The sequence below is a fragment of the Corynebacterium matruchotii genome (assembly GCF_011612265.2).
Lineage (GTDB): Bacteria > Actinomycetota > Actinomycetes > Mycobacteriales > Mycobacteriaceae > Corynebacterium > Corynebacterium matruchotii.
In genome coordinates, this window is the sequence record NZ_CP050134.2 from 1959932 (window position 1) to 2017602 (window position 57671).

38 protein-coding genes and 1 tRNA gene (1 of these 39 cut by a window edge) are annotated in these 57671 nt (G+C 54.7%); 10 read left to right on the forward strand and 29 right to left on the reverse strand.

Going from position 1 to position 57671, the window contains the following annotated elements:
• The 13 genes from HBA49_RS08775 to HBA49_RS08835 form a co-directional block, all read right to left on the reverse strand.
• Positions 1-319: the 5' portion of a S1 family peptidase gene (locus HBA49_RS08775; protein WP_005524668.1), read on the reverse strand. It extends 1361 nt beyond the left edge of the window; only the first 319 of its 1680 coding nucleotides appear in the window; the start codon lies at positions 317-319; its stop codon lies beyond the left edge, outside the window.
• 209 nt (positions 320-528) lie between these two features.
• Entirely contained in the window at positions 529-891 is a 363-nt protein-coding gene (locus tag HBA49_RS08780; protein ID WP_005520190.1) for a biotin/lipoyl-containing protein, read from the reverse strand.
• Positions 892-919: 28 nt separating this feature from the next.
• Positions 920-1180, reverse strand: a complete 261-nt coding sequence (locus tag HBA49_RS08785; RefSeq protein WP_005520188.1) for a hypothetical protein — start codon at positions 1178-1180, stop codon at positions 920-922.
• 23 nt (positions 1181-1203) lie between these two features.
• Positions 1204-2760: an acyl-CoA carboxylase subunit beta gene (locus HBA49_RS08790; RefSeq protein WP_005520185.1), complete on the reverse strand. Its 1557-nt coding sequence runs from the start codon at positions 2758-2760 to the stop codon at positions 1204-1206.
• Between the two features lie 23 nt (positions 2761-2783).
• On the reverse strand, positions 2784-4265 hold the full coding sequence (locus tag HBA49_RS08795) for a methylmalonyl-CoA carboxytransferase subunit 5S (protein ID WP_040431406.1): 1482 nt from the start codon (positions 4263-4265) through the stop codon (positions 2784-2786).
• Between the two features lie 444 nt (positions 4266-4709).
• Positions 4710-5591: a hypothetical protein gene (locus HBA49_RS08800; protein ID WP_225866136.1), complete on the reverse strand. Its 882-nt coding sequence runs from the start codon at positions 5589-5591 to the stop codon at positions 4710-4712.
• A 394-nt stretch (positions 5592-5985) separates the two neighbouring features.
• Positions 5986-6885, reverse strand: coding sequence for a hypothetical protein (locus HBA49_RS08805; RefSeq protein WP_005524201.1), 900 nt, complete (start codon positions 6883-6885; stop codon positions 5986-5988).
• Between the two features lie 281 nt (positions 6886-7166).
• A complete protein-coding gene (locus tag HBA49_RS08810) occupies positions 7167-8621 on the reverse strand; it encodes a hypothetical protein (protein ID WP_005524347.1) in 1455 nt (484 codons plus the stop codon).
• Positions 8622-9008: 387 nt separating this feature from the next.
• A complete protein-coding gene (locus HBA49_RS08815; RefSeq protein WP_146743651.1) occupies positions 9009-9260 on the reverse strand; it encodes a hypothetical protein in 252 nt (83 codons plus the stop codon).
• A 452-nt stretch (positions 9261-9712) separates the two neighbouring features.
• Positions 9713-10723 carry a restriction endonuclease gene (locus HBA49_RS08820; RefSeq protein WP_005524598.1) on the reverse strand — a complete coding sequence of 337 codons (1011 nt, stop codon included), beginning with the start codon at positions 10721-10723 and terminating at the stop codon, positions 9713-9715.
• A gap of 313 nt (positions 10724-11036) precedes the next feature.
• Positions 11037-12104 (reverse strand): trypsin-like serine protease, encoded by a 1068-nt coding sequence (locus tag HBA49_RS08825; protein ID WP_005524724.1) that lies wholly within the window; start codon positions 12102-12104, stop codon positions 11037-11039.
• Positions 12105-12106: 2 nt separating this feature from the next.
• Positions 12107-12982: a DUF418 domain-containing protein gene (locus HBA49_RS08830; RefSeq protein ID WP_050773677.1), complete on the reverse strand. Its 876-nt coding sequence runs from the start codon at positions 12980-12982 to the stop codon at positions 12107-12109.
• A 488-nt stretch (positions 12983-13470) separates the two neighbouring features.
• A complete protein-coding gene (locus HBA49_RS08835) occupies positions 13471-13731 on the reverse strand; it encodes a hypothetical protein (RefSeq protein ID WP_005524441.1) in 261 nt (86 codons plus the stop codon).
• 45 nt (positions 13732-13776) lie between these two features.
• On the opposite strand from HBA49_RS08835, the gene HBA49_RS08840 reads away from it, so the two are divergent.
• Positions 13777-14082 (forward strand): hypothetical protein, encoded by a 306-nt coding sequence (locus HBA49_RS08840; RefSeq protein ID WP_005523889.1) that lies wholly within the window; start codon positions 13777-13779, stop codon positions 14080-14082.
• Between the two features lie 53 nt (positions 14083-14135).
• Here the strand turns inward: HBA49_RS08840 and HBA49_RS08845 are convergent, their stop codons facing one another.
• The 3 genes from HBA49_RS08845 to HBA49_RS08855 form a co-directional block, all read right to left on the reverse strand.
• On the reverse strand, positions 14136-14357 hold the full coding sequence (locus tag HBA49_RS08845) for a MerR family transcriptional regulator (RefSeq protein WP_005524305.1): 222 nt from the start codon (positions 14355-14357) through the stop codon (positions 14136-14138).
• A 380-nt stretch (positions 14358-14737) separates the two neighbouring features.
• A tRNA-Met gene (locus HBA49_RS08850) sits at positions 14738-14814 on the reverse strand.
• A gap of 128 nt (positions 14815-14942) precedes the next feature.
• Positions 14943-17924, reverse strand: a complete 2982-nt coding sequence (locus HBA49_RS08855) for a UPF0182 family protein (protein WP_005524595.1) — start codon at positions 17922-17924, stop codon at positions 14943-14945.
• Positions 17925-18064: 140 nt separating this feature from the next.
• On the opposite strand from HBA49_RS08855, the gene HBA49_RS08860 reads away from it, so the two are divergent.
• Positions 18065-18577, forward strand: coding sequence for a PPA1309 family protein (locus HBA49_RS08860; RefSeq protein ID WP_040431399.1), 513 nt, complete (start codon positions 18065-18067; stop codon positions 18575-18577).
• 26 nt (positions 18578-18603) lie between these two features.
• The gene (locus HBA49_RS13015) at positions 18604-19281 is read left to right on the forward strand and encodes a hypothetical protein (RefSeq protein WP_005524472.1); all 678 of its coding nucleotides are present in this window, start codon (positions 18604-18606) and stop codon (positions 19279-19281) included.
• Here HBA49_RS13015 and HBA49_RS08870 read toward each other — a convergent pair whose 3' ends face one another.
• Positions 19282-20334 (reverse strand): YlbL family protein, encoded by a 1053-nt coding sequence (locus tag HBA49_RS08870; protein WP_005524235.1) that lies wholly within the window; start codon positions 20332-20334, stop codon positions 19282-19284.
• Positions 20335-20503: 169 nt separating this feature from the next.
• Between HBA49_RS08870 and HBA49_RS08875 the strand changes: the two genes are divergently transcribed.
• Positions 20504-21904: a zinc-dependent metalloprotease gene (locus HBA49_RS08875; RefSeq protein WP_005524455.1), complete on the forward strand. Its 1401-nt coding sequence runs from the start codon at positions 20504-20506 to the stop codon at positions 21902-21904.
• A gap of 7 nt (positions 21905-21911) precedes the next feature.
• Here HBA49_RS08875 and HBA49_RS08880 read toward each other — a convergent pair whose 3' ends face one another.
• A complete protein-coding gene (locus HBA49_RS08880; RefSeq protein ID WP_005524083.1) occupies positions 21912-22433 on the reverse strand; it encodes a M48 metallopeptidase family protein in 522 nt (173 codons plus the stop codon).
• A gap of 34 nt (positions 22434-22467) precedes the next feature.
• Between HBA49_RS08880 and HBA49_RS08885 the strand changes: the two genes are divergently transcribed.
• Positions 22468-23454, forward strand: a complete 987-nt coding sequence (locus HBA49_RS08885; protein ID WP_005524698.1) for a hypothetical protein — start codon at positions 22468-22470, stop codon at positions 23452-23454.
• A gap of 21 nt (positions 23455-23475) precedes the next feature.
• Here HBA49_RS08885 and HBA49_RS08890 read toward each other — a convergent pair whose 3' ends face one another.
• The 3 genes from HBA49_RS08890 to HBA49_RS08900 are packed head-to-tail and all read right to left on the reverse strand — an operon-like array spanning position 23476 to position 27349.
• Positions 23476-25557, reverse strand: coding sequence for an ATP-dependent DNA helicase UvrD2 (locus HBA49_RS08890; protein WP_005524248.1), 2082 nt, complete (start codon positions 25555-25557; stop codon positions 23476-23478).
• Positions 25554-26258, reverse strand: coding sequence for an NAD(+) diphosphatase (locus HBA49_RS08895; protein ID WP_005523925.1), 705 nt, complete (start codon positions 26256-26258; stop codon positions 25554-25556). Before HBA49_RS08895 ends, HBA49_RS08890 begins: the two co-directional genes overlap by 4 nt.
• Positions 26259-26260: 2 nt before the next feature.
• Positions 26261-27349, reverse strand: coding sequence for a potassium channel family protein (locus tag HBA49_RS08900; protein WP_005524525.1), 1089 nt, complete (start codon positions 27347-27349; stop codon positions 26261-26263).
• A 1021-nt stretch (positions 27350-28370) separates the two neighbouring features.
• On the opposite strand from HBA49_RS08900, the gene HBA49_RS08905 reads away from it, so the two are divergent.
• Entirely contained in the window at positions 28371-28643 is a 273-nt protein-coding gene (locus HBA49_RS08905) for a hypothetical protein (RefSeq protein WP_005520106.1), read from the forward strand.
• 573 nt (positions 28644-29216) lie between these two features.
• Here HBA49_RS08905 and HBA49_RS08910 read toward each other — a convergent pair.
• From HBA49_RS08910 to HBA49_RS08930, 5 genes are all read right to left on the reverse strand, one after another.
• Positions 29217-32504: an ATP-dependent helicase gene (locus tag HBA49_RS08910; protein ID WP_005523883.1), complete on the reverse strand. Its 3288-nt coding sequence runs from the start codon at positions 32502-32504 to the stop codon at positions 29217-29219.
• Positions 32505-32525: 21 nt separating this feature from the next.
• Complete coding sequence (locus HBA49_RS08915) at positions 32526-35765, reverse strand: ATP-dependent DNA helicase (RefSeq protein WP_005524316.1); 3240 nt, start codon at positions 35763-35765, stop codon at positions 32526-32528.
• Positions 35766-35769: 4 nt separating this feature from the next.
• Positions 35770-36621 (reverse strand): TIGR02569 family protein, encoded by an 852-nt coding sequence (locus tag HBA49_RS08920; protein WP_034995101.1) that lies wholly within the window; start codon positions 36619-36621, stop codon positions 35770-35772.
• Positions 36622-37564: 943 nt separating this feature from the next.
• A complete protein-coding gene (locus tag HBA49_RS08925; protein ID WP_225866111.1) occupies positions 37565-38509 on the reverse strand; it encodes a DUF3152 domain-containing protein in 945 nt (314 codons plus the stop codon).
• Between the two features lie 462 nt (positions 38510-38971).
• On the reverse strand, positions 38972-39199 hold the full coding sequence (locus tag HBA49_RS08930; RefSeq protein ID WP_005524022.1) for a DUF3107 domain-containing protein: 228 nt from the start codon (positions 39197-39199) through the stop codon (positions 38972-38974).
• A 289-nt stretch (positions 39200-39488) separates the two neighbouring features.
• On the opposite strand from HBA49_RS08930, the gene HBA49_RS08935 reads away from it, so the two are divergent.
• A complete protein-coding gene (locus HBA49_RS08935; RefSeq protein ID WP_370443779.1) occupies positions 39489-40895 on the forward strand; it encodes a DEAD/DEAH box helicase in 1407 nt (468 codons plus the stop codon).
• A gap of 83 nt (positions 40896-40978) precedes the next feature.
• Complete coding sequence (locus tag HBA49_RS08940) at positions 40979-42226, forward strand: Rv3212 family protein (RefSeq protein ID WP_040431522.1); 1248 nt, start codon at positions 40979-40981, stop codon at positions 42224-42226.
• Between the two features lie 10 nt (positions 42227-42236).
• Here the strand turns inward: HBA49_RS08940 and HBA49_RS08945 are convergent, their stop codons facing one another.
• Entirely contained in the window at positions 42237-42683 is a 447-nt protein-coding gene (locus HBA49_RS08945; protein ID WP_005524508.1) for a hypothetical protein, read from the reverse strand.
• Between the two features lie 719 nt (positions 42684-43402).
• On the opposite strand from HBA49_RS08945, the gene HBA49_RS08950 reads away from it, so the two are divergent.
• Positions 43403-43663 carry a WhiB family transcriptional regulator gene (locus HBA49_RS08950; RefSeq protein WP_005520092.1) on the forward strand — a complete coding sequence of 87 codons (261 nt, stop codon included), beginning with the start codon at positions 43403-43405 and terminating at the stop codon, positions 43661-43663.
• 149 nt (positions 43664-43812) lie between these two features.
• The gene (locus tag HBA49_RS13250; protein WP_370443781.1) at positions 43813-43887 is read left to right on the forward strand and encodes a 50S ribosomal protein bL37; all 75 of its coding nucleotides are present in this window, start codon (positions 43813-43815) and stop codon (positions 43885-43887) included.
• A 650-nt stretch (positions 43888-44537) separates the two neighbouring features.
• Here the strand turns inward: HBA49_RS13250 and HBA49_RS08955 are convergent.
• Complete coding sequence (locus tag HBA49_RS08955; protein ID WP_005523951.1) at positions 44538-53402, reverse strand: type I polyketide synthase; 8865 nt, start codon at positions 53400-53402, stop codon at positions 44538-44540.
• A 222-nt stretch (positions 53403-53624) separates the two neighbouring features.
• On the reverse strand, positions 53625-57608 hold the full coding sequence (locus tag HBA49_RS08960) for a hypothetical protein (protein WP_005524168.1): 3984 nt from the start codon (positions 57606-57608) through the stop codon (positions 53625-53627).
• Positions 57609-57671 lie beyond the last annotated feature (63 nt).

The following is a 57671-nucleotide window of genomic DNA, read 5'->3' on the forward strand; positions in this document are numbered from 1 at the left end:
GCGTGAAATTCGGAACAGCCGGGGCCTCCGGAACGGTGGGCGCAACCGGTGTGGCAGCCGATAAGGAATTCACCGCGGAATCCACAGCCTGCTGCGCATTTTGGGCTGCCTGCTCGGCATTTTGCACCGCAGCGACTGCCCCATTGGTCACGGCCGGGTCGACAGGGATACCGGCATTCGTCAGTTCTTGAGCCGTCTGTGAAACAACATCAGACGCAGAAGTCGGCTCAAGCGCCCCAGCGCTAGGGATGGTTGTCATCCCCAACGAGCTCACAAACGCTGCGATAGCAAGGCAGCGAAAGGTGGACTTTTTATGCATGAAGCAAAGCCTCTCTCCCATAGAAAAACGGGGGTCAATTGTTAAGCTGTGGCTATCATGCCATGGAATTTAGTTAGTCGGTACCATCTACCCCCATCAGGGTTATGCCAGGGGGTCATTAGAGTGCTACCAGAATACCACCAGAATGCTACCAGGATCCTGACAGGATATTGCCAGAATGCCATCGCAGCGATGTGTGTGAGCTAGGCTTATTCGATTTCGACTAGTGCCTGCCCACCCTGTACGGAATCACCTACGGCGACATGCACCGCAGTCACTACACCAGCATTGGGTGCTGTGATTTCGGTCTCCATTTTCATAGCTTCGAGGATGAGCAATACCTGCCCTGCCTCAATCTCATCACCCTGGTTAACCAGGATCTTAAACACTGAGCCGGCCAGCGGCGCAATGACGGCGTTAGCGGACACGCCCTGCACGGATGCAGTAGCTGGCTCCTGATGGTTGGCGTTGCCGCCACCCCCAAAGACGATCGAGCCTAACTGCCGGCGTTCTTCTTCGACCTCAACTTCGACAGCATAGGCAATACCGTTGACGGTCACGGTGAGTTTCATGTGTTTTCCTCTTCTGATATTTCAGTCGTTAATTCTCCAGCATGCGCTGCTGGACCGATTGGCGACCTTGGGCGGCCCAAGTACGGTGCCGCAGGTAGTGCACCGCCTTCACCTTGCCCTTATTCCCCATAAACGCACTGACTGCTGCCGAAATGGCAATGATGACGTCTTCTGGAATGGAAGCATCGGAGCGTTTGCGTAGCTCAGCGATCTCCGCCTCGGCTTGGTCGAGACGAGCACTGAGCTTATGGACAAGCTCAACCAGTTCTTGATTGGTTAATTCACTCATGATTTTTCGCCTTGGTGGTGTTTTTATGATGGGGACAGGCCGTGCTTCTTCTTCGGCCGGTGCACCCGCTTATTCGCCAAGATTTCCAGTGCATTCGCAATATGCCGACGGGTATCCGCCGGGTCGATGATGTCGTCGACCAAGCCCCGGGATGCAGCCATGAACGGCGTGGAGAAGGTTTCTTTGTACAGGGCGATGAGTTCTTCCCGCTTAGCGGCAGGATCCTCGGCGTCGGCGATTTCCTTCCGGAACACCACATTGACGGCACCTTCGGCACCCATAACGGCGATTTCGGCGGTGGGCCAGGCAAAGACCCGATCCGCACCCAGGTCCTTCGAGCACATGGCCAGGTGGGCGCCACCGTAGGACTTGCGCAATTCCACGGTCACCTTCGGCACCGAGGCCGACGAATAGGCGTAGAGCATCTTGGCACCGTGGCGGATAATGCCACCATGTTCCTGGGCCACGCCAGGCATGAAGCCGGGCACATCCACCAGGGTGACCAGCGGGATATTAAAGGCGTTACAGAAGCGGATGAACTGCGACCCCTTGTCAGAGGAGTCAATATCAAGCACACCGGACATGACGTTGGGCTGGTTAGCAATCACACCAACGGTACGACCCACGATACGACCGAAGCCCACCACAATATTACGGGCAAAACCGGCCTGGACTTCGAGGAAATCCCCACGGTCCACAATGCGGGTGATGATTTCCCGCACATCGTAGCCCTTCTTGCCCTCAACGGGAACAATGTCACGCAATTCGTAATCGGGTTCCACCACCGGATCGGGATCCACCACCGGCGGCTCCTCCGTGTTGTTTTGCGGCAGGAAGCTCAGCAGTTTTTGGGCGATCAGGATTGCTTGTTCGTCATCATCGGCAATGAAGTGAATGTTGCCGGACTTGGTCATGTGGGCATCGGCACCGCCAAGCTGTTCGGTGGTGACTTCTTCACCGGTGACCGACTTAATCACGCCGGGGCCGGTAATAAACATATTGGCCTGCCGGGTTTGGATAATGAAGTCGGTGAGGGCCGGCGAATAGGCGGCGCCCCCGGCACAGGGGCCAGCAATGATGGAAATCTGGGGAACCAGACCAGATAGCAGCACATTGTGGTAGAACACCTTGCCATAGCCAGACAGGGAGTCAATGCCTTCCTGTACGCGGGCTCCACCGGAGTCGTTAATGAAGATGAATGGCGTGCCGGTCGTGGCGGACGCTTCCATCATGGCCGCAACTTTGTTCGACTGGGTTTCGCCGGCGGAACCACCCATAACGGTGAAGTCTTGGGAGGCAATGTGTAGTGGGCGGCCGAAAACGGCGCCGGAGCCGGTTACCACACCATCGGCGGGTGCATCGGCTTTGTCCATGCCGAAATGGGTGGTGCGGTGCTTAGCAAACATTCCGGTTTCGAAGAACGTATCGTCGTCGACAAGCAAATTGATGCGTTCACGTGCGGTGAGCTTGCCTTTGGCGTGTTGTTTTTCAATTTTTTCTTCGCCGCCGCCTAATTCAACCTTATGGCGGGCTTCGGCCAATTGTTCGAGACGCTGCTCCATGGTTGGGTCATTAGCCATGATCTCTCCTTATTACTTCGACGTTATTCGGCTGGCTCGACGTGAACGGTTTGGGTGCGGCCACCAACGCTGACCTTGTAGGTGATGGGCTCTAGCACGGGTTCGTTCTCCCGCTTCTTTTGCTTGCTGGGATCTACACCCACATTCTTCGGCCCATCGGGGCGGGTCTTGAAGAAGCCCGGTGCCACATTGGGGAATAGTGCGTTGGTGAGCACGTCTTCGTCGGTGCCGTCGAAGCCTTCCAACTTCTCGGCGTCGGAAACCAGGGTGTCCCATTCGGGTTCTAGCAGGTCGGCAGGGCGAACCGTGATCTGCTGCTTCTTGGTTTGCTGTTCCGCTTGCTTGATGAGCTCGGGGTCGCGTTCACCGATGCATTCGCCATAATAGCCCAGCATAAGGTCGGCGAATTCGGCGGTCATGACCTTGTAGGGGCCCATGAGCACGTTAAACACCGCCTGGGTACCCACAATTTGCGAGGATGGCGTCACGAGCGGCGGGTAGCCAGCTGCGGCACGAACTCGCGGCACTTCTTCCATCACTTCGTCGATGCGGTCACCGGCGCCTTGGGCTTGGAGCTGGGATTCCATATTGGACAGCATGCCGCCGGGGATTTGCGACAGGAAGATATTGGTGTCGACCAGGGTTTTCGACTCGAATTCGCGGTACTTCGGGCGAATCGTCTTGAAGTGGTCGCGGATCTTAATCAGGCGATCCATGTCCAGGTCGGCGGTGTAGCCGGTGCCTTCCAGCATTTCCACGAGGGATTCCGTGGGGTTGTGACCTGGGCCAAGCGACAGCGAAGAGATGGCGGTATCGACCACATCGGCGCCGGCTTCGATGGCCTTCATAAGCGTGACTAAGGTAACACCGGTGGTGGAGTGGCAGTGTACGTTGATCTGCACGTCGTCGCCGTAGGTGTCTTTGACGCCGCGAATAATGTCGTAGGCAGGTTGTGGTTTCAGCAGAGCTGCCATGTCTTTGAGGGCGATGGAGTCTGCCCCCATATCGAGGAGTTGTCCGGCCAGTTTAATGTAGCCGTCGACATCGTGTAGGGGGGATACGGTGTAGCAGATGGTGCCTTGGGCATGGCCACCGACTTTCTTCACCGCGGTCATGGCACGTTCTAAGTTGCGGGGATCGTTGAGCGCATCGAAAACGCGGAACACGTCCATGCCGTTTTCCTTGGATTTTTCAACGAACTTATCGACAACCATGTCTTCATAGTGACGGTAGCCCAGAAGGTTTTGGCCGCGGAGCAGCATTTGCAGCCGAGAATTGGGCATGAGCTCCCGGAAAGTGCGTAGTCGCTTCCACGGGTCTTCGTTGAGGAAGCGAATGCAAGCGTCGAAGGTGGCGCCACCCCAGCATTCCACCGACCAGAAGCCGGCCTTATCGATATCATCGCAGGCAGCAACCATGTCTTCCAAGGCCATTCGGGTGGCAAACAGACTTTGGTGCGCATCTCGAAGAGCTACTTCGGTAACTCCAATTTTTCGTGGACTCATAGCTTTGACACTATTGCAAAATCTTCGGTCACGCTTGGTGTTTTTCAGTTTATGTCGACCCGAAAGCAAAAATATTTTCGTTAAAAAATGTGGGTTTTTGTCCGACCAAACACTTTGTGCTGTTCAGGGCACTGAACACTATTCTATTGGTAACTATCTTGAAAACAGCCTCCCCCCATTTTAGTGAAAAATATCGCATTTTTATACTGAAACTTGTCGCCATTAAGAGGAAATTGTGGGCATATTTTCCCGCTTTTCGACGCCTAACGCAGGCGTTGACACTCCCCCACCACTGTCACTTGCCGCTCTCTGTGAGTCACCAGGAAATTCGGCATGGGGTGGATGCCATTACCTACCCCATGCCAAATCGGTAGGAAACCTTGTGACCGATTTCCCGAAAACCAATATCATCGAACACAATGTCGATTATCTATAGAGACGCCCCTACCGTTGTGGGATTCCCGGCAGGTTCACACCAAGGTTTTTGAGTGCTGGACCACCGAACTGCATGATCGCGGCAACGATGGCACCCACGCCCAAGACGCCGAGAATCACAGCGATAATGCCTCGCACACCGGAATCTGTACTGGAGCCCTGGTCACTCCTATCAGGAGCTCCTTTGATAGCTGCCCCTAAATTATTGCGAAAACCAACAGATGCGATGTCAATGTTATCTTTTAGCTCTTGTAATTCTTCCAATCCCAGTGTGGGGAGCTTTTGTTTCATCAGCTCAGCATTCGCCTTGGACATTCGCGCGAGGCGGACATAGTTTTTTAGGCTATCGGTTTGTTCTTTCTTTTCCGCGATAGCAAGCGTTTCATCAATTTCTTTCAGAAACGCATCGATTGCCTGAGAGGTTTCCTGCCGAACCTTCACCACATCCGCTTCGGAGGCACCAACGTTGCTAGCTTTCCGCTTTACGTCAACAGCAGCTTCTTTCAACACCCTAGCCCGAAATTCCAATGCCCTAAGGACATCCTTATCATGAGTCATCGCAGCAGTCTCTCTAAGATCAACTGCTTGTTGTTTGATCTTTGCTGCATCATAACTTTCATTGCCAAGGTCTTTTGCCTGGGCAATGGCGATTGCTTCATCGGCAATCTTAATGGTCTCATCCAAGAGAGCAATAATACGTTCTTGCTGCTCGCTCATGACACCATTACCAGAGGCATCTTGTTGGTTCATGTTTTGATTCTCATTGGTGAGATTTTCCTGCTCATCAGCAATAACATCAGCAAGTTGCGTATTAACATCCAGATCTTCGGCAACTGCCAAACCCGCATGGGCTGCCATCGCACTAGTAACTGCAAGAGAAGTAACAATCATCCTCGCGGAATAACGAGATGGAAACACTATAAATAACCTCCGATAAAAGCAACAGATATGCAGCAAATAACATTTTGCTTAAGTGCTACATTGATTCATCTTAGTAAAAGTAAAAGTTTGTTGAGGTAGATATCATAAGATATCACCCCATAGCAATACTTCACCTGCAATTATGCCCGTATTATAATGTAAAAATTACCCCAATATGTTCTATAGAAAAATTACTATGTTCGAATCTCCGTGCCGGTAAACAATCCAAGTATGGCAAGCAAGGCTGATCCACACCTGATGCAATCAGATTGCATTCCCTCGAAAATCAAAGAAAGTCTTTAGGGCGTCGACAAGCAAGCAAAGGTCCCCGGCGGGATAGACCGGAGGCTCATTGATTATCGGTTTATAGCCCAGGCAGGTTAATGCCAAAGGCCTTCAGCGCTGGACCGGCGAATTGCACGATGGCGGCGGCAATAGCGCCCAAGCCCAAGACGCCGAGGAGCACAGCAATGATGGTCTTCACCTTCGAATTGCCAGAAGACTTGTTTTGAGCATTGGGAACCGTGTCAATGGTTGCACGAACCTTACGGAATTCATCCCGTGCACCCTTGAGATACTTTGTAAGATCGTTCAAGGCGGTCGTGGAGGTAATCCCCGGAATGGCCTTCTTAGCTTTTTCGGCATCGGCCTTGGCGGATTCGGCTTGTGCAACAAGTTCTTTCAGGGTATCGGTTTGCTGCTTCTTCTTGGCAACCTTCAACGCTTCATCAATGTCTCGGATGAACGCATCAGCAGCGTCATTTGCGGCTTTCCTCGCCTTCGCCAGGTCTTCTGGGCTGGTTACTTTCTCGATATCCGCTTTTGCGCTCTCAGCCTGGTATTTCGCGGCATCAGCCCGATTCATGAGCTCCATCAGGCCCGGCTCATCGTTGGTTGTTGGCAGCGCCTTTTTGATTGCTTCAGCCTCGGCTTTGGCTTTTTCAGCACTCTTGACAAAGTCTTTGACGAGCTCTGGATCCTTAGCTTTAGCTGCAGCGATCGCTTCATCGGCTGTTTTGATCGCGCTGTCAGCAAGAGCCGTGATGGTTTCTTTCACATTCTCATAGTTGTTTTTATCTTTGGTGTCGGGGGAACCGTTATTATTACCGGTGGTCGGATTTCCCTGGTCCTCCTTGGTGATTTCAGCAGCCTGTTCAACAGCCGCGGGAGGGGTTTGGGCTTCTTCGGCGGTGGCGACAGTCATGCCGGAAACGGTCAGAGAGGTGGCAATAGTCAGCGCAGCGAGACGGGATATACGTTTCATTAGAAAACTCCAAAATATAGCAAAGTTGACTCTTAAAGAAAAGGAAATTTTGGTTAAACTTCCTTGCTAAAGGAAACTACCCATATGCTCCGTTAAGTATCCCCATTTAATTAAAATCACCCCCTCAAACAGGGTCTACCTGGGCCTTTGTCACATAAGAATTGTAAGAAACTACCCCCTAGTTTTGAGTAGCATAGTTTCTGTCGATAGGTGTCGTGAGTAAGCACAACAAACCCCCGACCAAAATCCGGCCGGGGGCTGTTGATCCAAGATCGCGGTTTTTAGAACTTAGGCAGTTGAATCCCCAGGTTCTTGAGTGCAGGTCCTGCGAACTGGAAGATGGCTGCCACGATTGCACCCACGCCCAGCACGCCGAGGACTACGGCAAGTGCGGTGCGTACGTTCTTGTTTTCCGAGCTGATGTTGCTCGATCCCTTCTTGTCGGCAACCTTGTCAATTACTTGTTTTTGCTCTGCCACCGTAGCTTTGGCCTTCTCAGCCTTGTCTTTCTGGGCATTCAGAGCAGCAACAGTCTTGGCCTCGGAAATCTCTTTCTTCAGGGCCTCAAGATTGGTCTTGAGCGTCTCAAGTTCCTTGACTGCAGCCTTCAGCGAATCAGTTTGTTCCTTCTTCTTGGCTGTGGCAAGAGCTTCGTCAGCTGCCTTGATGGCCTCATCAACTGCCTTGGCGGCAGCGTCTTTAGCTGCAGCGATGTCTTTGTCGCTATCAGCTTTCTTATCCGGAAGCTTAGCGACTGCATCCTTAGCGGCTTGAGCATCAGTCTTGGCCTTATCTACCACCTTCTGCTGAGCATTGACTTCATCAGCGTTCTGAGCAGCCTCGATCTTCGGCTTTGCCTCCTGTGCGGCCTTCTTAGCGGCATTGGCCTTCTCAACATGATCCTTAGCAGCAGCTGCGTCCTTCTTAGCAGCAGCGGCAACCGCTTCATCAGCTACCTTGATAGCCTCATCCGCAATTGCGGTAGCAGCCTTCTTAGCCTCAGTGATGTCTTTTCCAGTATCAGCCTTCTTGTCCGCAAGCTTAACAATTTCATCCTTAGCAGCTTGGGCATCAGCCTTGGCCTGCTCTACCGCTGCCTTCTGAGTCTTGACATCTTCAGCGGTCTTGGCTGCCTCGATCTTCGGCTTTGCCTCCTGTGCGGCCTTCTTAGCGGCATTGGCCTTCTCAACATGATCCTTAGCAGCAGCAGTGTCCTTCTTAGCAGCAGCGGCAACCGCTTCATCAGCGAGAGAGATAGTCTCATCCGCAATTGCGGTAGCAGCCTTCTTAGCTTCGGTCAGATCCTCGGCAGGCTTGTTTGCAGCTTTCTCAATCACGGTCTTTAGCTGGGTGAGCTCAGTCTTTTTTGTTTCAATCTGGGTCTTGATTTCTGTCACGCCAGCAACTTCAGTTTTCGCCTCGATCTGCCCCTTTAATTGCTCGACAGCAGATCGGATGGGTTCAATTTTCCCAACTGCGTCCTTTACTTCAGCAGTTTGCTCCTTGGTCTTCGCAAGATTAGTCAGTTCTTTAACCGAGGCAAGAACAGCGTCAGCAGCTTCGGTAGCAGCCTTCTTAGCATCTTTTAGCTCATCATTTGCGGGAGTAGCCGAGGCGTTTTGAGCGTTGTTGGCAGAATCTTCGGGGTTGGAGGCAAAAGCGTTGGGGACGGTCAAACCACTGAAAGTCAACGAGGCAATGACAGCGAGCGCGGAGAGGCGAGATGCGCGTTTCATAAGAAAAATCCAATCGAAAATTGGGAAGATATATAGGGAAAAAGTAGCTTTGGTTAAGCTCCTCATGAACTGAATTTACTCAGGAATCCCAATATGTTCTAGCATCAACTTCACTTTACCCCCATAGACCGTCATTTACCTGGCGCTTTGAGTTATTAAGAAGCGCTAAGCATTACCCCCGATACTTTTGGATAGCATAGTTTCTATCTATTAAAGATTCTCTTAGAATCTGCTACCCACATGCAAAATCCCGCCTCCTGTATGCACAAGAAAGCGGGATTTTAATGTGTTACTTCATCTAGGCCACAAACTTCACCCATTGTTGTGGGCATACGAACTCATATGCCCACGGGAGAACGTCGAAAAGCTTGGCCGGCTTCAAAACTTTTAAAATTGCTGGCACATATATGGGCCACTGGCTGCGTCCATTACCGGTCGAACCAGGGTGCATCCCACGTATTCAGAAAGTGCAATGGGAGCAAACGCAGACAAGGCAGCAACGGCAAGCGACCCAAAAAACGCTTGATTCTCCAAATCTTGTGCTGATGCTGCGGAAGCTGGGGATACTGACGTGACGGCTAATGCAGTGCAAACAGTAATAACTGCAACCTTGGTACGACGCTTCATAATGGAAAACATAATGACTCCTTAAATCATCAAAACTACATAACTGCACGCGTGCAGAAATCCGGACCACTGGTTGCCGCAACGAGCGGTTTAGCATAGGCGCATGCCAACAATGTGGCAGTCATAACCGGGAATGCTGCAGACATAAGAGCAGACCCATAAACCGTATCCTCCACATCTTTACTGAGGCTTGCTGCAGATGCTGGGGATACTGACGTGACGGCTAATGCAGTGCAAACAGTAATAACTGCAACCTTGGTACGACGCTTCATAGTGGAAAACATAATGACTCCCCATAATATTGGATAGCAAACATCCTGCCGATATGAGCGATGATACCTATTGAATTTATTGCCAGTCATGTAATTTGTCATTTACGACCACAATTACCCCCATATGGAAATGGCCAATATTTATGTGTTTTACCATAAAATATGGGTTAAAGAGGGAATATTCCTCACTGGCTAATCGAACTTTGAAAACCAATCTCGATCGACCATGGGTTGAAGCCGAACACCAGAATCTCCATCATCACGGATAAGATCAGCAAGCCTGTCCCCATTGATAAGATCAACTGTGGGGGCAGCACTAATAGCAGCTTTTCGAGCAGCCTGGGAAAACCCACCAAGCGTGACCAGAATAGCGCGTTCAGCTCCTTTCATCTGGGCATCACGTTGAAATAATGCCACCGTTTCCCTGCCAATAGTCTTTCCTTGGGGAGCATAGCGCTTAACTTGAACTGCAACCCGCGAAGACAGCACCGGGCTTAACGGGGCTGTACCAATCGCATCAATACCTTCGTCTCCTGGGCCACCAACATGTTGGAGCTGCAGACCGTAACGGCGCAATAGATAGATGACAAACTTCTCGAAACCTTCAGGGGAAAGTTCGTGTAATCGCGCAAGGAGCTGATCTTTCCAATCATATTCCTGGTCATTACTATTATCTGATTCGTCAGCGTCATCTTCGATAACGAGAACCTTAGGGGTGGGAGTTTTCATCATTGGAGATTGACCACTAGGAACTTGCGAAACATCGACAATTTGTCCAACAGAGTCAATGTTCTGCTTACTGCCTGTTTTATTGTGCTGACGCCTGTATTCACGGTTATGCTTACAAATAAGTTCCGAAACTTCGGATTCAGGCAACCTCAATATGTTTGAACCTTCAGTTGTAATGAGATACATGGCTCTGGATGGGTTTTCCAACCAACCAAATCCTTTTGCCATAGAGCACGCCCAACCAATTCTATGGCGGAAAACAGACCTTTTCGGTTTATTAGAGTACCGAATTTCTGCCAACTCTTCACCATTAGGATACGTATTAATGATGGCCTCAGTGATCTCTGAAATGTGGGCGGATCCACCCAGTTCTATGACTACGCGCAATGTTGGGGGAATCAAATCAAGGTGCGTAGGTATATCAGCATTATCTGTTCGACCATGATTATTAGGATTATCATCACTCATGCGCATCATTATTCCATGATGCAGTTGACATTATGATGCGTCGACATAAGCCTGAGAACCCCAAAGCTCCACTTCCGATCGATCCTCTTGCCGTTATTCTTTGCCTGAATGAGATTAGGAGCTTTAGAATTTTCGGCCAAGGCCAATCTTCCACAAATGGGTACCAGAAACCCTGGCAAAACAAGTTTTATTGTTGACAGCAAGCACCAGAGTCTCCGTGAGACATGCTGAAAGCTCCCCTTCCGCACCTAGGTATAACAAGAGTGGAAGATACCCAGGTTCGTCCCGAAAAGAGGAGCTTTAACTTATTTCGATTGCACTAACGCGACCGTTTTCGAGCAGCTATTCCATAGCTATATGCCGCTGTAAGAACGATACCGGAGAGCGCAATGGCGAGGTACACCCACATATTCTCACTGCTGGTCTGCTCCGTCTTCGGAGGCAATGGGGTATTTTCCGCGGTCAAGACACTCTTGGTGTCACGACCGCTAGTAACGTCGTTCACCCAGTCTACGGTACCCGCCAGCGTAGTAATTGCCGCGCTCGGTGAAGGCAAATCTGGGTCGCCATTAGCAGTTCCCGCGGTAGCGAGACCAGCAAGCTTACCGTTCACGAAGAATGGGCCGCCAGAATCGCCACCCTGCATACCTGCACCAGAAAGCGAATGCGCATCAAGGATAGTACTCGCCATCGACATCATGGCGGCATCAGCGGGCACATTCTCACCATCGGCTGATACTGCGGGAGTACCTGGAACAGCTACGCTCTCACCGCCGGCAGCTGCTGGGGGGATCACTGCGTTCTCACCATCGACGGATGGCATGGCAGGAGCGGTGATGCTTTCGCCATCCGTAGGTGCAGCAGGGGCAGTGGGCACAGTAGGTGCAGTGGGTCCACCAGTAGGAGCGCCACCAAGGCGTTCTTTCACCTCCATTTTTGCCATCGGCAATTGTCCCCGACGAGCCATGGAAGAACTACTACTCCAGCCATAAAGGGTGCCCACCTGACCTACCTGGGGTTCTTCCTGCGCAAGGGTGGCTGGCTGGATGGAAGTAACCTTACGGGTGAGGTGGAGCAAGCCTGCGTCAGAATGCGGGGAAAGTGCCCAGGAATCCACGTCATATACCTCCTGGCCCAGCCGAACCTGGGAACCTTTATTGTTGACGGACTCAAGGCAATGGCGCGCAGTAAGCACCCACTGGTCCGAAACCAAGGTGCCAGTGCAATCACCGAAGTTACCCACACGGCCAATCTTGAGCGAAGCCACAGTGCGACTTTCTGGGGTATCAGGGGCAAGTTCTCCATGCTCAAGGGCATTCGCTGGAGTTGCGGACAAGGCGATGATTCCGGTGGCGAGGATAGCTGCGCCTAGTTTCTTGAATTTCATTTTTAAGCCTTCTTTCCTTCGGCTGGCACAATGACTTTAATGGCTTTAGAAACAAGCAACTCAAAAGGTCCTCGCCCCACGAATTTCTTCCAGAGGCTGGCAATAATGAAGAAGAAAATTACGAATCCTAATGCCCACATAGTGGAATGCAACGCTACATTCTGCTGCCAATAGTAAGCAGTGAGCACATGCAAAATATAAATGGTAAGCGACATTGAACCCAGGGCAGCGAATGGGTAAGCCAACGTCGGAATACGCTTGCCGACGATTAAACACACGTGGAGAACAACTGCAGCGACCGCGACCGAGAGGATGATTTCGCCCGCAACACCGGTATGTCCGGTAAAGCGCAACCAACCTGGTACATTTGGATCAAAACGGAAGTACAGGCCAACCGCAGCAATGATGAGGCTCACGCCTGTCACAACCCAGTGCATGATATTGGCGCGATAATGGGTGTTGCTCAAATAAATTTCGTAGAGAAGCATCCCACCAATGAAGTAAGCGATCCACGCCACCAAGGGGTAAATCTGTGGCAAAGTCTGTGGCGCATACAGTACTGTCGCTGCAACGATAGCGATAAGGAAAAGCGCAACCTTCCACCAGAAATTGAGCGGGGGAACCCAGGAAACAATCACCATGGTGATGCCCATGGCCACAAGCACGATTTGGATCTCGCCACCTACTGGTAACAAGGCAAGACCGAGCAGTATTATTATGCATCCCCGAGCCACTAGCCGCATGAAGGTGGTCAGAGTGTAGTTCCTTCCGATAATCATCAGCGTAATACCAGCGATGATGGCAAATAAAGATGAAGGCAATCCGGAAAGAATGACTTTAGTGCTCCACAGCAACGAGGCCATATGAATGATAATCATGCCAATAATGGCAAGTGAACGGGCTATGTCCAGCCCTACAATGCGCGAAGGTGTAGACGTAGACACCCAGCACTCTCCTTTAAAACTCGATTGAGAAGAAGGAAGCGCACATACCCACCCACAAGCTTGGCAAGCGAATGTACTTCCTAACTCTAGTTCTTATAGTGTCCTTATTATTCATATCGCGCGAATCTGGCAAAGGACTGAGAGTTTCTAATAGTTACGCTGCATCTTCTCTGTATTTTTACGGATTAACATAAACAAGACTAGACGACCATTAGTTCGAATCATATTATGCGCTATTCTTGAATGGTTTTTATACTCATTCCAAAGTAAAATATTGCTGGTAGCATGGTAATTTTTTCAGATAACTTGAGGTCAATATTCACCCGATCAGCAATAGAACTAATAGGCTACCAGTGACCCTAAAAACGAAGAGCATGCCTCTGCATTCTTTTGGGTTGTACGAGACTCAGGGTCGCCCTTTGCTACTTGGGGGCGGTTTCGTTTTGTGTGGTGTGTGTCTTGGTACCGCCCACAGGAGCAGCACTGGTGGCATAATAGGTGGCTCCATCACTTCCGGGCCGGTTTCCCACCGCCTGGGTAATGAGCGATTGTTGGAAGGATGCCCCATGTCGTTTCTCGGAAACCCCGATCATGCACACGCCCTGCAAGATTTGATTGCTGCACACCATGATGGTGGATACATCATCCACGTCGGCGATATACAACAATTCGATGAGAAACATACAAGGGTTATCTCCCATATCGGCGATGACCCAGCAGATCATGACATGGTGTTCTGGGAAAAAGACATCCCCAGTGACAGCATTGTGGTAGCAACCCAACCCACCTACCGAGATGACTTCCCAACCACCTACGTTGGCACCCATGATCAGACCGAATCCGCCATTGCAGCATGCATGAGCATCAAAGACATCAAAGAAGGACGACGCTGGCTCATCCGACAAGCCACCAACACCTATAACAGCCTGGAGCAACGAGCAGACTATGCGCGCACCATCATTAGCACGGATAACATCCTGAAACTGCGAACCCCGAAAAAGATCACTGCTCTTGCCCAACCGGTTGGGCAGTGATCGCGTTCTCTTATTACCGCCCTCACATGGTGTGGGGGCGGTGTTGGTGTGGGTTACCATGTCTGGCTTTCGGCGTAGAGTTGGTCGATGGCGGATGTAGGGATGCGCCATCGGCCGGTGGGGAGTTTGATGGCTCCTTTGATGATTCCTTTTTGGCACCATCTGCGTACTGATGCGCCGGAGATGGTGCCGGGGAACCTATTGATGAATTCGGAGACAAGGATCCAGTCGTTGGTTTGGTCTGTGGTATCGGGGTTAGAGTTGGGGATGCTCATAGTGAAACTCTTACACAGAAAAACCACCGATATCAAGGGCATGTTTAAGCCGAAATGGAATGAAATGTGTTTTGGTAGAATTTAAAGCATGGACGAACATTCTGAGCATTCCCCCCGATATACGGCACATGAGGCGATCGGTATTTCTGTTAATCAGTTACTTTTCACCCGGAATATAACTCGGCGGCGGTTGGGTGAGGCGCTTGGTGTTCAGGGGGAGGCGGTGAGTAAGAAGTTGCGGGGGCAGTCGCGGTGGACGATTGAGGAGGTTTATGCGATGGCGGAGTTTTTTGAGCTTGATCTTATGGATTTGTTGCCGCGGAAACTTCCCCGTGAATATGAGATTGGGGCCCCTTTTGATAAGGGGCCCCAATCAAACTTGGTAGCGGGGGCCGGATTCGAACCAGCGACCTCTGGGTTATGAGCCCAGCGAGCTACCGAGCTGCTCCACCCCGCGTCGATTGCTTTGGAAACTTATTCCGTGCAACGATCAATAACTTTACTAACGTCGACATGAAAGCACAAACCCCCAGCTTAAAACCAATATTTTGGCTTAAGCCGGGGCAGAAACCGCGGGATTATTCCCTACTCTTGTTGCTGCGACTGTTGAGTTTTTTGGTATTCTTCCACGGCACGGTCAAGTTCATCAAGCGCCTTACCGTAGTCTTCGTGGCTACCGTTTCGGGCTTCCTTCACCTTGTTGAGTGCATCATTAATGCCCTTCACCGCTTCGGCCTCATTCGGGGTAGCGGTATTGGGGGTAGGCACCTCGGCGGCTTGTTGCTGGCTATTATTATCGTCTTGGTTCTTGGAGGTTTCCTGCTTCACCTTTTCGATATCTTGCACCTCATCCAAATCCTGGGCGGCACGCGGATCAATACCCACCTGGGCTAACGCCTCGGATACCGTGGCCGCATAACCAACCTGGCCTTTGTAGGAAACCAACACCCGCAGTAGCTTCGGGAATGCTGATTCTTGGCCTTTGCGTTTGGAATAAATCGGCTCCACATAGAGGATCTCTCCCCCGCCAACCGGCAGGGTAAGCAGATTACCGTTCCGCAGATCCGTGGTTTCCTTCCAGAGGGTTTGGTCGCGGGCCACCTGGTCGGAGGAGATCATGGTGTCTTGGGCCTGCTGTGGGCCTTGGGTGAGGGTATCGGTTGGTAGAACCCGCACGGTGATTTTGCCGTAGTTGTCCGGGTCGGAGCTCACCGACATGTGGGCCGCCAAATATTGCCGGTTGAGGCCACGGAATGGCGTAATCAGCTGGAAGGAAGGCTTACCGGTTTCCGGGTCGGCTGCCACCACATAGAAGGGCGGCTGGGCAGCCCGGTTGGCTTCGGCTACTGAGGGGTCGTCAGGCACGGACCAGAATCGGTCGTTTGTGAAGAAGTCCCGGGCATCATTGACGTGGTAGCGGGTGAGAATACCACGCTGCACCTTGAACATGTCCTGCGGATAGCGCAGGTGATCCATGAGTTCCTTGGAAATCTCCCCCTTGGCCTTCACCGTGCCGGGGAACACCCCCATCCAGGCTTTCAACACTGGGTCTTCCTCATCAAACTGGTAGAGGTCCACAGAGCCGTCGTAAGCATCAACCACGGCCTTCACCGAGTTGCGGATATAGCCGATTTCATCGCTGACTAGGGCGCGCTGGGTCGATCCAACGTCGCCAGAGGTGTCATTGGTGGCGGCACTCAGGCTGGTGGGGCTGGCGTACGGGAGACTGTTGAGCGTCGTATAGCCATCAACGATCCACTTGATGCGACCATCAATGACCGCCGGATAGGTTGTGGAATCGGTAGACAACCATGGCGCTACTTTATGCACACGCTGCCGCGGATCACGTTCGAACAGGATTTTGGAATTGCTGTTGACGCGCTCGGAAAGAATAAGGTTCATTTCCTGGTATCGGGCCGCAAACGCGGCACGGTTGAACACATTTCCGATATCAACGCCACCCTTACCCTCATAAGTGTATGTGGAGGAATCGGTGTCGTATTCCACAGAATTGCCGGTTTCGGAGCCCACCACGGCGTAGTCTTTCCCGTCACGGGCGGAAGCGATCAGCGGACCATAGTAGATGCGCGGTTCGTTCACCACGATGCCGAGCTTTTTGGCGTTTTCGTCGGTGGTTTGCAGGTCAGAGACGGTAAACACCGGGTAACCGCCGCGGGCCGATCCCACGTCGCGGGCCACCTCGTCGACCTGGTTGGCGCGGGCCGCCACAAACCCATTGCCGTGGGTGTAAACGGTGTGCCGGTTAATCCAGTTTTTTTGGTTTTCCCGCAACGAATTGGGGTTGATTTCTCGGGCCGCCACCACAAAATCGCGCAGCTCGTTGTCAATGTTATAGCGATCCATCGCCAAGGATTCGGGGAACCCATAGAAGTTTTTCAACTGTTGGAGCTGCGTAAACGTGGGGGAGATAATCTCCGGGTCGAGCAGACGGATGTTCGATACAGTCGCCACATCAGATGCCACTGCTTCTTTTGTTGCCCCCTTGGCCCCCCAATTTTCCTGGTAGGTCACCTTGTCTTCGGTAAGACCGTAGGCGTAGCGCGTGGATTCAATATTGCGGGAAATATATTCGGATTCCTTTTCCGCCCGGTTGGGCTGCACCGAGAACCGTTCCATCATGGCGGGCCATGCATACCCAATCACCATCGAAGACAGCAGCATGAGCACGGTGGTCATAGCGGGAATCCGCAGGTCTTTCAGTACAATAACGCTGAAGAACGATACCGCCACCAGCGCGGCAATAACCATGAGGATGATCTTGGCCGGTAATACCGCCTTAATATCGGTGTAGGAGGCACCATAGAAGGTTTCATCACGACTCATGAGCAGGTCAAACCGGTCAAGCCAATAGCCCACGGATTTGACGATCATCCACAGCCCAGCGGTAACAGCGAGTTGGATGCGCGCATAGCGGGAAATGGAACCACGCTGCCCAGCCGCCTGACTGCCAATTATGATATTTCCCAGCAGATAGTGGCCAATGAGCGCGATGAGGAACGAAATAATGAGCAGGAGTGACAATGTGCTGAGGGTAAGCCGCAGCATGGGCAGCACGAAAGCGTAAAACCCGTAGTCAACACCAAACTGTTGATCGGCCACCCCAAAGTCTTGCCGGTTTAAAAAGAGCTGCACAACCCGCCACGATTGCTGCCCGAAGAATCCGGCAATCACCCCGAAAAGCACGGGGAGGAAACGCATAAGGCGGATGGTGGAGCGCTCTAAATTTTTCCGGTAGGCAATGAGCTGTGGGCTAGAATCAAAAAATCGGGTCTCATCACTCTGCCGCCCCTTTTGGGTGATGGTTGCTGTGATCCACACGGCAGCGGCGGCAATCAAACCAAAGGCAACAAATAATGCAATCCGGGTGAGGATTACCTTGTTAAATACGCTCCGAAAATTTACCTCACCAAACCAGAGCCAGTCGGTATAAAACCCAATAAAAGTAGGGATAATGGTGCCGAGTATGAAAACAGCCAGCACAATGATGGACACAAGTTTGGGTGGTCGACCGATTTGCGGGGCTGATGGTGTTGAGCCAGTAGCCAACGCCAACTCCTTTTCAATAGAAATTAGTCAAATTCGTTAATCTATGTTTCTGATTTCATGATTATTCAACGACTTGTCACAATAACTCCTTACAATACCGCCATTAACCAAGTAAGTACTAAGAAGGGCTACGCCGCGTCATGAACAATAAACCTTACGCAGGGATTTCCCATGAGCTCTCCCCGCAAGCGCTAAACAAAGCCATGTTAGAGGCCGTCGATTTTGTCGACGCCAAAGGTTGGGACGCCCCTCCCACCCTGTTTGGGCTGGTCCCTACCGCACTCATCAGGCTTGCTCACGACGCGCTTGACGACGCCCCGCTGACCCTGGTCGTTCAGGAGTTACCCAGCGACCTCACCCCGGAATCCGAAGAATTAGGCGCCTATATCAGCCGCGTCACCTGGCCTGACGGGGTGGTGGGCGCAATCCTAGCACAAGAAATCCGCTTCCTTGACCCCAACGCCAACGCATCGACACCACTCAGGCCAGCCCGATTATTCTCAGGGGTACTCCGAGACAATATGGCACAACTGACACTGCTGCAACTGCGGCCATCCGAATCGGATCCGCAGGCACCCGATCGTCGTGAGCTCCGGGGCGGGTCGGGTGTCGCAACAGGTGTAATTGCGGCGCTTCAGGCTACGTTTGAGTAGAATAATAGCGCTTGGATATGGAGGTTATGATGGGAAAATATGTCCGGCCATCCCAGATCAATCAGGTCACCCGATGGACTGGTAGGTCATTGGCCGTATTATTCACCACAATTACGTTATCGGCATGCACGAACGGCAATACTGGTACGGGAACCAATATGCCCCCCAGCGTCACGCCGGTAACATCACCACTGGGGTCCTCGCTGCCACGGGATACCAGTGCAACGCCAGCATCATCAACGAAACACACTAAAAACAAATCCGAAAAATCCGGGGAACCAGACGAAACCGTGGCAGAGGCCCGGAAGACATTTGGTTCGCTAGCACCCTCATCGCTCTTTGACAAGTTCGAAGTCTGCACCCCTAATGGTGTGGAAGGATCCCTGGCCTGCTCCGGGAAGGAAGTGGGGCAATTCCAATTCTTCGCATCGGATTCCAAAGCAGCATCATCAACGCAACTATTGACGGGACTGCGGAACTCCCGGGTGATTAAAGACACCGGAAAACTTGTGGTGGGCTGGTCAACCCTGGGCAGCACCGCAGTCATCACGGTCGTGGATAACGAAAAAGGCCTGGTGATGCAGCAAATGGTGTCAACAGATACCGTGGATCCAACAAAACGGATCTACCAATTAGGATTGGCGGACGAATCCGAAACTTCGGAAGTCATGGAAACCACCGAGGAAGAGCAGCCCGAACAGTGATTATTCACAAAGATGAAGGTCTTTCCCGGCCGCATAATTATCCATTTGGGTAACGGCATCCTCCAGGGTGGCGACGGAAACAATTTTCATAGCACCAAAATCCTTACCTCGAAGGTCGGCACAATTATCCTTGGGGGCGAGAAATAATTCCGCGTTATCATCGGCGGCGGCCCGGGCCTTATGTTCAATGCCGCCAATATGTCCCACGTTTCCGTCGTCGTCAATGGTGCCGGTACCCACCACATATTTTCCATGGTTCAATTGGCCCGGGGACAGCTTGTCAATGACCGCAAGCGCAAACATCATGCCGGCGGATGGCCCACCCACATCCTCAAGGTTATATTTCACAGTAATATCCCCGGTCGGAACGGTAGTCATGCTAATACCGAGGAAGGGCAGTTTTTTATCGCTCGGATGTTCGGCAAGAGTAATGGTTTTTTCCTCGGTAGTGCCCTGGTGGCGAACCGTAACGGTAATGTCATCACCCGGCTTTTTACTGCGCACAATCTTTTGGGCATGGCCCCCACTATCGACCTTTTCCCCAGCAATACTGACGATGCGGTCTCCCGCCGAGAGGGAACCGTCGGCAGGCGAACCAGCAACAACCTCCGCAATCTCCACCTCTAACGGTTTTTTGAGATACCGCAATGCCGCGGTCGTCGCCGAAGATTCGGACGACAAAAACGCCTGCTGATTCAGCTGGTTCACCTCCTCCTCAGTCTTATTTTGGGGTATGACCTGGTCAATGGGCACCAAATTATCGCTCGTGAGCAGCCACCGGCTAATCGCCTGAACCAGCGTCATATTGGTACGAACAGACACGGTAGTCATATTGAGGTTACCGCTGGTGTGATCAACATCGGTGCCAGTGATCTGTACAACATCCACATCATTGACTTTGCCCAATGTGTTAAACATGGGCCCCGGCCCCTCAGCCGCATACGGTACGGTCAGCGCTATATTTGTGCCGGGAATATGGTCCAAATTCACCAAAGCAGCCAAGGCAAAAACCGGAATAGCACCAAAGGTAAGGGTTGTAAAACGTCGATTCACGGTACTTAAGCGTACCGCAGAGATTTGACAAAACTAGGTATCCCACTAGCCCTCAACAGTATGTGTTTTCAACTGCAATGCTCCCCATCACGTGTGGTAGCTCACGTGTTCGCTATAAGCGTTGTGGTTTTATGGCATTTTCGTGGTAACAGTAGGTAGCGTGTGAGGCATGGCGAATAGTAATTTTGGTTTTAATTTTGGTTTCGGCAAACGCGACGACGGCAACGATGATAATAACGACTTTAACGGGGGCATAGGAGACTTCCTTAATGATCTCGGACAAATGCTGTCCGGTTTAGGCTCATCAATGAATAGCTCTGACGGGGAATCCGTCAACTATTCCATGACGGAGCGCATTGCCCGGCAACAAATCGGCGCCCAAGACCGCCCCATAACCAACACCGACCAGCAGCAAGTACAAGATGCGGTACGGATCGTAGAATTATGGCTTGACGACGCCACCTACCTGCCGGCATCGGAAAATAAAGTCGTCGCCTGGAATGCCACCGACTGGCTCACCAATACCCTACCAGCGTGGAAACGCATGATTAATCCAGTAGTCGCCCAAATGAATGAAGCACGGTTAAGCGGACTACCGGAGGAAGTGCGCGATGCCATTGGGCCAATCCTTGGCATATTTAGCTCAATGTCCTCGGCAAACTTCGGGGCACAATTAGGCAACGCCCTGGGTGATTTAGCCACCCAATCCCTATCCGGCTCCGACTTCGGAATCCAAGTAGCCCCCGAACACACCACCGCACTCCTACCGCACTCCGTCAACCACATCGCCCGCGAAATAGCGGTATCGCCCCAAGACGTGCTCATGTATCTAGCGGCACGAGAAGCCGCCCGGCAACGACTCTTCCGGCATGTGCACTGGCTCAGCGAACGCCTTGTCTCCTCCGTGGAGGAATACGCGGCCGGCCTGGAATTGGATAACTCCGCCATGGAAGAAGCCATGCGAAACATCAACCTTGAGTCGCAAGACCCGGCAGCAATCCAAGACGCCCTCAACCAAATGCAGGGCATGGATCTAGAACCAAAAATCCGGTCCCGCAACACCGGCGCCACAACCCGGCTGGAAACCCTCTTAGCCTTGGTCGAAGGCTGGGTGGAACTCGTGGTCACAAACGCGCTCGGCGACCGGGTGCCGGCCACGGCAGCACTCAACGAAGCATGGCAACGCCGCCGACGCACTGGTGGCTCCGCCGAAAAAGCATTCGCCTCAGTGGTCGGCATTGAATTCGCCGCCCCGAAAGTAAGCGAAGCGAAAGAACTATGGAAACGGGTGACCGTGGCCGTCGGCGAGGAACGCCGCGATAAAGTATGGGATCACCCCGATTTCCTGCCGCTCGCCGAACACCTGGACAATTCCGCCGAGTTCATCGACTCCCTGCTTGACGACGCCGACACCGCCAACTTCGACCCCATCGCTGAAATCACCGCCCTGGAAGAAATGCTGGCCCAAAAATCCGAGGAGGAACAAGCCGAACAGAAAGAATGGCCCAAGCCAAAGGATCAAAAACCCGAGGACAACCAGGACAAGAAATCGGACGATTCCGACAAATAACTCCTCATTATTCCTCGGCAACAGTCATCCGGCCCCACGCCTCCAAAAACCCCTTGGCCCGTTCAGCGTAGGGCGCTTTGTCCGCCCACGACCAAAAATCGGCGGAATGCCCATCGTGGATAAACGTGTGGGTGAGCTCATGCACCAACACCGAATCCAACACATAATCGGGTACGTTCCGCAACCGGTGGGAAATCCGAATGTCCCCCGTGGCCGGTGAACACGAACCCCACCGCTGACTCTGGTTCGTGACCCATCTGACGCTACCGATGGTGGCTTGACCATCAAGAACCGTCCGGTTCAGCACCTGGGCACGCCGGGTCAGATCGGCATCAGTCCGGGCGGTGGCGGTGGTTTTTCGATTGATCTTTGCAACAATGTCATCAACAAGCTGCGCTTCCTCGTGCGGCAATAGGTTCGCTGGAACGCGCACCTGAATGCGCCCATCAACGATTCGGCCGGCAGCAGTGCGGGTGCGGCGGGCGGAACGAATGATCTCAATATCAAACGTGTTTGGTACGGCAGCCATGGTGTCTCATTCTAATTCATGACATGGTAGAACCATGCCGGGGAAAACCAATATTCACCACCCATTACCCAACCCTGCGGCGCTTCCCGGCATCGACCCGCCCAGCCTTGACCTTGCCGAGCCACAGGAACCCGACACGGCCCCACTCACCGCTGGTGAAATACTCAAAGCCGCCCCGGCGCGACATGGTGACAAGCACCTGGTGGTATTGAGCCCCAGCGCACATATTATTCGCCGACCAAACGTGGGTATTCAATGCGGTGCTGATGCCACAACCGCTGGGGTGTTTGAGGTTCAGGGGCCGCCGCAGCGCCTGCTTGTGCCGATTCTCATGTCGTGCATTAATCCGGTCAGCGTGGATGTTTTGCACCGTCGGGTGGAGATGACGGGTCTTTCCGCAATCAAAGCCCGCCTGCTCATTGATGATTTACTGAATCATGGTGTGCTGGTGCCGTTCGAACACATGGTTGTTGCGGTGATTGGCAGGTGTTCGCTTGCGGCAACGGTTATTCGCCTGTTGGGGGAGCTTGGTGTGGTGGTGCGGCAACCGCGACGGGGCGAGTCTGAGGAGCGGTTTCTTGCCCAAATCCCTAAGGAGTTGTTGGTGATTCCGGTGGGCAAGGTCGGGTATGGCAAAAGCATTTGCCGCAGATTGGGCAGGTGGGATGATGTGATTCCCGCTACCATTATTGATTCTTCTGGGGTTATTGGGCCGATTCGGGTGCGGGGTGAGGGGGCGTGTTTGCAGTGTGCCGAGTTGTATCGGATTTCTGCGGATCCGCAGTGGCGGACTGTTACTAAGGATTTGCCGCTGAATCCTCGGCATAATCCAGTTGTGGAGTATGCGACGGCCGCCCGGGTGGCGGCATTGTTGATGCCGCGGTATCCGGCGCCGGGGGTGGTGAATGCGTCGTATGCGCCGGGGGTGTGTATTGAGGTGAATCCGTTTGTTGGTACTGCGGTGGAGACTGTTGTTCGGACGCATCCGATTTGCCCGGTGTGTTGGGAGAATCGGTCATGATGCGAACGTGTTCGTTGTTGGTTATTCCTCATCGTCGTCGAGGAATTGGGCGACGGTTTCTAGTAGGTCTTGCCCGTAGCGTTCGACTTTGACTTGACCAATGCCGTTGATTTTGAGTAGTTCGGCGGTGTTGGTGGGGAGGGCTTCGGCGATGGCTTGGAGGGTGGCGTCGGAGAACACGATGTAGGCGGGGATGTTGTTGGTTTTTGCCACGCCGGCCCGCCAGACGCGGAGGGTTTCGAAGATTTGTGGGTCCGCGTCGGAGGGGCAGTTGTTGCATCTTCCGAGGATTCTTTCGGGTGTGTCGACGAGTGGGCTGCCGCAGACTTTGCATCGGGCGGGGCGTCGGTGTCGTTTGGCTGGTTTAGCGGTGGTGATTTTGTTGGTTTCGGGGATGATGTCGTCGAGGAAGCGGGTGCGTTTGCGGCTGTGTCGGCCGCCTTCTTGGCGGGCTGCCGACCAGGAGTGGAAGAGGTGTTTTCGTGCCCGGGTGACGCCGACGTAGAAGAGTCGTCGTTCTTCTTCGATGGCGGTTACGCCGGCTTTGATGGCGTGGGTGATGGGGAGGCTGCCGTCTGTGAGGCCGACTAGGAACACGGCGTCCCATTCCAGGCCTTTGGCCGCGTGGAGGGATGCGAGGGTGACGCCTTGCATGGTGGGGGGGTGTTTATTGGTGTCGCGTTGGTGGAGTTGATGTAGGAGCCCAATGAGGTTGAGGTCGGGGGTGGCTTTGCCTAGTTCTTTGCTGAGTTCGACGAGTGCTTGGAGGCTTTGCCAGCGTTCGCGGGCTTGGGCGCCTTCGGGTTCTTGGGGGGTGAGGCCGATGGGGGCGAGGGCGGATTCGACGAGTTCGTGTATGCGGGGGCCGATGAGGTCAGGTGGTTGGTGTTCTTCCCGCTGTGAGAGTCGAATGAGTGTGCTAATTGCTTGGCGGATTTCTGGCCGTTTGAAGAATTCTTCGCCGCCCCGCACTTGGTAGACGATGCCGGCGTCGGCGAGGGCTTGTTCGAATGGGGCGGATTGGGCGTTGATGCGGTAGAGGACCGCAATTTCGGCCGGGGGTACTCCCTGTTCGATGAGGTTTTTGATGTGTCCGGCGACGGCTCGGGCTTCGGCGGGTTCGTCGTCATAGCCGGCGAAGACGGGTGCTGGGCCGGCGGGGAGCATGCCGCGGAGTTGGAGTTTTGTGCCGGAAACCCGGCCGGTTGCTTGGCTGATGATGGTGTTGGCTAGATCGGTGATTTGCGGTGTGGATCGGTAGTCACGTTGCAGCTTTACGACGGTGGCGTGTGGGTAGGTGCGGGAGAAGTCGAGGAGGAATTCGGGGCTGGCGCCGGTGAAGGAGTAGATGGTTTGGTTTGCGTCGCCGACGACGGTGATGTCGTCCCGGTTGCCCAGCCATGCGGAGAGGACTCGTTGTTGGAGGGGGGTGACGTCTTGGTATTCGTCGACGACGAAGGTGCAGTATTGGGCCCGGAATTCTTCGGCGATGGCGGTGGAGTTTTCGATGGCCCCGGCAACGTGGAGGAGGAGGTCGTCGAAGTCGAGGAGCATGACATCTGGGTTGATTTTGGCGTCTTCGTAGCGTTGGTAGATTTGGGCGACGATGGGTGCTGGTTGTGGGGTGTGGCGGTGAGCGGTTTCGGCCACGTATTGTTCGGGGCTGATGAGCCGGGATTTGGCCCATTCGATTTCGCTGAGGATATCGCGTACGTTTTCGACTGAGGAGTCGATGCCGAGGCTACGGGCTGCCCGGCCTACGAGCGGGAATTTGTTGTCCAAGAGTTGCCAGGAGAGGTTGCCGGCGACCTGGGGCCAGAAATAGGCGAGTTGGCGCATAGCAGCAGCGTGGAAGGTGCGGGCTTGGACGCCGCCGATGCCCATGAGTCGGAGGCGGTGAGCCATTTCGCCGGCGGCGCGTTTGGTGAAGGTGACCGCCATGACCCGGTTGCCCCCCACGAATCCTTGGTCGATCAGGTGTGCGATTCTATAGGTGATGGTGCGGGTTTTGCCGGTGCCGGCACCGGCAAGAATGGCCACGGGGCCGCGGGGGGCGGTGGCTGCTTGTTGTTGGTCCGCGTCTAGGTCGCCAAGATTTATCACTGGTGTAACCATTCATGAATAAGATTTGCCGCTAGGGAACCGGGGCCGGGAAGCGGCAGCGTGTTGTTGAGCAGCTCGTCACGGGTCACCCACCGGGTTTCGGAGAGTTCCCCGTCGGTGGGCATGGTTGGGTGTTCATCGTCGGTGGTGGCGGTAAAGCCCACCATGATAGAACCGGAGTAGGGCCATGGTTGGCTGCGTTGGTAGCGCAGTTCGTAGATGGTGCGTCCGGTTTCTTCTTGGGCTTCCCGCTGCATGGCGGCTTCAAGGGTTTCGCCTAGGTCGACGTATCCGGCTATGAGGGAATAGTGCGGGTGGTTGACGTTTTTCCCCAGGAGTATTCGCTCCGTGCCTGCCAGGGTGATGAGCCCGATGACTGCGGGGTTGATGCGTGGAAATACTTGGACCGTTCCCTGGTCGTGTTCGACGGTGGCCGCGCCGTGTTCGTCGAAAAGCAGTGGGCGGCCAGTCAGCGGGTCGAAGCGGGTGGTTTCTCGATAGTTCAATACCGCTAGGGCGGTGAGGGCCTGGGGGTCCGTGGTCCGCTGTATATGCGTTCCACCTGCTAGCTTCTGCAGCGAGTCAGAGGTGATCCGCTGCACTCCCCCACCACCTGGTAATGGGTAGATTGGGGCACCCGGGAGGGCGTCGACAAGCGTGGGGATGGTGCGGCCCACAGAATCAAAAACAAAAACTTGCATGACTAGTCATCCTCTGTGTCGTCGCTAAACACGCGGCGGACATACAGCAGCCGATCCCCTGGCTCTACCGTCTCTGCCTCTAACGAATCGATGCGGTAAAGCTCGCCAGAGCGCACCACCCCCAGGACAATATCCGCCAGATGGCGGGGGTTCGCCCCCACCTCATCGTCGGCGATGGGCCGCTCCGCAATGGAAAAGCCTTCGTCGGGCGACAATAAATCCTCCATCATTTCCACCACCGATGGTGTTACTGTCGCCAACCCCAGCATGCGGCCGGCGGTCTCCGATGAAATCACCACGGAATCCGCCCCCGACTGCTCCAATAAGTGTTGGTTTTCTGACTCCCGCACGCTCACCACAATCCATGCGCTCGGCGCTAGTTCCCGAACCGACAAGGTGACTAGCACTGCTGTGTCATCGATGCTTGGTGCAACCACCACGGCTTTTGCCTTACCCACTCCGGCAAGTTTCAGAATATTCGACTGGGTTCCCGAACCATTCACCGTGACCAAGCCCTGCGCCTCGGCCACCTCCAACACACGGGAATCTTTGTCAACGACCACGATATCTTTCGGTGACGTGCCATCAGCCAATAATGCCGCCACCGCAGACCTGCCTTTCGTGCCGTAACCAATAATGATCGTATGATTACGCATTCTCTTCCTCCAATGTTGAATCTGCCATGCCTTACGGGATTCTTCGGTCAACACCGATAGTGTGGTACCGACCAGTAGAATCACGAATCCTAACCGCAACGGTGTGACCACAAACAGGTTAATCAACCGAGCTAGCTGCGTCACCGGCACAATATCGCCATAACCCGTAGTTGATAGCGTCACGCCAGCGTAATACAACGCATCAATAAATGATAGTTTTTCGGAGTAACCATCTTTCTCCATATAGGCAACCAATGCCACCATGATGATGAGTACCAATGCGATCCCCACGCGACGCACAATCAGCTCAATGGGGCTGACCTGAACGTTCACTGGAATTCGGATGATATTGATTAATGCATGCTGGGGAATATCAGGGTTACTGGCTTCATTACTCAACCGACCCGAACGGTCGGGGGGATACCTACTCGGCATAACGCTCTGCTCCTCGGACGTCCTTATGAACCATGAACACCATAATGCTTCAGGATAGTCTGTTTCGACCGGTTTCCCAGAAGCCCCAAAACTCATTCTTGGTATCACACAAATCACATGGCTAACCATGATTATTCCTATAATTATGCCTATGACCACGACGTCTATTTGACGGCCAGTTGACGGTAACCTGACAGTAGCCCGACGATGACAGGCCCAAAGCTCCACTTCCCAAAACGGAAAATAGCTGAGCTGGTTTCAACGTAACTCGCGCATTAATAGTGGAGCTTTAGCACATTGTGAGTGGGAGCTTGACTTGAGCTCATAACCGCAATACCAGCACAGTAGCAGTACTGCAGTAACACAGATTCTTGACGCACATTCGCTGGTCTATTCACCGCTATTTTTTACATATGTAAGCCGTATCGAATGGCCTAGATATCAGAGATATGTGTTCTTGACCTGAGTCATTTTGTTTATATGGCGTGAACCTATTGAATGCGGGTTGTTTTTCATGGCTTTACCCCCTTGGTATCTTTTGTGAAAATCAACCTATATAATTGGAAGCAATTTTAAATCAGGTTTTGATTTCTCTAAAAACTTGCACGAATCGTGTGAGCAAATGAGGGATCAAATAGTACTCTACGTTTATAAATACGAAAATATGAAAGATAATATTTCCATGCCTATTGGTTATTGCCGATTTCCATACCGCAAGAAAATTTACTAATCATACCCCAACATTAGGGGCCAGAAAATCAACAGGCAAGAGATTCTATCAATACATTTTAGCGATAACAACAACGTTCGCACTGTTAAAACTAAGGAAAAGATGTGGTTCTAGCAAATTAATCAGGAAAAGAAGCCATCAAGGTTTTATCAATCTTAAGTCTGATGAAAATAGTTCGCCGCCTGGGGCACCACTAGTCCAAGATGCTGGCGACTATTGGCCACCATACCGCAGGGAATGCGCTGGTAACAACCGAAATAACTAACGATTTCACGATTGAGGTCTTCCATCATGGAAAAGTCAAAAGTCTATAAAGTAGTCTGGATCTTATTGCTATCAACAATGTTCACCATTGATTCTGCCCTGTTTGGAAATGATCATGTTCCTTACTGGGCATATCTCATCAAATTCGTCGTGATGGCATCACTGCTTACGCTAGGACAAAAAGCAATGTCGTCTGGTGATGCGGAAACGGTGAAAGACAAGCAACGATCCCTGCTTCTCTTGTCTGCAGTATCGGCAGGTATCATCTGCATGATGGTCATTTGGATCCGATTCACCTAGAAACTCATTTTTTTCGGGATTATCCCGCAAGTACCTTACTTGACACCCACAACCATCTCGTGGGTGTGAAGGCCACCGAAACCCATTACGCGCCTTGGCGTATCTTCGCCATAAAATCGGCACGAAGGGTTTTGGGAAAAGCCCGATTTGACCGCAAATCTACCGGATTTCTATTGACCCAAATCAGTGCCCGCGGGCAAAAGCTCCACTTCCGCATCGCGCCGCACTAAGCACAAAGACCAACCAGATGCAGAAAAGAGAAGTGGAGCTTGAAAAGTCAACACCGGTACTCACTCCGCCCATGGCTTTCCATGCTGATCCGAATCCCCGTCACGCATCATTTCATACCCCTCCGTAACTGCCTTGGTAGCGGAGATGATCAAAGTGGTCAAAGCTCCACTTCCAACAGGATGGTAGCCAGATGGCACTATCATGTTTCCAAAGTGGAGCTTTTGCCCGTGTGGGGTCTACCTAACCAGGCTTTGACCAAGTGAAGAACACCACCCCACTAAGAGCATAGATAACCCCACGTGACCCAGGCACCGCGCCGCCGGGACCCCGCCTGATACTCAATCACTCAATAGGCTGTGCCGCTAATCGCAGCGTTTCCGCAATTTCCCGCTCGCTGGGCAAATTATCGGCACTGGACAGCTTGTCGTAACGCACATAATAAAACGAGGCGTGAATCTCATCTGGATCAATCCCCTGTAATTGCGCCCAGGCAATCCGGTACACCGCCAACTGCATCATCAAATACCGCATATCGGCCCGGCTGGGTAATTGTCCCGTCTTCCAGTCAACAATATGCCAACCAGATTCATCACGGAACACGGCATCCATGCGGCCCCGGATCACAATCCCATCAATTGACACCTCGAAGGGTTGCTCGACAAACATGGGGGTGCGGTCGGCAAACTGGCCCGCCACAAACTTGTCTTTCAACTCTTGAAGCTGGCCTGGTGTGATTTCTTCATCCATGCCAGGTAATTCCGACTCATCAAGAAGCGTTGGTGCCCCAAATCGTTGTTCCAACCAACTGTGAAACTCGGTGCCACGCTTCGCATACCGATTGGGTTTAAACGGCACCGGACGACGCTGCCGACGGGCAAACTGCTCTGGGTTTTGCTTCAACGCCACAATATCCGTGGCCGTAAGCTCGGGAGATAATTCCACTTCCACAATGTCTGATTGCAACCGCTGATATTCCTCAATGAGCGCGGTCACATCCTTCTCCCACAGCTGAAACAAGTCATTGTCCTGGTTGAACGCTATGGGATCACCCACCGACTGCTGTGCTATCGCCTTCCGCACCAAATCCGCCCCAGTGAGCAGGTCAACGGTTTTGGTGGGTTTCGGAAACATCCCGGTGGGCGATTGTTGCACCTCACTCGGCTCATCACTGGTATCCGTGGCAGCAGCCTCAGCCGGATCGTGCCATGCCACGATGCTGTCCGTCGATGCATTCCGCTTTATCAACAAAAAATTGCTGCACGGCTCGGTGTCACGCTCATTATCATCCAACGCGGAAGCGGTCACAATGAGCCGCTGAGCCGCCCGGGTAACAGCCACATAAAATAAGCGGGTGCTTTCCTCTGACAACGACTGCCGAAACTCTTCTATGTGGGCTGCGCACTCGGCCTCTAATTGCGCCCGGTTTTCCAGCCACGATGTGTCTAGCACCGGGGACCCCACCGTATCCCCCGACTCTGCGGCATCACCCCGCAACGTCGACGGCACCATGGCCGGATTCGTCAACCATGTACTCGCCCGCGTCTTGTCGTAATCCCTATTGTTGGCGTGCAGCACACACACAGTATTCCATTCCAGGCCTTTCGCCTTATGCACGGTGAGGATCTGCACCCTATCATTCCGCACCTGCACCTCGCCCAATTCCAGGCCGGATTCCTGACACCGAGCCTCCGTGAAATAGTCAAGAAGCTGCGACAACGTGGTATTAGGGATGGTGGCAAAATTCGCCACCTCCTGATGTAACTTGTCCAAATGAATGGTCCCCACCGCGCCATCGAGACGTGGGTTTTCCCGACTCAACACCTCGGTGCGAATCCCCATGACCCGCTCAATTTCGGCAAAAAGATCCGGGAGGCTACTGCCAGCGGCAACAGTCTGCCGCAGCCTGCGTAATTGGGAACTCAATCGGCCCAAACGCCGATACCCTTCCTCACTATATTTTTCCGGCTCCCCCAAATCGGCAATGGCATCCGTGAGCCCCACAATGTTTTCGGCATCCGCGGCAAGGACCTCGGCGATTTCCTCCCCCAACTTGACGGCCGGGTCCACAGAATCCGTGGCCTTCCCGCTGGTGGCCCGACCGGATAGTTCCCCGGCGCGGCGGGCAAGCGCCTGTATGTCCCGCACGCCCAAGCCCACGGCCGGACCTCCAAGGATGCGTAGGGCCGCGGCGGAATCGGTGGGGCGAATCAGCATTGTTGCTACTGCCACCATGTCGGCGACTTCGGGAACATCGAGAAGACCATTGATGCCCACGATTTCATAGGGGATGCCGCGGCGTTGAAACTCTTTGGCGATGGGACCCGTGTGAGCGTTTTGCCGCACAAGAACGGCGGCAGTAAACGGCTTGGCGGTATCACGGTTGTTGTAAAGTTCGGCCAGGGTGTCGGCGACGAATTCCCGCTCGTCGGCAATCGTGGGAAAGTACCCGAGTTGGATGTCACCTGCCACCGCGGACGGTGGTGAGCTCAGCGGTTGCACGGGTCGGTTTGGGTCGCTCGGGGCACCAAGTACAGTCGTCGCAACCGCGTTGGCGAGATGCAACACCTCGGGTGGGTTGCGGAAACTGATGGTCAGCTCGTTTTTCACCGCAGGCTCTTGAGGATCGATAGCGAAGTCGGTAACGAACCGGTTGAGGTTCGCCGCGGTAGCGCCTCGCCAACCATAAATTGATTGCATGGGGTCCCCCACAGCGGTCACCGCGCCCCCGGCGAATAAACTGCGGAGAAGCATTCGTTGGGCGTGGCTGGTGTCCTGGTATTCGTCCAACATAACAACCTTGTAGCGGTTTCGCAGCACCTTGCCGACGCTGGGGTTTTCCACGGCAAGCCGGGCGGCAAGGGACATTTGCTCCCCAAAGGTGACAAGGTTTTCGTCCTTGAGCCGATCCTTCAGCTTGGTGACCAGCGGCAGCAACTCGATGCGGTGAAATTGGGTTTCTTGCCATCCCAGGATTTTTTGGTTGGGTTTTTTCCGTTGTCGTTTCGCCGGTGGCAATTCCTCGCACAATTGTGCGAATAGCAGGCTTTCGATTTTGAGTTCCCGCTCGTCCACCATATGGTTGTCAAGCTCCGCGGTGAGCGTGAGTAGCGTATCGACGACGTGACCGGTTGTGTGCCGCATGGACAATTCACCCTCATACTCATTCACCACCTGGACGGCAATACGGTACAGTTCGGTCTGGCTGATGATGCGGGAGCTGGGTTCCACCGGCAACAACAGCCCAAATTCCCCAACAAGCTTCCCCGCAAATGCGTCATAGGTGGACGTCGTAGGGCCTGCGGAACGCAGTCGATTAGCGAGCCGTCCCGAAGGATCAAGCGCTGCAATGTCGGGGATACCAGCAAGCTGCCCCAGCCGATCATTGATGCGCTTCCCCAGCTGCTGCGCGGCCTTCCGGGTGAAGGTGAGGCCCAACACTTGGTCGGGGTTTATGAGGCCATTGGCCACAAGCCACACCACCCGGGCCGCCATGGTTTCGGTTTTACCAGCGCCGGCACCGGCCACCACCAGCATGGGGCCAAGATCGGCTTGTATTACGGTCGCTTGTTGCTCCGTCGGGGGGTATTTTTGCCCCAGCAGCCTGGAGAGTTCGATGGGATCAATGAGCACGAAACCAAGGGTATCACTGGCCTATGACACGTTGGTGGTGGGTTCGGTCGTCCATTTCCCGGTATCGAAAACGGGGCAAATAGGTTTCAGCTTGCAGGTAGCACACCGTGGGTTTCGTTGCGCCTGCAACTCTGGTCCCCGTAATGCCTGCAGTAAGTCGGGAAGTTGGTCTTCAAACTCGGCCAGCTGCTCCTCGGTTTTCGCGGCCTGGGTGATGGACCAAATATTTTTGGTGTCCTTTTCCGGGTAGACCAGGGTAGCACCGTCAACGGTCATGCCCGACTCTGTGGAGCGGGCAGTTCGAATCTTTGTGCCGTCGAAAACACCATGGTGCAGGATCAACTGGTAAGTGAGTAACTGGATATGATCGGCTATCGTTTTTTCCGAGGGGTGATTGGTCCCCGATTTGAAATCAACGATGTGATAGTCGCCATCCATGGTTTTTTCCAGACGGTCAATGCGGCCTCTCAGCTTCATGCCTTCGGCAATGGTGACTTCAGCCTCTACCTCCACACCCACCTGTTCGAATATGTGCCGGTGAGTCTCGATCCACATTTTGGTGCGATCCAACACGGTACGCCACGTGTCGAGCCGATGGGATCGCAACCAGATTGGGGCTGCGAGGATCTCCTGGTAGGCATCCATAATCTTTAGCCTGGCCACATCCGAATCAACGTTTAACGCCACAGCCTCGGCGAAAGCGTGCAATAGCCTACCTCGCAATAACGGGAAGACGAGTTCTTCCTCCGTGAAGATTCGGGACATAGTCGCCCGCAGCGGGCACGCCATACCCGCCTCAATCCTCGACGGCGATAACGAACTCACCGGCAACGACCTTGTGGTGCTAGGGCCGGCAATCCCCCACCACTGATCCGGATGGGCGCCGGGGACACCAGCCTCGGCGAGGCGGGCCAACTGCCGAGCAGCCTGGTTTCGAGCTCGCTGCGTCTCATCAGGGTTGGTGACCACACGCCGCAACTCCGCTACAATCGCAGGCGCGGACAACAGCCGGGTATAGGTGAGCGGATTATCCACATCGATCTGTTGCTCCCCAACCACGCGCTCCTGCGGCTCCCATGGATCCTCGGGGGAATCTGGTTGCATATAGTCCCGCACAAACCGGGACGGCTCCTGCGGCTCGGCGGCATCCGGGTCGTCGACAGCAGTGATAATGAGCGTGTTCGTGGCCCGACTTGTTGCCATGTGAAACAGCCGCCGCTCCTCCCGCAGCTGTTCCGTTACCCGCGCAATGGTGGTGCCGGGCGCAATGCCGTCGTCAATAAGGTCGACCAGTTCTTCCTGACCAAACAGCGTGCCCGTTTCGCTTAACGACGGCCAACTGTCCTCCTGCACCCCACAAATAATCACAGTATGCCACTCCTGACCACTAGTAGCGTGGGCCGTCACAATGTTGACCGCATCCGGGACCACCAGTCGCCGATCTCGCACACCAGTGGGCAATTCCTGCTCCTCGATGTGGGTGATAAACGCATCAATAGTGGAATTAGGTCGACGCTCCACCCAGTCGCCTGCGGCGTCGAAAAGCGCCATGACCGCATCCAAGTCACGATCGGCTTGGGAGCCGGCGGCACCACCACGCATGCTCACCGCCGACAAGTGCTTATCCAGGTTGGTGGCAGACCAGATCTCCCACAACACTTCCTCCACGCTGCCGCCTTGCCTGCCTGCGGCGATAACCTGGCGAATGCGGCCTAAAATATCCTGCTCCCGATCCGTGAGGACCTGCTCCACCTCGGCGACCAAACCGGGATCCGGCTCGGGTTCGAGCACCAGTTCGGATAGGACTTCCAGGGATCGGCGGGTAGGCGTCTGAAACGCAGCAGCCACGGCACCGGTGCGCCGAAGCTCCACCTGACGCAACCCCCGCAACAGGCGTCGTAAGGTAACAGCATCGGCGCCGCCGATAGGGCCCAGCGCAAGCTCTTCCAACTCGGCCAGCGTCAAACCGTGGTGAACTGCACGCACCGCCAAAATCAGGGCGGATACGATGCGTTGCTGGCTGAGCACGATATCCGTCGGGTCGATGTGTACCGGAACCCCGGCGGCCAGAAGCGCGCGGCGAATCGGGGTAATCATGCCCACAGACCGCACAACCACGGCGATGTCCCGCCACTGCACATCATCAATCAGGCGGGCGCGCCGAATCCGATCCGCAACAAATTCGAACATGTTTCCGGTCGAATCAGCCCGGTGGAAGTGCACACCGGGCGCGCCGGGGCGAGCCTGTACCCGGTACGACGTGTGTAACCGCAGCTCATGATCCACCGGGTGGTGCTGTAAAAATTGAGGTCGGGCGCCACGGAATCGGAATACCGACTGGTCAGGGTCGCCGGCGATCACCGCGAAATTTGCCTGGTCTATGAAGCGAGCCACGAGTTCCGCGGACTTGGGGTCAAGGTGCTGCGCGTCATCCACAATCACGGTGGAATAGGAAATCTCCGGCGGTACGTCGTGTTCCAAGGCCATGGATACGAGTTCCGAAGCACTCAAGGAATGCGTGCCGCCCAGGGACATAACCTGCTCGTATTCCCGGAGGAACTTGCCCGCAGCCACCCACATTGGTCGATGATGTTCCTCCCCCAAGCGTTCGAGGTCTTCAGGGCCAAGCCCGCGTTCCACGGTCCGCAGCAGAAAGTCACGCAACCCCCGGGCGAACCCCACCATGACGATGCCGTCCCGGCACTCCTCCGGCCAGATAGTGATCGGCACCTGAGGCCCCTGCTCTTGCTGTCCCTCCCCGGTGAGCTCGCTATGGCCTTGAAGTAATTCCCGAATCACGGCATCCTGCTCAGCGCCGGTAATCAGCCGGAGTTTCTCGTCCCGCATGCGCCGAAGCAGGGCGAAAGCCAGGGAGTGCACCGACCGGACCATGGTGCCAGCCGATTTATAGTGTGAGGTAGCGACGCGCGCCACAATGCCTCTACGTAACCGCGATGCGGCCTGCTTCGACGCCGCCACAATGAGAATCCGTTCCGGGTCCTCCCCTGCCTCAATTCGACGCGCAACCGTATCCAATAACAAGCTAGTAACCCCGGAACCGGCTGGTCCGGTCAACCGCCATGTGCCGCGTTCCGCGTGGTAAAGGTCATTATCCCAATCCCGGCGCGGATTCTCGGCGTGGCGACGCACCAGCCGAACCGTGAGTTTGGGGGTTTCCATTTTTCCCGGGATTGGCGGCTGGGACTCGGCGGCTTGGTCTGTGGAAGAGTGCGTGGGGTCGGTGAGGTCAGGGGAAGTCATAACTTTAGATTGTGCCATGTCGTTGCGACATGTATGCCATGATGGTGTGGCACACCAGACCTAGATTAGTACCTGAGTTCGAAGAGGCACCGGGGTGTAGGGCATGAACATAGAGTCGGTAAAGCAGTCCTCGCAATATGAGCTGTTCCAATGCCGCCACGTGTCGGAATCGTTCAATCACACTCACATCTACCACGTTCATCAGTAACGCATCAACCAATGCCAGTGCTGCCGTATAGCCATAAGGGTGGGCTACCCCCACCACATCGGTTACCGCCGGCATGCGATCCCCGGCATATACCGTGGTGGCAAACATGTCCGCGTGTGTTACCTGATTCGGCAGCGCATTATTATTGATGTCTACCAGGGGTTGCATCAGTTTACGAATCTGTGGCATCCATTCCGCCACCGTCTCATGGGTTGGGTCTTTGGGGTCTAACACCACTAGATCATGTTCCTCCCGCCAGGCCGCATGATCTGCTACTGAAAATATGTCCTTCCGATCAATCAGGTGAAAGCTGTCAGGAATAGTTATTTGAGCCAGCGCCTTGTCTAGCCGCAGGGCTGCCGCAATGGTTTCGTCCCCCCGCCACCCTAATTCTCCCGGCACGAAAACGGATGCCCGCCACCCAGCATTGATAAATCGACCATCGGTAGTGCGCACCGGGGCTACGATGCGTACCCCATCAACCTTCAGGTTTTCCCGTAACCGCGATGACCAGGCGGCACGATCCGGGTGGATGACCGGGATTAACACTATATTTTGTACTAACCAACCATAATCCCAGGGCGATCCCAGTCGTTTTGCCGAAGAGGTAGCGTCCACATGAAAGGAATCACGAACATGATCGGGCAATGCTGCGGGATCGCGGGAGAGGAAACCGCCGTGCGCTGCTCCACTGCAGGTTGATACCCCAGGTGTTTGGTGTTGCGGTTCACGGTAATTGGTATTGGTGATGAGTTCTAATTGGGGTCGTGTGTGTGGTGTTAGGGGTTGGGGAGGGTGAGGGTGATGATCGTTGTATGTCATGGTGTAAGCATAAGGCCCAGTACCATAAAAACCCGGCTTTAGCAGCGCAATGTCGGAAAGAAGTTCTGGTTGGCGACACAGGAATGAGGGTTTTCGCTATAAAAATATGGTCGCCATATTTGTGGGTTATGAAGTTGGGCTCATGATGCCCTAGCGTAAACCCATCGGTTGACAGTTTTGCGGGTCTTCCAATGTTCGAACCCGAATCTGATGAAGGAATAAGGCGATGTGGTGAATGCTAGCCGTCCAGCGATCATGCAGTGGCTGGTGAATGCGCCGGTAAGTGCCTAGCTGGTGACGGGTCATGGTGGTAGTAGCTGCGGCATTGGCTAAGCGGTAACCCGGCGGTAAAGGTGAAAGCTCCACTTCCACCGCAATCTGGTCATAGACCTACAGCATCGTCCAAAAGTGGAGCTTTCACCCTGCGGGCTTCATGGGTTTCTTGCCAAAATCGCCAACCAGAGGCATCGACGCAGGCCTTTTATTAGCGTCAAAGCTCCGATTTCGTACCGGAAGGCCCCGGAATCTCTTGTCTGAGTTGGAAGTGGAGCTTTGGAAAACTCTTGGCCCCCGAAAAACCGTGGAGAATGCATGAGCTGTCTCGGCGATCCCTCGTTATGTCCTGTTATGTCCTGGGCCAATGGCATACCGCCCATCCCGCCCCGACCGAAAGCTCCACTTCTGCCGAGCAATCAGAGTCGACGAGGACTTCATAAAGATGCGGAGGCAGAAGTGGAGCTTTCATGCATGGCGTGCCGTAGCGGAACCATTATTGTTGCGGGTATGGCCAGGGATTGGTCACGCACACCAGGCCATCGTCCTTGTACACCTCTTGCGAGTCGATCTTATAAAGCTCCGTATTGCTCACGCTCAGGGTCTGTTGCATCATGATTGGTGCCGGTTTCCCTTGGCCCCCACAGGGCTCGTGGTTGGCATACCCAATTCCGTGACCCACCTCATGGTTAAGTAGGTATTGCCGATAGCTGCCCAAATCTCCCTGGAACGTGGTGGCGCCCCGCACCCATCGGGACTCGTTAATCACCACCCGATTCCCTTCGGAGGAGAAACATGATGTTTCCATGGCAATATCGGTGCCACAGTTTTTATGGGTGGTCTCTACGCTGGTCAGTTGGATCCGTAAATCCGGCTTTAAATCCGATGTTTCAGAAATGTGTTCGAAGCGAAAATCCTTGTCATGAGTCCAGCCTTTCACATTAGTCAAGGTGGCATCAACCATGGTGGCGAAGGCATCATCACCACCATAGGCCGCCGTGTCTACCCCGTTTTCCACCTCGATCACATATTTGAAGGTTTTCTTCTTTCCTTCACCGGACTGCGCCCCAGGAGTACCCACAACCCGATAGGTACCGTCCCCAGTCAGGGTGAAGTTTCCGCCGGCCGGCAATTCCGTAGGCGGCAGCTTTGGGAAGGGAGTTTTCGCTGGATCGGGTCCTTCCTTCCCTGTGGGTTTAGCTGTTTGGGTTGCCACAGCTCGACCAACTGTATCGAGCTGTTCCTGACTGCTTGATGAAGAGGCAACATCAATGAGTACCCAAGCAGTAACGATCGTCAATAGCGGGATTGCGTAAGCTCGCCAACCATAGGCTGACACGAATTTTTTAATCACCTGAATGATCGAACTGTTCTTCAGACGTTGCCCAAGAGTCCCCGCAGAATTAGGCCTAGAGTTATTGGCACGCTGACCCCGCGGCATTCGGCCCGGGGCAGCACCATTTGATGACGATCGTTCTGATGTGGTGGCGCCACGTCGGGAAGACCTTCCTGGCGCGGCATGATTCATGGGATTCGCCACCCCGGATTGCCCGTGTCGACCCTGCTGCCTAGGACGCGTCCTGTCGTCACCGTTATCTCGCCGTGCCTGAGTAGCGACATACGCTCTGTCTTCATACTGTTCGCCACCATAATGACCATTGTTGTAGTGGCCATCACCATAACGATTGTCGTCATAGTTACCGTACTGGTCGTACTCGTAGCCGGTGTAGTCGTCGTAATGATCGTAATCAGCGTCGTCGTCGAATTGGTTTCGTGTATTCACAGCTGGGTGCCTAATTCTTGCGGGATAACATGGGAAATAGCAGGTAAGGTAGTGGACACGGTAGAACGTGCGGGTCGACGCACCCGTAAAATGGATGCGCCTTTGAGGTTGGTTGAGCCGTTAGGCCCCAGCAAACCCAACCTGACGGGTGGTGGCAGAGCCGATTTCAACATAGGCGATACGCTCATTGCGCACGAGGTATCGACTGCCTTTGTCGTCCTCTAGTTCCAGTACCCCCTTACTGTTATTGAGAGCCGCCGCGATTTTAGTGGACATAAGCTCGCGGGATTCTGTAGAGGTGATGACCAATTCCCTAGGGGAATCGGAAAAACCAATTTTGATATCCATGTTATTTCTCCTGATTATGGTGAGATTATTTTATGGTTATTGTGTGTCTTATGCCTATGATGGCAACAGCACACACGTTTTAATAATTTTAAACGCACCTTATTTTAGACTCACGCGGTAAAAGTCTTGAATACCCATACCAATATAGAGTCTAAAAAATTTAGATAACCTCAATAAAAGAACATTTGTTACTAGTATATGCGCATGTAATCCCTAATTTTTACCGGTTATTTATTGCAGAATCAAGTGTGACACTGAATATTTATCTGTTTCGGCTAGACTTGTGAAGGTGTCTTCCAACAAAGATCAGCCCACATTTTTCGAGCTCGGAGTGGCGATAGAAATCACCAATGCGCTGGCGCAACAAGGGATTATTCATACCTTCGCTATCCAAGAACAAACACTACCCATTGCGCTTGATGGCCGGGATATTATCGGCCAGGCACGCACTGGCATGGGAAAAACCTATGGTTTCGGAATTCCCCTGCTAGATAGGGTTTTTGATGCTGCTGATATTGCGGAATTAGATGGCACCCCCCGTGCCCTTGTGGTTACCCCCACTCGGGAGTTAGCGATCCAGGTCAGCACTGATCTGACCAAAGCCGCCATGTTTACCCCCATTCGCGTAACCACTGTATATGGTGGCCGCCCTATCGACGAGCAACGAGCTGTGCTTGACGACGGTGTAGATGTCGTGGTCGGCACCCCTGGGAGGCTCTTGGACCTGCATAAGCGGGGAATATTGCGTCTCGATCATGTGGCTATCCTCGTGTTGGATGAGGCTGATGAAATGTTGGATTTAGGCTTCTTTCCGGACGTCGAAAAGCTGCTGGCAGCACTGACACATCGACATCAGACCATGCTGTTTTCCGCGACCATGCCGGGGCCGGTGTTGACGTTGGCGCGGGAGTTCTTGCACCAGCCAGTGCATATTCGGGCGGAAAATGTGGATGCACCGCAGACGCATACCACCACTAATCAGGTGGTATTCCAGTCGCATCACTTGGATAAAAAGGCGACATGTGCCAAGATTCTTCAAGCCAATAATCGGGGAAAAACCATTATTTTTGCCCGAACAAAGCGCAGTGCCGCTGATCTTGCCACCGACTTGGCAAAGCGAGGGTTTTCCGTGGGGGCGGTGCATGGGGATCTGGGTCAGGCAGCCCGGGAAACGTCCCTGAATGCATTCCGGGCCAATCGGGTTGACATCTTGGTGGCCACTGATGTCGCCGCCCGCGGCATTGATGTTGATGATGTGACTCATGTGATTAATTTTCAGACCCCGGATGACCCAATGACCTATGTCCATCGCATCGGACGCACCGGTAGAGCTGGCCATTCCGGAACAGCGGTCACGTTAGTTGGTTATGATGAGCTGCAAAAATGGCGAATTATTAATGATGAGCTGCAATTAGATAACCCCGAACCACCACCATGGTTTAGCACTTCTCCAGAATTATTTAGCGCCCTCGACATTCCTGAAGACGCAACGGATACAATCGGGGCGAGCAAGCGTGTTTACGGGCTCGGCCCTGGGGCCGGTTTAGCTAAACCGCGAGGTGCCCGCAATGCACGAGGCGCCCAGAGCGGTCGAAACCAGCGTTCTGGTGATTCCCGTCGTACTCACGGATCCCGGTCGTATAATAACCATTCCCACAATAATTCCCGTGGTAATTCCCGCACCACCAGGAGGTAATGACACCGATGCCGACCGAGGTTCTATCCAATGATTCCATACCACCGCAATCATCCGAAGCCATAACGCCAAAGGCAAAGGCAGTGGCTACGCCTCTCACCCCTGTTCTGCAGCGTAGCCGCCGCGATTGGATTGCTTGTGGTGTCATCGCCACTGTCGCCATCCTCGGGGTGTTAGGGGTGTTCCTCACCGCACCGATTAGAAATTCCACCCTGACCGTGGCAAACACCGACTACACCGAGGGCGCCCAAATCCCGTTGATCGGCGAAACCTACCATGAAGCGTGGCGGGCTCCTGCCGACAGCATTAATCACGCCCCGTTAGCGCTCAATGGGCTGGTGATTTCTACAAATCAGGGTGATGATAGCACCACAATCCAGGCCCTGGATGCATCCAATGGTGCCGTGGTGTGGACCTATACCAGGGATGTGCCGTTGTGCTCACTCAGTAAAGCCTGGAACACGATAGTGGCGGATTTCCGAACGGGAGTTGGGTGTGGTGATGTCGTGTCTATTAATTCCACTAGTGGCACCTACCACTCCACTCGATCATCACTAGCATCCACGGATGTTGTTCCTATTAGTTCGAATGATCGGGTAGGCATTGTATCCCAGGAACGGGTGGAATTATGGCGCAGCGACCTCGTGCGCACCGTGGAATATGGTGACGTTCCCGCCAAAGCGGAACCCGCACAACAGCCTCACGAGGAATGTGAGATTTCTTCAGCTTTGACCCGCCAAGAACTGTTAGCTGTGGTAGAGGCTTGCCCCGGTGAAGACAACACATACGAATATGTTCGACTGCAAAAAACCACACCAGAAGAATCCCGAAAGCCCGAAATTTCTTCCGATATTGCACTCCCCGGCACCGGAAATGAAATCGTAGCGATTGGCGAAAGCGCGGTGGCGCTGTATTCACCCGAACGCTCCAGCATTATGACTTACAACACCAAGGGGCAAATGACGCATGAACATGCGGTTTCGGAATCCCCATTGGTGCATGATCACAAGGGTGTCTTTGGGGCGCAGGTAGCTGATCTACCACATAATATGACGTGGTTTGATGGTAAACGGCTCTACCTGTTTTTGCCTAGCACGATGACGGTGTCCCAAGAGTTTGACGATGCCATAGGCACGGGGATAGCCCTGTCCGAGCAGCTGATCTATCCTACGGAATCTGGTCTGAATGTAGCGGATTGGGATACTGGAAAAGTTATTCGAAAAATTTCTGTTGACCGGAATGGGTATTCCGGACCGGTATCCTTAGGGTTTACGGGAAATACAATTATCGAAAAACGGGGGAATGAGTTAGTAGGTTTACTGCCTTTCTAGTGGCATTGGCTTAATAGTGTTGGGCTGCCCACGATATTGCTCGTGGGTTAAATAACAGCCCCAAGCCAAGAAGCGCCGACGTGGCAGTAGTTAAAGCCAGCGAATATTGTTGGGCATTAAACATGTACACGGCTGCCACGAGCAGGAATAATTCCAGCATAATGACCGGGCCCCGACCCCAACGCCGCGCGGTAAACATCATCACGGCACCGGCAGCAACCGCACCAAAAATGATGATGAAAAATACAGCGGTACCATAACCTACCCACCGATTCGCATGAGCACTTTCATAGACCAAATTGGGATCGGTCTGGCCGGTAGCCTCGCGCACAATGAGTATGATGGCGAACCCCAGGCCAATAGCTGATTGGATAATGGCAATGATGGCTGCCCACCGCACAACTGCTGGTGGGCGTAGTTTTTCCGCAGTCACGGTATCAGTGTAGCGAGTCTCCACCGGCTTTTCTATTACTTTCGCTTATCGAAAATCCAAGGCTTCAACCGCGCAATCCTCCTATTACCCCCGGAAAATACCCCCGAACATGTTCTTTTTTGGAGTAGGTAGCAAATATTTCAAGCCGAAAGAGACTCTATAACCTTGACGGAACATTAGATTTTCCTCAGGTTGACCCATAGATAAATTTAAGGATTATGTAGACTAAAAACGGATTAAACAGTGTTTATTGGCCCAGTTTCACGCAAAATAGCAAAATAGATATGACCGGTTGCGAGAGTGAGATTTGACGAATCTTTTTTTGACATACTTTGCAACAAAAATACATTTCCGCAGCACAAAACCACTTAGCAGGTTCACTAAAACTAATCCTTGCAACAAAAACATCAATTTACCGCCAGTAACAAGAATATATATTTGTGAACCTTGACACATTTTGGTAAAAAACCCTAGCCTTTTGAAGTAAGACATGACAATATCGTTCGAGGATAAATAAACGGGCTAAGGTTAAAGCTCGTTAAGTTCCGTGTAACCATGATGTTAATAAAAGTCGTCTCACGCCCTATGGCATGAATTTATAGGCAGGATGCAACCTTGGTGCCCAGGGTTCGCCGACTTCTATTCGACAGAACGCGTCTTCACAACCGCGACCATTAGCTTCACGGTGACCACGGAATGGTTCAGCAACTTGTAACGAGATTATTAGATATAAAGGAGTTCCCATGGATTGGCGCCACAAGGCTGTTTGCCGTGATGAAGACCCCGAGCTGTTTTTCCCTGTGGGAAATTCTGGCCCCGCCCTCGCTCAGGTAGCCGCGGCAAAGAAAGTATGTAACCGCTGCCCCGTCACCTCCCAGTGCTTAGCCTGGGCCTTGGAAACCGGCCAGGATGCCGGCGTATGGGGTGGCATGAGCGAAGACGAGCGGCGCGCCTTAAAGCGGCGCAAGAATCGCGGTCGCGGCCGCGCCCGTATCAGCATCTAACCCCCTAACCCCATCGTCATCGTTTTATTCCTCATATTCCTCGACTCAACTTCAGTTAGCGAGCAAAATCCCTGGGATTTCCGCGCAACTACTGCCACCAAGTAAAGTGGACAGCTGTTGAACACTTTCACTTAAAATAAGGAGCACACATGAGCCAGCGTGGCCGTAAGCGCAAAGATCGTCGTAAGAAGAAAGCTAACCACGGGAAACGTCCAAACGCATAAGAAATTCTGAATGCGTAATAACCAATAATAAGGAAGATACCCCCTATTTCATGGTGTCTTCCTTTTTATTGCTTTCAGCTATAACCAAATGCGACAAATGGTAATATAGATATAATTTTATCCTATTTATATGATGGTGTGATGATGCTTGTTCGTTAGCGTTCCAGAACCCGCGGCAAGTTAAAAGCTCCCATACCGATTCGCTTCCAAATAATTCCAAGCAATCAGGAGACCGCAGGTGGGAAGTGGAGCTTTCGAAATCAGCATCGCCGAGACTCTCCTACGATTATCATCATTGGAGCCACACCAGGTGATCCATACTGTGGGCGAAACGGCGAAACTGGCCCCAGGCACAACACCCCAAAGCTCCCCTACCAATCCTTGTCAGCTTATGGCGCCGACTAAGGAATCTATATGGGAGCTTCCGGCCACACCACCTCTCAGGTAAAAGCCACCAAAACGCCGCCAAACAAAGCACCCGGCAGTAAGTAGTCGCCGACCACCATGAGACCCAACCACGCCCTGCCACTCTGCCACTCAGCCCACACACCTAAGCACCATAGCAAGGCACAAGCTCCCATCCCGAACAACCCGGGATGGGAGCTTTCAGCTGTCAAGCACCGCAAATACCTGCAGCACCCACATGCTCATTAGTCGGCTGCTGGCGGGAAGAACCCATCCTCACCCAACCGAATGTTGTCATCCAGGATAACCTGGATTTCGGCAGCCTCAGTGCGCTGCTTCGGCAGGCGGCGATCCTGCGGCTGCACGTACAATTCGCCACGGTTCAACATGCCGGTTTCAAAGGCACGCTGCCCATCACGCAGCCGCTTCGTGGCCCGCTCCCGCCATTCTTCACCAGCAACCTTGGCGAATACACCTGGGTGAGCCAACACCACCACGGCTGCAACGTGGCCGAAGCCCAACGACGTCAGGACGCCAGCCTTCACCTCGCCGATCTCCAACGGTTTCCGCAGCCACACCAGGGACTTCGCCTTTGGTTCAATGGCTTTGTCCACGCAGTCCAGGGAAGCATTCTGCGGCAACTTACCGTTCTTGAACACATCAATCAGGCCGCCAATCTGGAAGAGTGCGGCACCACCTTTAGCGTGACCTGTCAAGGACTTCTGGGAGATGACGAACATCGGGTTCGTGACATCCCGACCCAAGTGCTGCCACAGCACGGTGTGCAGCTGGGATTCATTGGGATCGTTCGCATTGGTGGAGGTATCGTGCTTGCTCACCACCCGAACATCATCTGGGGTGAGACCCAGGGACCGCAGCGACTTGACCAACCGGGAATCCTTACCGCCACGGCCGGCACCCAAGGCACCCAGGCCCGGAGCCGGGATAGAGGTGTGAGCACCGTCGGCATAGGACTGGGCGTGCGCCACCACGGCATACACCGGCAGGCCGAGTTCCTTGGCCACGCTGCCGCGCGCCAGGATCACCGTGCCGCCGCCTTCTGCCTCCAGGAAGCCGCCACGCCGCTGATCGTTGGCCCGGGAGATGAACCGGGAGTCAATGCCCTTGGCGTGCATGGCCGCGGTCTCCGCGGTGGCATTCATGTCACCGAAGCCGGTCAGGGATTCAACCTGCACGTCATCAATGCCACCAGCAATCACCACATCGGACTTGCCCAGGCGAATCTTGTCCACGCCCTCTTCCACGGAAACCGCGGCGGTAGCACAAGCGGCAACCGGGTGGATCATTTGACCATAGCCACCCACATAGGACTGCATCACGTGAGCCGCAACCACATTGGGCAGGGCCTCTTGCAGAATATCGCTGGGGCGGGCCTCGCCCAGGAAGCGGGTGACAAACACCTTGTGCAGGCTTTCCATGCCACCAATACCGGTGCCTTGGGTAGAGGACACATCACCCGGATGCACGGCTTGCAGCAATTCGGCGGGGCTGAAGCCGGCGGTCAGGAAGGCATCGACGGCGGTCACCAGGTTCCACACGGCAATGCGGTCAAGACCATCGAGCATTGCCGGCGGAATCCCCCACCGAGCCGGGTCGAAACCATCCGGCATCTGGCCGGCAACCGTACGGGTCAGGGTGGCCTTGCGCGGCACCCGGGCAATGGCACCCTTCAGCTTGCGGACCACCCATTCACCATCTTCATTGCGGTAAATGCGGGTGCCTTCTTCATCAGCCGCCACATAGTCGCGGGCCTCTGCCTCGGAGTCCACCACGAATTCGATCTCCCGATCCAGGAAGACCGTGGCAACATCGATAGAGCCCTGACCGGTGAGGAAGTACTTATCGGTGAGTTCCCGAATGCCGGCACGGGCAATCACTTCGTCACGGAAGCGATCGTAAATGTCTTCCTCGGCAACAGCCTGGTTGTCGGCATCATACCAGGCGGGGGCTGGGTCTTCCTTCCAGGTGAGCAGGCCCATCATCCAGGCGAGTTCGAGCACACCTGCGGCAGTCAAGTCGACGGAACCATCGCGGTTGATACCAAATTCGGCTTCGTAGCGGGTGCGCCCAGAGCCCCAGGAGCTGACTTCGCCCACACCAACGATGACCACCATGTCGTCCAGGTCCTGGGTGATGTCATTGGTGTCGATGGCTGCCGGCTGCTCGTGCCAGACGGGGGTGGGCAGGGCCTTGATGGTCGCTGGCTTGTCTTCTTCATCCGTCGATTCGCTGGCGCGTTCGAGACGTGCGGCCAGCTCTGGCAGCGAGATCTTGGCGTCGGCAAGCCCGCCGGTGAAGTCCGCATCCAGCGGCGCAACCTTAGCGTGGATGCGCGATTGGCGGGTAACCAGGGTCAGCAACTCATCCGCAATTTCGTTCGGATGGTAGACGTGGATGCCCTCGGCTTCGGCAATGGGCACCAAGGCGTCATTGCCACCCATGAGGTTGGTACCGGCGACCCACCCAATGTGGGCGTGCGCCAGGGTGACCTTTTCCGGCCAACCCTTCTCCACCTTCCACTTGTTGACCACGGCGTCGAGCGCGGCCTTCACTTCACCGTACGCACCATCGCCACCAAAGGTACCGCGGTTGGGCGAACCCGGCAGCACCACATGTACAGTGCTGTCTTCCTGCAGCGCAGCGGCACCGGCGATGAGGCGTTGCAGGCTCCAGAGCAGCAGCCGGGTTTGGTTTTCTTGCGCGGGACCGGCATCGGTCAACAGACCATACACCTTGGGTGCCGCGAAGGGGAAGAGCAGCGTGGGGATCAACGCCGGCTTGGTCACCTGGGTGGTGCCGCCCACCGAAGCTTTTTGTTCGGTTCCGGCCCACGCAACCAAGGCGTCCGTGTCCCGGAAGCTGGACAGGTTAGCGGGCACTAGCCACAGGCTGGCGCTCACCGATGCGTGCTTGGCAAACATGATGCGGGCGAATTCTTTCCGTGCCTGATCGACCCGCGAAGCGGTCATGATAACGGTCGCCCCGCCTGCCAGCAGCTTTTCGACGATCGAACTGGCGATCGAATCCGGGGATGCGCCGGTCACAATGGCCACATCATTCCGATATGGTTCCTCGGCCTCACCTGCAGCCTCGGCGGCAATCCGCTCCAGCACTTCGGCCTGTTCCGGTTGCCGCTCGGCCCACCACCGGGCCTGGCCGGCAATCACGTCACCCAAACCAGCGAAACGGCCTGGCTCAGCGGTGATCTCACCCAAGGCTACCCGGGCCAGTTCTTCACGAGCGATGGCCCACCGGTCGTTAAACAGGACAGCCCGACGCTCATCGAAAACGGGCTGCACATCCTGCAACCAGCCGGTACCCAGTTCGGCATCCAGGGCGACGAACACATCGTCATCATCGAGGTTCTGCACCTCGGGGTCAGGGAGGTGACCCAACTCCGCCAGAATGGTGCGGGCGTTTTCGGCCAGGATTCCGTGGTAGCCGATGATCTTTTCGGCGAACTCATCCAAGGCTGCGGAGTCCACCGCCACTCCGGCGCCACCGCCGGCAGAACCGAGGGACACGCTCACACCTTCCCGGCGTGCGACCGCCTGAATGGCTTCGTCGATGAGGGCATCAGCCTCGGACTTATTCGCAACCTTGTTCGGCAATTCACCGAGGGCACCACCGCGGACGGATTCGCCTTCGCGGGTGCCCAAAAGCACTTCCGCTTCAACCCAGGGGACCCAGCTTTGGGGCAGAGCCCAGGGACCGGTAACGCGTTCACCGACGTAGGATGGTTTGACCCCGGCAGAGCCAAAGAGTTGCCGCAGGGTAGCGGTGAGGGCATCGGTGAGTACCGGACCATAGGGCTTGTAGGTGGGGGCTGCGATGTTGACGCGCTGGTGCAGCACGGTGATTTCGGCGTCGGCGGCACCATCGATGGCGGCCACCCCCAGCTCGGCGGACAGGTCCATGAGCAGCTGGTTGCGGCGGGAGGAGACGCCACCGGTGAGGATTTCGGTGGTGTCGCTGCCGGCGATTTGGTCGACGCGGATCTTGTTTTGGAAGGCGAACAGCACGTTGATGGCGTCGGCGGCGGTGAAGTTGAGTTCCGGTGCCGGACCGGCGGCTGCCGCCGGGGCGGCAGGCGCAGTGGTTGGTGCCGCAGCCGGGGCATCAGTAGCGGGTGCCACTGGGGCTGCCGGGGCAGCCGGTGCAGTTTCTTCGGCTGCGGGTTCTTCTTCGGGTTCCTCGAAGACCGGCGGCTGGGCGACGTCGTTCAGCATGACCACATCTTGGTCACGTTCCACGTTGAACACTGGCACGTGTACGCCCAGAACATCCATGCTGCGTAGTGCCAGGTTGGTCAGGGTTGGGGATGCCGCGAGGCCGATTTCGACGATTTCATCGACGTTATTGATGAGCAGTTCCTGGGTTTCGATCCATCGCACCGGGGATGCGAACTGCCAACTGAGGAGTTCGATCATGAGGGTGCGAACCAGGCTGTTTTCGTCGGCGTTGTCCAGATCCCATTTGGCCAATCGGGTGGAGGGGACGACCGCCAGGATGGCGTCGATGAAGTCCTGCGTGAGTTCGAATGGGCGTGCGACCAGGTTGGGAACGTATTTGCCCACCAAAGCGTCCTTGTCGATCTCTTGTGGCAAGAGTTCGTCGAGTTTTTCGGCAAATGCCGGCACACCGGGCCGCAGCACTGCGGAGTGGAATGGCACGTCAATGCCGGGGATCATGACAAAGGCCTTGGGGTGGTTGGTGGCGTCTTTGAGTGCCGCCAACCCGGCGAGGGTACCGGCAACAGCATACTGTTGACCTGCGATGTTGTAGTTCACGATCTCCAGGTATTCGCCGGATTCTTCGGCGACGCGTTGCACGTAGTCGTTGACGTCTTCGGCTGCAACACCGATCATGTTGGGCCGCAGGGCGCCCAAACCGTAGTTGGAGCGGCCTTGTTCATCGCGGGGCACCAGGGAGTGCATTGCAGAGCCGCGGGAGTACACAATGTCAATGACGGCTTCGAGATCGAAAATGTTTGCGAGAGATGCCAGGGCGGTGTATTCGCCCAGGGAGTGGCCCGCATACATGTTTTGTGACGACAGGGCGCCGGCCACCCGGAGGCGTTCAGTCTGCCCGTAGGCAACAACAGCCAGGGCCACCTGGGTAAATTGCGTGAGGTTGAGCACACCCTTGGGGTGCCGGAATGTGGTGTCCCCCACCACCAGTTTGGTGGGATTGTTGTCGATCACATCAATGATAGAGAAGCCCAGGGACTTCCGGGTGTGCTTGTCGGCGCGCTCCCAGGCCTCGCGGGCGGCGGGGCAGGCCTGCCGATCGCCTTGCCCCATACCTTTGGCCTGGATGCCTTGGCCAGGGTAGACGTAAGCGATAACGGGTTCGGCAAGAATGGCCTGGCCACGGGAAACCACTTCCCCACCGATACGGCAGGTGATTTCCAATGCGGGCTGCAGCCCGATGCGTCCGACCCGTTCAACGGTGATTTCGACCTCATCGTTGAGCTGCACCATGCCGTACATGGAGTAGGTCCAGCTTTGGACTGCGCCGTGGCGACCAGCAACTTGTTGTGCGGTGGCGGACAGCCACATACCGTGCACGAGTGGCGCGGGCAGGCCCACGAGCTGGGAGGCGTTGTAGGAGGTGTGGATGGGGTTGTAGTCACCGGTGACAGTAGCGAATGGGGTCATGTCGGCGGGCGCGGTGACTACGGCACGGTCGACGAAGGACCGGGGAGTGTCGACGATTTCCCCGGTGACGCCACCATAGGCAGGGGCCGGCACGGGGGTGTTGGTGCCGGATTGGCGGCCGCGAATGGCGAAACGTTCCATCATGGTGGCTACTTGTTCGCCGTCCGAATACAGTTCCAGTTCCACCGTGACGATGCGCCCAGAGGCGGATTCGGCGATGGATGCGCAGCGGCTTGTGACGTCGATACGGCGGCCATCGGCAAGCTCGGCAAGGTCTGCCTTCAAATCGATCACATGGTCGAGGTGGACGGCATTGAGCAAACCTTCGATAACTGGGTATCCATCAGCTAGTTTTCCGGTACCTAGGGCGGTGTAGATTGCGGGCCAGCAGGGGCCAACAAGCACATCCGGAGTAATTTCGGCAGGGTTGCCGCCGGCCACTCCGGCATGGGTGCGGGGCAGTTTGGCCGGCAGGTGGAAGCTGTCGTGGACGTCACCGCGGTTGTCAACCTCGGGCAGGCCGGTGATGGTGTCACCAGCTGCGGAGACGGAGCCCACGCCGGCAACGCCTGCGAGCAGGGCGAATACCGCATCGGGGAGACGGTCGTGGGACACGACCGGGCTGGCCCCGGTAGCAACAGATTCCGGCAACTCCAGCGGAATATCAACATGTTTGACATGGTAGGGGCGGCTGTCCTCAGGGAGGTGCTCCCAGGTGGAGTCGGCGTTGATGCGCAGAATGAACTGGTTGTCGTCTTCTTCGATGAGGTCGAAGGCAGTTTCCGGCAGGTGGTAGGCCGGGTTATCGATCAGGTGACCATGCCAGGAAATGGTGCGGGACTTCAAGATGGTCTCCGCCGGAGTGTCGGCAAGCCGGGAGAAGGCCGGTTCGACTTCGCCGGTTTCGGTGGCGATTTTGTCTACGCAGGCGGCTTCAAAACGACCCAATAGGTCGGCGACAGGCTCGTCTACCTGGGTAATGCCGCCGACGGAGATGGGGCCAGGAATGACCCGCACTGCGCGTGCCGGGTAACGGTCATCATGGGCTTGCCACAGGGAGTCCAGGCCAAACCACCGTTTGAGGTCGCCGTCGATGATGGGCACCCAGGGCATGGGTTTGTGGTGTTTACGGTTGAGCGTGATGAACCAGGCGGCGTCGCTGGGTTGCACGGTGATGTCGCGGGCCTGTGGGTATGCGGCCAGGAGCTTGTCGACGGCCGCAGGTGCGTCCGCGATGTCGGCAATCTCGGGGAAGAGTGTTTCCACTTCCCCATGGTCCACGGGGTTGAGTCGGGCCTCAACGCGGTGCAGCAGGTCGAAGAATCGGTCATCCCAGGTGGGGTCAGTGAAAGGATACGCCAATTCGACAAAGCGTTCGACCCATTGGGCGTAGGTCATCAGTTCGACGTCGCCGAAGTAGGGCTTCGCGGTCTTGTTGATTGCCTCGATGATTTCCGAAGCGTGATCCGCGTAGGTATCGGGATCAAGTGAGGTAATGAGTCGGGAGGCCCGGGCGAAATCATTGTCGATCTCGTACAGGTCGGCAAGCAGGTGTGATTGCCCCGAGGTCATGCCACCATCAGACTTGAGGCGGCCCACCCAGCCCTCGTTAATGCCAGGGGTGTTGACGAGGGCTTGTTTCACCTCGTCGGTGGTTTTGGCTTCCTTGGTGGCCATGGCTGCGGTTCCGACGAGGATGCCGTCGATAGGCATGCGTTTGCGGCCGTGTTTCAGTGACCAGTCGCCGGAAATATATTGTGCAGCCTTGTCGGGAGTACCAATGCCGCCGCCGGCGACGATGACCACGTTGGGGCGTTGCCGCAGCTCTTTGTAGGTGGCGAGCAGCAGATCGTCCAGGTCGACCCAGGAATGGTGACCGCCAGCGTGCCCATCTTCAATTTGTACGATGATGTCGGTTTCGGGGTTGGCGTCGGCGATTTCCAAAACGCTGCGGATTTGAGCGACGGTGCCCGGTTTGAAGGCGATGTAGGGGTATCCGTCAGCGTGCAGGTCGGCGATGAGCTGGTTGGCTTCCTCCAGTTCGGGGATGCCGGCGGAAATGGTGACGCCGTTGATGGCAGAACCTGCGGCACGAGCCTTGGAAACGATACGCTGTTGACCAAATTGGAGGTTCCACATGTACCGGTCGAAGAACATGGAGTTGAATTGGGCGCTACGGCCGGGCTCCAATTGGGCTTGGAGATTGTCGTTATTGAAGTTGAAGACTTCCTCCGAATACTGGCCGCCGCCTGCCATTTCCGCCCAGTGGCCGGCGTTAGCTGCGGCAGCAACAATATCGGCGTCCACGGTGGTGGGGGTCATACCGGCCAGGATGATGGGCGACAAGCCGGTAAGCCGGCTGAAGGCGGTTTGAACCTTGCGCTCCCCGGTGGGGAGCTCGATGACGCGCGGCGCGAAATCATCAAAGTTGATGAGCTTGGGCAGTTCAGTGCCGGGGGTGGCGAGATCGTCACGCTTAGCCGGGGTGGAGCCATCGAGGATGATGGCGTCAGTTTGTTCGCAGGTGATCTGGCCTAGCGCCTTGTCGAGGGTGAGCAGGTAGTCGTGCTCGCCAACTTTCCACTCATATGGGTCAACGAGAATGTAGTCGCCGAGCCGTTGAGCATCCACCGCATTAAGGCCACATTTCTCCGACCATTCGACCGCCTGTGCGACAGCCTCACGGTTGTGTTCATGGTGGAATGCGGCTTTCACTCCCAGGTCGGCGAAGGTGACATCCACATGTTCCCCGCCGCGCTCGTGGGTGTCAATGGTGGCATTATACTTATCGACGGCTGCCGTCACCGCACGCTTGACTGCCGCCAATTCGGCGCTGTCCCCGGAATAGACTGCCCGAATGGGGCTGTTGATCACGCCGGGAGCGATGGGCAGCAATTCTACTGGCACGCCTTGAACGGACATCATCCTGCCAAAGGTGGCTTGGGATGCGGCTGCACCAAGGAGGAAAGCAAAGGCCACATAGTTGACGAGTTTCTCGTCATCGACCCAATTGTCACCAGGTAGTTCGGTGAGGCATTCTACCCCCAGAATGCCCTGGGAGTGGCCGTACGCGGTGTATTTTTCTGGGGTGAAACCCAGTTGACCGAGTTGGGTAACGGCAGCGATTTCCCCCAGCAGAATCCCCGGAACCGATACCGCCGGTTCGGCATCAATTTCTTCCGGCTTGATATCATCTGCAGATTCTGCGGCAATGATCTGGCGTAGCCGGGTCAGGCCACCTGGCACAATCTGGGATACTTCCCGCACAACGGGAGCAATCTTGAGCTGAGCAGCATCAATGAGGTTTTCCAATTGGGTGCGGATGTATGAGTCCGTTCCAAATGCTGCCAGGTTCTTTTGCCATGCCGAAGCTTGACCTCCGAGAAGCACACCAACATTAGTGATTGCATGCAAGGGGGAAAGGTTCATTCCACGTTCCTTCACTTAGGTTTTCGATTGGGTTGCCAAAAATAACAGCAATACCTTTACGGAAGCGTAGGTTACTTCCCCGTAGGTTTCAATGTGAAAAAAATCACTCAAAACAATCTGCGCACTGCAAACCCCTGTTTGCCCCGTTACTAGTTCTCACACACCGTCACTCGAACCAGGCGTGCACCATGCCACCCGGTCGAATACTTGTGCGCAACCTAGCTATTTGATGTAATCATGCCAGGCCGCAGCGAAAAGTCGATCCATAGACCATAACGGTGGGCATTTCGTGAGAATTGGCCCCATGTCCTCCCACACCAAATATCGAACAGCCTTGCTAGCCTCTATTCCGTCCTGCCAAGCACCCGGCAGGAACCGGCCACGTCCAGCGCCAGGATGCTCACCCCGCACCAGGAGCCCCTGCGCTACAAGTGGCGCAGCGGCCTTATCAAGCTGCGATTTTCGCCACCCATTCCAGGCACGAACGTGAGCATCGGTGGGATCGGCCAATGCCAAGACCTGCAGAAAATACCTGGCGCTATCCGCGGAAACCGCAAATCGGTTCGCCACCTCCGCCACAATCTCCGGGACGGACACCAATGGGTCATGAGGATCCCCCGCTGGCCCACCGGTGCGCCCCAAATCCATCAGCAACTCATTAAGATGTCCCTCTAACAGCACCCGAATGGGCATGGTATTCCGGGTAAAATAATCAAGTTTCCGATAATCAGCCGCCCCCACAATATCGATTGTTCCGACCTCCCACTCCCCAGCAGCCAATTGCTGCTGCCCATGAGTTTTCAGGTTCTGTAATTTCTCCCGAAACACTCCGCGTGCGGGATCGTCGAGACTCGTGTTGCCGATAAGGTGGAGCAACGTCGCCAGATAATCACCAGCGGAATATTCATCCAAACCAATCGGCACCCCTGTGGTCTCGGATAAGGCAACGTTAGTGAGCCAGGAAAGATCGTCGAATTGGGGCATTGCCTGCTGAAACTGGCCAGCGGTGATATGCATGATGGGCTTGCCGGTGTTCGCATTCAGTTGTGCTGCCATGGCAGCGATGTCTAGCCCGGTCTCGGAAAAATCTGCATTCACCCCAGCGCCGAGCACGCAATCAATCCGTGTCAAGCCCCGCAATTGGACAATGGCAACATGCATATCCGGCTGACTCAACCCGTACCGGTTTCGCACTGCCGGCGCAGGCACGCCTTCGCCGGGACTCACCACAAGGCCGCCCAACATATACGTGCACGTTTCCGGGGTGAGAATGGTGTGGGCCGCGAGCTGCGCCGACCGATCCGGCCGATCCGGGTGCCGAGACCACGCCAGAATCACCCCCAGATAATAGATGAATTCCGAACGGGTAAGCGAAAGATCCGGAAAGCGGGAATCGACCGAATCAGGCCGATATACCAAAACCCGGTTACGGTTGTACCGCCAATGTCGGTCACCATCATAGTGACCGGTATGCGCATCTCGGCTCTGCCACCCGGAACCAAATATTCCTAATTCTGTAGCCCATAGCAGGAAACGGCACACCTCTGCAACAACGTCGGGATCCAGATGCCGGCCAGCCAATCCTGCCACAAGCGTCTTCTCCCGGCCAATATAGTCCAACCAGCGGAATGTCATTGTAGCGGCCGGCATCGGATCCGAATCAAGGCGGCTGAGCACCTCCCAAAGCTTGGTGGCCTCATGGTATGGATTGACGCTTCGGGAGCCCCGACCGGTGCGGCCGGTCACTGTAAACAACAGTGATAATGCCGCCTCACTCATATTATTCGTTTCGGAATAATCGGCCGCACCAAACCAACCATGGAGCTGCCGCACCTTAGAAACCAAAGATAATAGCGATTCCGCAATCACCGAATTGGAGCCGAATAGTTTTTCGATCGTTGCCAGTTCCGGGTTTTCCCATAGCTCTTCAGCCTGCTCCGTGGTAACGGCCCGCAGCGCGGTGCTCATGCTAAGATCCCGGGGTCGGAGCTGGTTTAATGCCCCCACCGGAACCTCGCCGATACCATCAGCAACCTGAGCGATGGAAAGCCCTGAATCAACATCGATAAGCATCCGATCCCGACTCAAAAGCCATGTCCCACCGCCAGGACGGTTCAGTGCCGCGCACAGGGGAACTGGTGCCCGGAAACTACCCAATGGTGTGACCAATCGATAATCACCGGTGCCGCCACGAGGCCCAAAAGACAATGCGATATGCGCGCCATTACTTACTCCACAAGGGCCATCCGCCGTGGTGGGGTGGGCCGAAACCACGAGTGAATCCGACATAAGAAACTCATGATCGGCGGGAATTCTAGTGCGCCGCAGCCCAGTAATCTTTATGCCAGGCACACTGGTGCCACGTTTAAGTGGTGAAAAATAATCCATGTCGACAATCTCCCCAGTTTCCCACACCATTGCAACGTCGTCGACAAGCACATAATGCGGCCCGGTGCCTACAACCTTGCCGTTGCATTCCTGCGACCCCCAGGGGGCAAGCAACTCACCGTCATTGCGGGTGCGGGCCCCCAATAGTCGACAATGGCGGGCACCATGAGCATCGTCATAACGCACCGCGATCCGCTCCCCCACCAACCAAGCCGAATCGAGGGTGCGACAATCTTTGGGCAACCGGCCACGTGCCACAATGGCATCACCGTCAATCATCTCAATGCTTTGCCCACTCCGTACCGCAACTGCAGGGTAGGCATCATAAAGCTCAAAGCTCTTATGGCTTTTGCAAACCTGCTCAAGCATTGGCCAGGCCAATTCGCTCATAACCCCACGACTAATACGTAACTGCAACTCTGCTACTGGATCAAAGTCTCGAAGCTGCGCCACTGCTTTGGAATTCATCGACACAAACCTCTTATCGAACACATATGCCAACTGCTGAGTCTGGAAAATATCCCACTCCGGCCCGGAGCCAGCAAGTTGCTGCTTTGTCTTCACCAAGCGGTTCAACACAAGACTCACCAACCGCCGAGCGGGCTTCGATGCCGCAAACGCATCAAAATTGTTCGCAATAGTTCTAATATTCAGGTTTGCGACAAGCCACCCACGCAGCCGCTTATGGGAGCAAATCCCCGCCAAGTCACACCGATTCGAGTCGCTCGCCCAGTCCTGCCAGCGCAGTTCCTCACTAAAATCGCCATTCCACTCAATACCGCTTGCACACAATGCGTCCACAAGGTCGATGGGAAAAACCGAAAAACGGGGCACAAGCGACAAGCCCGACAACGACATGCTCCGCACCGCATCGACCAATCTGCGATCAGATGGTAACACTTCTCTGTATCCCAGACCTTCCAGCCAATCAACCAAATCCGCCGCTAGAGTCGGGATAGCGTCACAATCATGGAGCAACGATAAAAATTCCGCCGCCGTAAGATGCGCCGGCCGGGACTTGCGCAAAACCGCCCGACAATCAGGGTTTTTCGATGTCAGCGTCCGCAACGACTCGTGAGCCTCCTGAAAAAAGCCCGCCTCCGACCTGCGGAAACCTGACGATCCCAGAATCGCCTCAAGAAAGTACTGATGCTTATCCTCAGGGATGTCCTGCAGCACCCCCGCATACGCTCCCACCCCGGCGCGCATCACCGCAACCAGCACCTGCACGGAAGACTGCGAATCAGCACGCACCTGATCGCGCAGTTCCCGCACGCCCACAACACCCAGATTGAAAAACTCGACAAAAGTAGCCGCCCGCTGCGACGTATCAATGGGAAGATCGTAATCTCGTTCAACCTGCCGTGCCTTGGCGTAATAGTGCCTGGCATAAGTGTTTTTCTCCACCTTGGCGAAAATACGTGCTAGTTCGTCAAAAATCGGTGGAATCACCCGCGGCGCAGCCTCAAACAGCACATCGTCCAGCGCATCGAATCTGGTCCGCACAGCGGAAGCATCGGTGCCAGCAACGCGCCTAGCCCATTCCATCGTAGGAATCAGGTCCAGGACATACTGTGCACCTTGAGGATCTGCCGCGAGCGCTGCCGCCGGGAAACCGGTTGAGGCAGGCGGCGCATAGCCAACCTTTTGTTTTCTCGTTGGTGATAATCCGGCCGTCTTCATGGCAATGGTTTCCGCTTTTACCAGCGCATTAGGCACAAGTTCCACGACCACATTCCCTGTTGGCCCTATAAATTCCATGGCATTGAGTGGGGTAGTTTTCTTCGGCCGACCTTGACCGATAACAGCAATATTCACGGATCTTCCTTGCGATGAAGTATTCCGCATCCCAGTATGACAACATTGGGGCGGAGCGAGAGT

Bases quoted from the DNA above. Each gene is read 5' to 3' on its own strand.
- HBA49_RS13015 (WP_005524472.1), top strand. From the start codon at position 18,604: ATGATGGGAAAATATGTCCGGCCATCCCAGATCAATCAGGTCACCCGA.
- HBA49_RS08840 (WP_005523889.1), top strand. From the start codon at position 13,777: ATGGTGTTCTGGGAAAAAGACATCCCCAGTGACAGCATTGTGGTAGCA.
- HBA49_RS08815 (WP_146743651.1), bottom strand. From the start codon at position 9,260: ATGTTTTCCATTATGAAGCGTCGTACCAAGGTTGCAGTTATTACTGTT.
- HBA49_RS08830 (WP_050773677.1), bottom strand. From the start codon at position 12,982: ATGATTATCATTCATATGGCCTCGTTGCTGTGGAGCACTAAAGTCATT.
- HBA49_RS08820 (WP_005524598.1), bottom strand. From the start codon at position 10,723: ATGCGCATGAGTGATGATAATCCTAATAATCATGGTCGAACAGATAAT.
- HBA49_RS08875 (WP_005524455.1), top strand. From the start codon at position 20,504: ATGGCGAATAGTAATTTTGGTTTTAATTTTGGTTTCGGCAAACGCGAC.
- HBA49_RS08835 (WP_005524441.1), bottom strand. From the start codon at position 13,731: ATGTTTCTCATCGAATTGTTGTATATCGCCGACGTGGATGATGTATCC.
- HBA49_RS08800 (WP_225866136.1), bottom strand. From the start codon at position 5,591: ATGATTGTTACTTCTCTTGCAGTTACTAGTGCGATGGCAGCCCATGCG.
- HBA49_RS08805 (WP_005524201.1), bottom strand. From the start codon at position 6,885: ATGAAACGTATATCCCGTCTCGCTGCGCTGACTATTGCCACCTCTCTG.
- HBA49_RS08955 (WP_005523951.1), bottom strand. From the start codon at position 53,402: ATGAACCTTTCCCCCTTGCATGCAATCACTAATGTTGGTGTGCTTCTC.
- HBA49_RS08885 (WP_005524698.1), top strand. From the start codon at position 22,468: ATGCCGGGGAAAACCAATATTCACCACCCATTACCCAACCCTGCGGCG.
- HBA49_RS08895 (WP_005523925.1), bottom strand. From the start codon at position 26,258: ATGCAAGTTTTTGTTTTTGATTCTGTGGGCCGCACCATCCCCACGCTT.
- HBA49_RS08780 (WP_005520190.1), bottom strand. From the start codon at position 891: ATGAAACTCACCGTGACCGTCAACGGTATTGCCTATGCTGTCGAAGTT.
- HBA49_RS08925 (WP_225866111.1), bottom strand. From the start codon at position 38,509: ATGCCGCGGGGTCAGCGTGCCAATAACTCTAGGCCTAATTCTGCGGGG.
- HBA49_RS08915 (WP_005524316.1), bottom strand. From the start codon at position 35,765: ATGACTTCCCCTGACCTCACCGACCCCACGCACTCTTCCACAGACCAA.
- HBA49_RS08810 (WP_005524347.1), bottom strand. From the start codon at position 8,621: ATGAAACGCGCATCTCGCCTCTCCGCGCTCGCTGTCATTGCCTCGTTG.
- HBA49_RS08860 (WP_040431399.1), top strand. From the start codon at position 18,065: ATGAACAATAAACCTTACGCAGGGATTTCCCATGAGCTCTCCCCGCAA.
- HBA49_RS08950 (WP_005520092.1), top strand. From the start codon at position 43,403: ATGGATTGGCGCCACAAGGCTGTTTGCCGTGATGAAGACCCCGAGCTG.
- HBA49_RS08795 (WP_040431406.1), bottom strand. From the start codon at position 4,265: ATGAGTCCACGAAAAATTGGAGTTACCGAAGTAGCTCTTCGAGATGCG.
- HBA49_RS08880 (WP_005524083.1), bottom strand. From the start codon at position 22,433: ATGGCTGCCGTACCAAACACGTTTGATATTGAGATCATTCGTTCCGCC.
- HBA49_RS08845 (WP_005524305.1), bottom strand. From the start codon at position 14,357: ATGAGCATCCCCAACTCTAACCCCGATACCACAGACCAAACCAACGAC.
- HBA49_RS08790 (WP_005520185.1), bottom strand. From the start codon at position 2,760: ATGGCTAATGACCCAACCATGGAGCAGCGTCTCGAACAATTGGCCGAA.
- HBA49_RS08900 (WP_005524525.1), bottom strand. From the start codon at position 27,349: ATGCCGAGTAGGTATCCCCCCGACCGTTCGGGTCGGTTGAGTAATGAA.
- HBA49_RS08905 (WP_005520106.1), top strand. From the start codon at position 28,371: ATGGAAAAGTCAAAAGTCTATAAAGTAGTCTGGATCTTATTGCTATCA.
- HBA49_RS08825 (WP_005524724.1), bottom strand. From the start codon at position 12,104: ATGAAATTCAAGAAACTAGGCGCAGCTATCCTCGCCACCGGAATCATC.
- HBA49_RS08785 (WP_005520188.1), bottom strand. From the start codon at position 1,180: ATGAGTGAATTAACCAATCAAGAACTGGTTGAGCTTGTCCATAAGCTC.
- HBA49_RS08930 (WP_005524022.1), bottom strand. From the start codon at position 39,199: ATGGATATCAAAATTGGTTTTTCCGATTCCCCTAGGGAATTGGTCATC.